Below are 57,671 nucleotides of genomic sequence, written 5' to 3' on the forward strand. Positions count from 1 at the left end.
TTTAGCGCCTAAAAATCTATCTCGTACATTAGAAGATGCGGGTACTGTGATTAATCCATTAGTTCCTTGGAGTGTCTGTGGTGTATTTGTTAGCAGTGTATTGGGTATTCCAGTATTAGATTATGTACCTTATGCATTTTTCTGTTATCTTTGCTTAATTCTTACGTTACTGTTTGGATTTACAGGGGTTACGATCAGTAAAGCTAAAAAATAACCTAATAAAAAACCGCTTTAAATAAGCGGTTTTTTATTAAAACTGAATATAGTGAGAGTAGAATTTTACAGAAAACTACCGCACTATAAAGATTACTATAAATTAAGAAGTACTTTTGCCTTTTCAACGCCTAAACGCGGGCTAGTTAAAACAGGCTTTCTAATTAGCGTTAATTGAGGTTCTAAAACAGCCATGCTCCCCTGAGCTAACACTATTACATCGACTTGTTCTTGAATTTGTTCCAGTTTTTCTAAAATATATTGATTATGTTCTTCAGGACCTTTTTTCATCAAAATATCCAATACACCATCAATTAAACAAGGAATAATTTCTACTTGCTTTTGTTGTTTATGTGCCTCTTTTTCAATAAGTTGGCAACTTGGCTCCATTGTTGATGCAACAGTACCAACAACGGCAATGCATTGACCTAAGCTAATTGCTTTTTCTGCCATTGCTTGATCTATACGCAGAACTGGAACATTAACAGATTTTGCTGCAATTTCAGCGGCTTCTCCAACAGAAGAACATTGATTAAAAATTAAATTTGCACCGCATTTTTCTGCATTTTTAAAATATTCAACCATACGGCTAACAATATTAGGAGTAATATGACCAACAGTTTTTACTTCTTCCAGTAAACTATCATCAACAATATTATGCACTTTAACGTCGGGCATAATCTCATGGAAAAGTGCATTTAAATCTTTATGGCTTACAAGACTGGTATGCACAATAAATACTTTTTTAGTCATAAATCCTCCTTAGCTCTTATGAGGTTAATTCCCCAATTAGTTCATCAATTGCTTGGCATAGCAAAATTCGATCATGGCGATATGATACATCATCTGCATTTAATCGTCTTGCTATTATTGTAATACCTAAGTTATCGCAATCGTGAGAAAATTTAGGATCCGTAATGACACCGTGAATGATTTTTTTACCAACAGTTTTATTTATCCAACAAATTCGTTGATCTAAACTAAGATTTGCGGCTACACTTTTTTCATGTCCAAGATTATCAATAAAAATAATTTTAGCTTTTGTCGTTCGAAGAGTAGCCTTTATTTCCTCAAGTAATAATGCTGGCATAATACTTGTTAAGAAGCTACCTGGACCTAATAAAATAATATCTGCTTTTTCTAGAGCCAATACTGATTCAGGTGTAGCAATCACATTAGGTTCTAAATAAAGTGATACTGGTGGTTCAGGTAATCTATCAATTTCCACTTCACCAATAATACGCTCACCATTTTTTAACACTGCGGCTAAATCTACAGGAATATCAGACATTGGAATAATTGAAGATTTAACTCGTAAGAAGTTTTTAATTAGATTAACCGCTTCCGTTGGTCGAATTTCCATATTGGCGAGAGCAGTCAAAATCAAATTACCTAAATTGTGACCAGCTAAATCTCCAGTTCCTGTGAAACGATATTCAAATACAGCAGATGCAGTGGTGGGTTTGGCAATAATTTGGCTTAAACAATTGCGTAAATCTCCCCAAGCAATGCCTCCTTGTTGTAAGCGGATACGTCCAGTTGATCCTCCATTATCAGTTGTAGTCACAATGCCAGATAAGTTTTCTTTCATAAAACTTAAAGAAGACATGACACGTCCAAGTCCATGGCCACCGCCAATTGCCACAATATGTTTTGATTCATTCAAATATTGATGTGTATAAGTTGGCTCTATCATTGTAAATATTCCTTATTATTCCTTATTTATACAATAATATTCATTTTTTTGATTCTGGCAACGTAAAAGATTGTAAGTGACTATTATAATAAATAATTCTTTTGTTTTACATTTGTCATATGAATAAGTTTAAAATTCGCATACTCGCTATATACTATATTATATAATTGATTTTAAACAATTTTTTGTTTTTTATATCTAGATCAAAGTATCTTAATGTATTACACTTGTACTCATCTTATGAGTCTTTTAAAATGATTCAAATTTTGATTATACCGAGCTTGTTTACCTACATTTTTTAGAAAATAGGGTAGCAATGCCAGCAACAGCAGTTCATGTTGCTCAGGGATAAGATTGGAAACGATTTATCCTCTCATTTTTAGTAAAGGTATTAAATGAACACGATTCCTATCAAAAATGTTGGAAGCGAGCGCTTAGTCGATGCATTCCAACGTGAATACTATTATTTGCGATTGTCGATAACAGACGTTTGCAATTTCCGTTGTACTTACTGTTTGCCTAATGGCTATCATCCTCCAGCTCATAGAGAAAGTTTCTTGACTGTTGATGAAATTCGTCGCATCACCACTGCTTTTGCTGCAATGGGAACTGAAAAAGTTCGTATTACAGGTGGAGAACCTACTTTATGTAAAGATTTTTTAGCCATAGCTGAAACTATTAGCCAAATAGAGAATATTAAAAAAGTAGCGTTAACCACCAATGGTTATCGCATGGCTAAAGAAGTAGATGATTGGCAAAAAGCAGGTATTACTTCAATTAACGTGAGTGTGGATAGCCTTGATCCAAGGATGTTTCATAGTATCACGGGCGAAAATAAATTTCATGAAGTGATGCAAGGTATTGATCGTGCGTTTGAAATTGGTTATTCAAAAGTAAAAGTCAATTCGGTATTAATGCGTGATTTAAATGATAAAGAATTTTCTCAATTTGTTGCTTGGGTAAAAGATAAACCAATTCAAATGCGTTTTATTGAATTAATGCAAACGGGTGAAATGGATAGTTTCTTTGATAAATATCATTTATCGGGCCAAGTGTTAGCAGATAAACTAATTAGAGATGGTTGGCAATTGCAACAAAAAGAACGTTCAGATGGGCCAGCAAAAGTTTTTAGCCATCCTGATTATATTGGAGAGATTGGTCTGATCATGCCTTATGAAAAGAATTTCTGTGCGAGTTGTAATCGGTTAAGAGTTTCTGCAAAAGGTAAGCTTCACTTATGTTTGTTTGGTGAGGAAGGTATTGAATTGAGAGATTTATTATCTTCAGATGAGCAGCAAGTGATTCTACAATCACGCTTATATGCCGCTTTACAAAGCAAGCGAGAACATCATTTCCTACACGAAGGAAATGCAGGTATTCGTACAAATTTAGCGACAATTGGTGGTTAAAAATTTTTTAAATTTTTACCGCACTTAGAGTAATTTAAATAAAAAATCTTATGACAACATTTACCCATATCAATAGTAATGGCGAAGCCAATATGGTGGACGTTTCTGCTAAACAAGAAACTGTTCGAGAAGCAAGAGCAGAGGTTTATGTGACAATGTCACCTAAAACTTTAGAGATGATTATTTCAGGTCAACATCATAAAGGCGATGTTTTTGCTACAGCTCGCATTGCTGGTATTCAAGCTGCAAAACGCACATGGGAGCTTATTCCTTTATGTCATCCTTTGTTACTTTCTAAGGTGGAAGTTTCATTACAAGCTTTGCCAGAAACAAATCAAGTCCGTATCGAAAGCCTATGTAAATTAACGGGCAAAACGGGAGTAGAAATGGAAGCTTTAACCGCTGCAAGTGTGGCTGCTTTAACTATTTATGATATGTGTAAAGCAGTACAAAAGGATATGCTCATTTCTAATCTTAGATTATTAGAAAAGAGTGGTGGTAAATCTGGGCATTTCATTGCTAATAAAGTAGAGATAGAAGTATGTTAAGAGTATTATTTTTTGCTCAGACTAGAGAATTAGTTGGTGTTGATGAATTAAATATTTCAGCAGAATTTCCAACTGCTGAAGCATTACGTGTACACTTAGCCAATCAAGGGGGAAAATGGCCCCTTGCTTTAGAGGCCGATAAATTATTAGTTGCCATTAATCAAACCTTATCTCCATTAGATTCTGCGATTAAAGCAGGCGATGAAATTGCATTTTTTCCGCCTGTAACAGGTGGTTAAAATGACTGATGTAAAAATTGCTGTTCATGAAGCTGAATTTGATCAAAATGCAGAATATCGTTGGTTATCTGAGCCTAATTCTGTAGGTGCAGCCGTCGTTTTTGTAGGTAAAGTACGTGATTTAAATTTAGGTGATGAAGTATCAAGTCTTTATCTAGAACATTATCCTGTAATGACAGAAAAAGCATTGAGAGAAATTGTCGATGAGGCAATACAGCGTTGGCAGCTTCAACGTGTTTCAGTGATTCATCGTGTTGGCTTATTGCATACGGGGGATGAAATTGTTTTGGTTGGCGTGAGTTCTGCACATCGTGGTGATGCTTATCATGCTAATGAATTTATTATGGATTATTTAAAATCTAAAGCACCTTTTTGGAAAAAAGAACAGACAGATAAAGGTGAACGTTGGATTGAGGCAAGACATTCAGATAAAGAAGCATTAGAAAAATGGTAGATGCTGTTTTTATATGATAAATGTAAAAAAAGTGCGGTATTTTTACCGCACTTTTTGTTTCTATTGCACTATCCTAGCTATTAAAGCACTTTCACAATGCTTTCTGCTAAATAGCGAATGTTATGTTCTGTAATTCCTGCAACGTTGATTCGTCCAGAACGAACAGCATAAATTGCAAATTCTTCTTTTAAACGATCAACTTGTTCTGCGGTTAACCCACTAAATGAAAACATTCCTTTTTGATCAATGATATAACTAAAATCTTCTTGTGCACCAAATTCTTTTAATAAGGAGACTAATTGTTCACGCATCGTTTTAATGCGTTCACGCATTTCAGTTAATTCATTATCCCATTCTTGACGTAAAGTTGGATCAGCCAATACCGTTGCAACAGCTTTAGCGCCATGTGATGGTGGATTAGAATAAATTGTACGAATAATAGATTTCACTTGAGTTAACACTTTATTGGCCGTTTCTGCATCATCTGCAATAATCGTTAAAGCACCCACTCGTTCGTTATATAATCCAAAATTTTTAGAGAACGAACTGGCAATCAGTAATTCACGATGGGTTTCAGCAAAAATACGTAAACCTGTTGCATCTTCATCTAAACCATTAGCCAAACCTTGATATGCAAAATCGAATAGTGGTAACCAGCCATTTTTTACTGATAATTCAGCTAGTGTTTTCCATTGTTCAGGTGTTGGGTCAATACCTGTAGGATTATGACAACAACCATGAAGCAATACCACATCCCCAGGATTTGCCGCTTCTAGATCCGCAATTAAATTATCCCAATCTAAGCCTTTTGTTTCTGGGTTATACCAACGATATTCTTGAATGGTCACACCTGCCGCATTGAAAATTGCATGATGATTTGGCCAGGTTGGTTTACTAATCCATACGTTTTGTGCTTTTGTTTGACGACGTATAAATTCCGCTGCCACACGTAATGCACCTGTACCACCAAGAGTTTGAGCTGTAATTGCACGATTTTCTTTAATTATTTTAGAGTCTTTACCTAGTAGTAATTCTCGTACATAGGTACCATATTCTGGAATACCATGAATAGCTAAATAATTTTTAGTGGTTTCAGCTTCTAATAATCGTGTTTCTGCTTTTTTTACAGCACTCATAATAGGTGTTACACCATTACCATCCATGTAAACACCAATACCCAAATTTACCTTTGGACTACGTGGATCTTTTTTATATGAATCAGCTAAACCTAAAATAGGATCATTGGGGGCAGCAGTAATATTTTTAAACATCATAATAAAATTTCCTTCTGTTCTGAATGTTGTGTTTGAAATTGCATGTTATTTTTATACTGCAACAACTACAATTTGCAACCTTTGATTTAAAAAAATTTTATGATTTCTACTATTATTTAGATGAATCACAAAAAGTGCGGTTAAAAAATGATTTATTTTAATTTTTCAGCCACCCAGTCTAAACCAGAATGATAATCCTCTGGTAATTCATAACGTAATTTTTTAAGTTGTTCAATAATCTGTGCTTTATCAGGATGTGCAATATTAATATGACCAACTTTACGACCAGCGCGAACTTCTTTACCATACCAATGAATTTGACTAAAAGGAGTATTTAACCATTGAGGATGATGTGCCGTACCGATTAAATTAATCATAACACTCGGTGCAAAAGGAGTTAAGGTAGGAGTTGGTAAATCTAATAATGCTCTTAAATGTAATTCAAATTGGCTTATAGAACAGCCTAGTTGTGACCAGTGACCACTATTATGAACACGTGGAGCCAGTTCATTAATTAATAATTTTTCACCTATCACAAAACATTCCATTGCCATCACACCAACATAATTCAAATTCTCCATAATTTTACTAAGCATGCTTTCTGCTTGTTTTTGTTGCTGTGTTTGTTGTGGAAAACTTATATCAGTTACGCTATAACGCAAAATACCATTTTGTTGTAGATTATGTGTGACTGGATAAAAACGTGTTTCACCATTTCTAAATCTAGCGCCAACTAAAGAAATTTCATAATCGAAGGGAATAAATTTCTCTGCAATCACTTCACCGAATAAATCTTCACTAATTAGCTCTTTATTATCCTTTGTTACAATCCATTGACCACGACCATCATATCCGCCCATACGGCGTTTAACGACAACTTTTTCACCTATATTAGTGAAAATTTCAGGCCATTGATTAGGATTTTCTACTACACACCAAGGTGAAGTAGGCAAATTTAATTCATCTAATAAAGATTTTTGTGTCAAACGATCCGCAGTTTTTCCAAATACATCTCGATTGATAAATTTATCATGCTGAGCAAGCATAGTTGTTAATGGTGTTTCTTCCCAACGTTCAATTTCTGCCGTAATAATAGCATCTGAGGGTAAATCAAATACTGGAGCATTAAACGCTAAAGGTTCTACATTAATATCTAGTGGGGCTCCAGCATAGCGAAGCATACGACCTAATTGACCATTACCTAATACATAAACTGTAGGGTAGAGCGCACTTTTTTGCATATTAAATCTCTTATATTTAGGACTTGTTAAACTCTTGGATCTGGATTTTCTAATACGGACTGAGTTTGTTCAGTTCTGAATTTTTGTAAACGTGCTGATAATTCAGTATCCCAGCAACCAAGGATTTGTGCCGCAAGTAGCCCCGCATTGGCAGCTCCAGCAGGTCCAATAGCTAAAGTACCCACTGGAATTCCTTTAGGCATTTGCACGATAGAGTAAAGGCTATCAACACCACTTAACATTGAGCTTTTTACAGGAACACCTAATACAGGCACTAGTGTTTTGGCTGCAATCATACCTGGTAAATGTGCAGCGCCTCCCGCTCCAGCAATAATAACTTTATATCCGTTTTCAACCGCACTTTCTGCAAAACTAAATAATTTATCAGGCGTACGATGAGCGGAAACAATTTCAACATGATATGTTACATTTAGTTGGTCAAGAACAGCAGTTGCTTCTTGCATAGTCGCCCAGTCACTTTTCGAGCCCATGACAATAGCAATTTGAGGTTTTATATTTGACATAATAATTTGTTATCCATTAAAAATGATAAGTATAAACTTGATTAGAATAGCATAGCAAGCAAACGATTGCGATAGCTTTTTAGAGCAACTTTTAAATTCATTATTATGCTATAATATAACTTGAAAAACTGAAAAAAACTGAAAAAAACTTTGCAAGTTTGCCTAGAAAATCATATCCTACATATTGATTTTTAGCCCCCAATAAATGGATTACTTTATGCATGCTAAAGCAAAATATAGAAAAGACTATAAAAATCCGGACTTTACTGTTACAGATATTTATCTTGATTTCCAACTTGACCCATATAAGACAGTTGTTACTGCAAAAACTCAATTTACACGTTTAAATGCTGAATCAACAACATTGTGTTTAGATGGTCATAGTTTTCAATTCGTATCAATCAAATTAAATGGTGAAGATTTTACATCTTATAAACAAGATAGTGAAAGCTTAACCCTCGATTTATCTAATACTAATCCAGATCAATTTGAATTAGAAATTGTGACCAATTTAGTGCCAGCAGAAAACACCTCTCTACAAGGGTTATATCAATCTGGAGATGGCATTTGTACACAATGTGAAGCGGAAGGCTTTCGTCAAATCACATATATGTTAGACCGCCCTGATGTATTGGCTCGTTACACCACAAAAATTACGGCAGATAAAACGAAATACCCATTCCTACTTTCAAATGGTAATCGTATTGCGAGTAGTGATTTAGACGATAAGCGTTATTGGGTAGAGTGGCAAGATCCATTCCCGAAACCAAGTTATTTATTTGCTTTAGTGGCAGGTGATTTTGATTTATTAGAAGATCATTTCATAACTAAAAGTGGTCGTAATGTAAAACTTGAGCTCTATGTTGACAGAGGAAATCTTAATCGTGCCACTTGGGCAATGCAAAGCCTCAAAACTGCAATGAAATGGGATGAAGAACGTTTCGATCTAGAATATGACCTCGATATTTATATGATTGTTGCTGTGGATTTCTTCAACATGGGAGCAATGGAAAATAAAGGTCTAAACGTCTTTAATAGTAAATATGTTTTAGCCAATCCAGAAACAGCGACAGATGCTGATTATTTAGCTATTGAATCGGTGATTGGGCATGAATATTTCCATAACTGGACAGGTAATCGTGTAACTTGTCGTGACTGGTTCCAGTTAAGTTTAAAAGAAGGCTTAACGGTTTTCCGTGATCAAGAGTTTTCATCGGATGTCGGTTCTCGTGCAATCAATCGCATTAAAAATGTGAAGTTATTACGTACTGCACAATTTGCAGAAGATGCGAGTCCAATGTCTCACCCAATTCGTCCTGAAAAAGTATTAGAAATGAATAACTTCTATACTATGACCGTATATGAAAAAGGTGCGGAAGTGATTCGCATGATTCATACGTTATTAGGTGAGAAACGTTTCCAACAGGGCATGAAATTGTATATTGAACGTAATGATGGTAAAGCAGCAACTTGTGATGATTTTGTGCAAGCAATGCAAGATGCATCTGGCGTTGATTTGAAATTATTCAGTCGTTGGTATAGTCAATCAGGCACTCCTGAATTAACGATCACTGATAGCTATGACGACAAAAAACATATTTATAAATTATTTGTGTCACAAATGACACCACAAACCGCAGATCAAATGGATAAAGCAAATTTACATATTCCATTGAAAATTGCCTTATATGATATCAAAGGTATGCCATTTACTTTATTAAATGGTGGGCAAGCCGTGAGTGATGTTTTAGATGTGGTGCTTAAAGATCAAGTGTTTGAGTTCCATGGCGTCACTAGCAAACCAGTACCTGCTTTATTATGTGATTTTTCTGCTCCTGTAAAATTAGATTATGATTACAGCAGAGAACAATTAATTACATTATTAAAATTTGCTCATAATGAATTTGTTCGTTGGGATGCAATGCAAATGTTATTTGCACAAGAGTTACGACGTAACTTAACTGCCTATCAACAAAATATGGAATTGACATTCTCACCAGAACTTCTCAATGCATTAAAGCAAGTTTTAGAAAATTATCAAAGCAACATTGAATTAACTACATTAATTCTAACATTACCAAAAGAAACAGAATTTGCTGAGCTATTTAAAATCATTGATCCTGAAGGTATTGCCGTGGTATGTGATTTTATGCAACGTTCAATTGCAGAAGGTTTACAGGAGTTATGGTTAAAAACTTACCATGAAATTCATTTAGATGAATATCGTATTAATATGCAAGATATTGCATTACGTGGCATGCGGAATCTTTGCTTACAATATTTAGCCTTTACGGATTATGGTAATACATTAGTCCATAAACATTATACATATGCTAATAATATGACGGATACTTTATCAGCCTTAAATGCTGCCACAAAAGCACAACTGACTTGCCGTGATAACATCATGAAAGATTTTGAGGAAAAATGGCAACATGATGGTTTAGTGATGGATAAATGGTTTAACTTGCAAGCTACTCGTCCAGATGAAAATGTCCTATTGTTAGTGCAACAATTAATGGAACATCCAAGTTTTAACTTTAATAATCCGAATCGCTTACGTGCATTGGTAAGTAGTTTTGTCAATCAAAATGTTAGAGCATTCCATGCTAATAATGGCTCTGGTTATCGTTTCTTGACGGATATTTTGATTAGATTAAATGAAAGTAATCCTCAGGTTGCAGCACGTTTAATTGAACCATTAATTCGTTTTGCTCGCTATGATAGCCAACGCCAAACCTTAATGAAACGTGCATTAGAGCGTTTGAATGAAGTCGAAAATCTATCTAAAGATTTGTTTGAAAAAATAGAAAAAGCGCTTCAATAATTTAATAAAAGTGCGGTAAAATTCACCGCACTTTTTATTTTGTATTAAAATAATCCAGTGAGATGAAAATATGTTATATCCGTTAATTCGCAAGGGAATCTTTTCATTAGAGCCTGAAAATGCCCATGATTTAGCTATTAAAGCACTTCATTTAGCTAATAATCCATTTCTTAATCAGTTAATACACATCGTTTTTGCTTGTCCTCAAGGTTGTGAGAAAACAGTCATGGGCATTAAATTTAAAAATCCCATTGGTTTGGCAGCGGGTGCCGATAAAAATGGTGATGCAATTGATGGATTTGGTGCAATGGGTTTCGGTTTTGTGGAAGTCGGAACTGTAACGCCCTTACCACAAGATGGTAATGAAAAACCACGTCAATTTCGTATTATTGAAGCCGAAGGGATTATTAATCGCAATGGTTTTAATAATTACGGTATAGATTATCTTATTGAAAATGTGAAAAAAGCAAAATTCGATGGGGTGATTGGCATCAATATTGGTAAAAATAAAGTGACTCCTGTTGAGCATGGTAAAGATGATTATATTTTCTGTTTAAATAAAGCCTATAACTATGCAGATTATATTACTATTAATATTTCATCTCCGAATACACCAGGATTGCGTCAGTTACAATATGGTGATGCTTTAGATGATTTATTGAAATCCATTAAAGAACGCCAAGCTTATTTAGCTAATGTTTATAATAAATACGTGCCAATTACAGTAAAAATTGCACCTGATCAGACGGAAGAAGAATTAGTACAAATTGCAGATACATTACGTCGCCATAAAATGGATGGTGTGATTGCAACAAATACTACAATTTCACGTGATACGGTTGTTGGCATGGAAAATTCAGAACAGATAGGTGGATTAAGTGGTAAACCATTGCAAAATAAGAGCACTGAAATTATTCGTCGTTTATATCAAGAATTAAAGGGTGAAATTCCTATTATTGGTAGTGGTGGTATTGATGGCGTGCCAAATGCAAAAGAAAAAATTGCCGCTGGTGCAGAATTATTACAGGTTTATTCAGGTTTAATTTATCACGGACCCACCTTAGTTAGAACGCTGGTTGAAGCTATCAAATAGCGTAGTTAAAGTGCGGTAAAATTTACCGCATTTTTTTATTTATAAGAGAAAACAATGTTAACTAAAATTTATGACTTGCATTGTCATAGCACGGCTTCTGATGGAGTGTTATCTCCAAGTGAAGTGGTACAACGCGCCTATGAGCATGGAGTTCAAGTATTAGCAATTACCGATCATGATACGATTTCTGGTTTATCAGAGGCTAGAGCTCAAGCTAAAAAGTTGGGTATGCAATTTATTAATGGGGTAGAAATTTCTACATCATGGGAAAACAAAGGTATTCATATCGTCGGATTAGGATTTGATGAAAATTCTGCAGAATTGACCGCACTTTTGACACGTCAGGCTGAGTTACGTTATCAACGAGCATTAACTATTAGTGAAAAACTGGCGAAAGTGGGTGTGCCTAACGCTTTTGAAGGCGCAAAAACTTTTGCCTCTGGTGAAGTTACTCGAGCGCATTATGCCAGATATCTCGTACAAATTGGCAAAGTTGCCAATGAAAGCCAAGCGTTCAAACGTTATTTGGGGCAAGGTAAATCTTGTTTTGTAAAATCAGAATGGACGGATATTCCTAGTGCAATTAATGTGATTAAACAAGCAGGTGGAGTATCAATTATTGCCCATCCATTACGCTATACAATGACCAGTCGTTGGGTTAAACGCTTAATTGCTGACTTTAAATCTTGGGGCGGACAAGGTATAGAAATTTCAAATTGTGGGCAAACACCAGATCAACGCCAATTATTAGCAAAGTGGGCAAATGAGCATCAGTTATTCGGATCTGTGGGTTCAGACTTTCATTTTCCTTGTAGTTGGGTAGAGTTAGGAAAATCGCTATGGTTACCAGAAAATGTCATGCCAGTTTGGTCTATATTAAATATTGATTAATTTTGGTATGCAATTTGGGTAATTTAGTGTTGGCAAGGTTTGTTATTTTTATATAACTAAACAAGAACTAATCGCTTAGTACAAAATGTTATAACATCTCTTAAAATTGCGTTATAATTAGCCGTATTTTATTTGATGTGGGGCAGTATTATGAGCCAATTCTTTTATATTCATCCAGATAATCCACAAGTACGATTAATTAATCAAGCCGTTGAAATTTTACGCAATGGTGGTGTGATTGTATATCCAACGGATTCAGGTTATGCATTGGGTTGTATGATTGGAGATAAACATGCGATGGATAGAATTGTGCAGATTCGTCATTTACCTGAAGGTCATAATTTTACTTTAGTATGTAGCGATTTATCAGAGCTTTCAAATTATGCTCATGTCAGTAATACGGCTTATCGTCTTATCAAAAATAATACACCAGGTCGTTATACCTTTATTTTAACAGCAACAAAAGAATTACCTCATCGCTTAATGACATCCAAGCGTAAAACGATCGGTATTCGTGTTCCAGATAATCAAATTGCCTTAGATTTATTAAAAGCTCTTGGTGAACCAATTTTATCTTGTTCCCTTATGTTGCCCAATGAAGAACATATTGCACAATCTGACCCAGAAGAAATTAGGGAAAGATTAGAGCATCACATTGATTTAATTATTCATGGTGGCTATTTAGGACAAGAACCCACAACAGTGGTTGATTTAACAGAAGATACGCCTGTTATATTGCGTAAAGGAAGTGGCTCAATCGAACCATTTAATTAATTTAACTTACTGGCAAAATTTGCAAGTAATAAGACGCTTGTGAAAGCGACAAGGAAACTTATGAAATTTCAAACAGGAAAATTCCACAATAAAAACGCTCAGCAAAAAAATTTAGCAAACAGACCGCACTTTGAGCGTGGTGAACGTTCAGAAAGAGGAGAAAAACCTTCATTTGAACGTAAAGGTCGCTCTGATGAACGCCGTTCTTTTAATAGAAATGAAAGAAATGATAATCGTCGTAGTTCATCATTTGATAGAAAAGAATCTCCTGATAATCGCCGAACAGATTCTAATGGGAATAACTTTAGTCGTCATGTTCATTCAGAACGACGTAATGAAAGAAAGACTATGGAACGCAAGCCTTTACCAATGCGTAAACCTAAACCTGATCAACCTGTAGAACGAACAGCTACAGTAGAGGGTGAAAAATTACAAAAAGTATTGGCTCGTGCAGGGCAAGGTTCTCGCCGAGAACTAGAAACTATTATTGCTGAAGGCCGTGTCAGCGTTGATGGTAAAATTGCCTCCTTAGGGGATCGTGTGACGGTTCACCCAGGTCTAAAAATTCGTATTGATGGACATTTAATTAATTTAACTGTAGCACAAAAAGAAGTTTGTCGTGTATTAATGTATTACAAACCAGAAGGCGAGTTGTGTACACGCCATGACCCTGAAGGTCGCGCAACTGTTTTTGACCGTTTGCCTCGTTTAACTGGCTCTCGCTGGATTGCGGTAGGACGTCTCGATATTAATACATCTGGATTATTGCTATTTACCACAGATGGCGAACTTGCCAATCGTCTAATGCATCCAAGCCAAGAAGTTGAACGTGAATATTCTGTGCGAGTATTTGGTCAAGTAGATGACTCAATGCTCCAACGTTTAAGAAAAGGCGTTCAATTAGAAGATGGACCTGCAAACTTCAAAACAATTAAAGCTGTGGGTGGCGTTGGATTAAACCAATGGTTTGATGTAACCTTAATGGAAGGTCGTAATCGTGAAGTCCGTCGTTTATGGGAAAGTCAAGGCATACAAGTAAGCCGCTTAATCCGTATTCGTTATGGTAATATCCAATTAATGAAAAGCTTACCTCGTGGCGGTTGGGAAGAAATGAGCTTAGAAAAAGTCAATTATCTTCGTGAATTAGTCGGATTACCAGCTGAAACAGAAACTAAACTCGATGTAACAAACCCTAAACGTCGAGCAAAAACAGGACAAATTCGTAAAGCAGTAAAACGTTATTCAGAAATGACTAAACGTTATAAAAAGTAGCCTATAAAATTTTTAAAAATTAGACTGCACTTTGATCTGTATCTAGAATTCAAATACTAAATTTTAGATACAGATTCCTTTTGTATCTTTTTATCTTTGTTAATTACTATTACATTAATTTTTAAGTAAAAATTTGCTTGCCTATTATGTCGAGGTCATTAATATATTGATAAAATAATCTTATTAAAGTGATTATAACTATTTGATGTTATTTAGTAGCTAGAAGTTCGTTTAATCTAAATAAAAAAATTAAATATTTTTGCAAAAAATAGCATTAGCCGAAAAATTTTACTTGACAACATTTTTAGAGATACCACAATGCCAAACAGCACAGCACAGCACAGCACAGCACAGCACAGCACAGCACAGCACAGCACAGCAAGAGTATGATTTTCAATCACTTAAACTGCAACAATTAAAATCGGTTTTACCTGAAATTTTTTCTGAAAATCAGATTGATTTTGAGAAATTCCAACAGCTTTTTGGCGATCAAATTGCGACTTCTCCCGACCGCTACGGTCTAAACTGGGCGGGCAAATCTGCCGCTTATCAAACCTTACAATCTCCCACTTTTAAAACGCTTACTCCTTGTGTGGGAGAGAGTGTGAATTTCGACACCACCCAAAATCTCTTCATTGAGGGCGAAAATTTGGATGTGTTGAAAGCCTTGCAAAAATCCTACTTTAATTCGGTAAAAATGATCTACATTGATCCGCCGTACAATACGGGCAATGATTTTGTCTATAACGATAGTTTTGCTCAAAGCAAAGCGGAATATGCCGAGGCAGTGGGCGATTTAGACGAACAGGGCAAACTCAAAAAAGCCTTTGTGAAAAACAGCAAAGAGAACGGGCATTATCACAGCAACTGGCTCAATATGATGCTGCCACGCTTGCACCTCGCCCGCAATTTGCTCAAAGATGACGGCGTGATTTTTATTTCTATTGATGATAACGAACAGGCACAGCTGAAATTATTGTGTGATGAAGTGTTTGGGGAGGAGAATTTTGTTAATGCTATAGCAATTAATATGAAAAATATAGCTGGTGCGTCTGGCGGTGGTGAAGATAAAAGATTAAAGAAAAATGTAGAAATACTATTAATTTATGTTAAATCATACGAATCTTTCAATGGTTTTGAAAATGTTTATGAATATAGAGAAATTAGTGAATTAGTTGAAGAGTATAAACAAACAGGGAAAAGTTGGAAATATACAAGTGTATTAGTTGATAAAGGTAATGCTAATTATATTTGTTCTACTGTTGATGGCGAAGGCAATGAAATCAAAATTTATTCAAGAAAAGGATATCAAATTAATTCAGTATCAGAACTATCAAAATTAGAAAATTTACCTGAGAAAGAAATTTATAAAAAATATGCAACTAAAATTTTTCAAACAGCGATGCCACAAAGTTCAATAAGATCTAGAGTTATGAAAGCAGTATCGGAATTAAGTATTGAAAATGACTTTTTTTCTATTGAGTATATCCCTAGAAGTGGGAGAAATAAGGGGATTTTATATGAACAATTTTATAAAGGAGATAATTTTAGATTATTAGCTTGGCTCAAAGATGTTTCGGAAGAAATCAATGGGGAATTATATAAAAAAGAAATGCAAGGAACATTTTGGGATTTTGTTTCTGAGACAAAAAATTTAACAAAAGAAGGAAACATTCCTTTTCCAAATGGTAAAAAACCAGTTGCATTATTAAAACGATTACTCGAAATGCAAGATGATAAAAATTGTTTAGTTTTAGATTTTTTCTGTGGTAGTGGTACGACAGCTCATTCTGTAATGAAACTCAACTATGAAGATAATGGAAAGCGTAGATATATTTGCGTACAAATTCCTGAGATTTTAGATCCAGATGATAAAGATCAGAAATTAGCATATGAGTTATGCAATGAATTAAATAAACCAACAAATATTGCCGAAATTTCCAAAGAACGTATTCGCCGAGCAGGAAAACAAATTTCGGAACAACATAAAGAAATTGATACAGGCTTTAAAGTCTTTAAGCTCACCGACAGCCATTTCAAACAATGGCAACAGCCAACCAAAGAAAATCTAGCCGATCAGCTGGAAATGTTTGTTGAGCCCTTGAAAAAAGACGCAGGACCGCAAGCGGTGCTGTATGAAATTTTATTGCGTTTAGGGCTGAAACTGACCGCAAAAGTGCGGTGGGAAAACGGCGTATTTTGGGTGGAAGAAGAAAATATCACGGTAGCATTGCTTTTAACCGATTTACAAGCGGTCAATTTTGATGAGATTTTTGCAAAATGCCCACAAAAAGTGGTGGCGTTAGACAGCTTGTTTGCAAACAACGATGCGTTGAAGAAAAATACCGAATTGCAAATGAACGATGCCGGTATTGCGTTTGTGGTGATTTAACGCTGAATAACCGTTTCTTCCCCCAAAGAGGGAAGAAAAAGAACGAGATAAAAATGAAACTTCAATTTGAAACCCTAGACTACCAACAAAATGCCGTGCGAGCGGTGTTGAACCTGTTTGATGGGCAGCCGCCATCAGCCGATGTTTTTTCACTGCATTCGCCGAATGATTTTCGGGTCAATGCCAATGCGGAATTAGCATTGAGCGATGAACAGTTACAGCAAAATTTAGAGGCACAACAAAACCGACACACGCTTGACCGCACGTTGATTGAGCAACAAGGCAAAAATTTTACCGTTGAAATGGAAACAGGAACGGGGAAGACCTATGTCTATTTACGGACGATTTTTGAGCTAAATCAACGCTATGGCTGGCAGAAATTCGTGATTGTGGTGCCAAGTGTGGCGATTCGGGAAGGTGTGTTGCATACACTAGTTGCCACCAAAGAACACTTTGATTTAGCCTTTGACAAACCGAGCGTCAATCCAAAATTTGAATATCGCAGCGATCAGCTTTCTCGCCTCAAAAACTTTGCTGAAAGCCGCCATATTGAGATTTTGGTGATGAACATTGATGCGTTCGCCAAAGATGAAAATATCATCAACAAAGAAAATGAAAGCGGCACCAAACCGATTAGCCATATTCAAGCAGCAAAGCCGATTGTGATAATTGATGAGCCACAAAATATGGAAACCGAGATCCGCCGTAAAGCGATTGAAAGCCTTAACCCGCTTTTTACCTTGCGTTATTCGGCAACCCACAAAAATGCGTATAACCCGATTTTCAGCCTAAACCCTGTGCAGGCGTATGAAATGGGGCTGGTGAAGCAAATTGAAGTGGATAGTGTGCTTGCCGATAACGAGGTGAATGGGGCATTTGTGGCGTTAAAAGAGATTAGAACGGCAGCCAAAAGCTGGTCGGCGAAAGTAGAAATTCTCTATAACGACAAAAAAGCCACCAAGAAAAAAGTGGTAAGCGTAAAGCCGAATCAAGATCTGTTTGAGCTTTCCAACCAAAACGAAAGTTATCGGGGCTATATTTTAAGCGGAATGGATTTAGACGAACAGAAAATCAGTTTTGCCAATGGCGTAGAGATTTATCAAGGGGCAGATAATTCGCTGTTGAAAGAAGAACTGCAAAAAATGCAGATCCGCCGCACCATTGCCGAACATTTACAAAAAGAACGCAAATTCCGACCGCTTGGCATTAAGGTGCTTTCGTTGTTTTTCATTGATAAAGTGGAAAATTACCGCAATGACGGCAAATTTTATCGCTGGTTTGAGGAAATTTATCGAGAACTCGCCAAGGCAGAGCCAACAGGCGTGCATAACGGCTATTTTTCGCAAGATAAAAAAGGCGTGGCGAAAGACACCAATGGCAACACACAGGCGGATAACGACACTTACCAGCTGATTATGCGTGATAAAGAGCGGTTGCTTTCGTTAGATAATCCGTTACGGTTTATTTTTTCGCATTCCGCTTTGCGTGAGGGCTGGGATAACCCGAATGTCTTTCAGATTTGTACGCTGAATGACACTGCAAGCGAGATCAAAAAACGCCAAGAAATTGGGCGTGGCTTGCGATTGCCAGTAGATCAAACGGGCGTGCGTTATCACGATAAAACGCAAAATGTGCTGACCGTGATTGCCAATGAAAGCTACGAGGAATTTGCCACAAAATTACAACGGGAAATTGAAGACGATTGCGGTGTGCAGTTTGCGAAAAGCCATATTAAAAACAAAGCAGATAAAGCGATGTTGCGTTATCGCAAAGATTTCAGCCTACACCCTGATTTTGCTGCCATTTGGGAGAGGATTAAGCATAAAACCAGCTATCTGGTGCAGTTTGAACACAGCGAATTGGTGGAAAAAGCGGTGCAAAATCTTGCCAAAATGCCACAGGTTCAAGCTGCAAAAATCAAAAGCGAAAAAGTGGCAATCAAAATGAGTGAAAACGGCGTTGAAACGGAATATCGCCGCAGCGGTGAAATACAAAGCCAAACAGATTGGGCGATTCCTGATTTGCTGAATGCCTTGCAGAAGAAAACGGGCTTAACCCGCTCACACTTTGCAAAATTCTGACAAAATCTGACCGCTTGCAGACAGTTTTTGCTAATCCGCAACGCTTTATTGATTTAGTCGCAGAGCAAATTAACCTTGCGTTACAAGGGATTATGGCAGACGGTGTGGAATATCACAAAATTGCCGATAAAACCTATGCGATGACGATTTTCAATGATTTTGAGTTTTTTAAAAATCAATATACGGTGAGTGTGGAACATTCCGCCAAAACGGTGTATGAAAATTACTTGCCGTTAGACAGCCAAACCGAAAGCAAATTTGCCAAAGATTGTGAAAGCAGCGAACAGGTCGCATTTTATTTCAAACTGCCGCCGAAGTTCAAAATTCCAACGCCGCTTGGCAATTACAATCCCGATTGGGCAGTGGTTTTCAAAGGCGAAAATAAAATCTATTTGGTTGCCGAAACGAAAAATACCGAAAGTATTCAAGCGGGCGTAGATGAAAGCAAATTGCGTGAAAGCGAGCAGATGAAAATTGCCTATGCGAGAAAGCATTTTGCGGCTTATGAAGATTTAGATTATCAGGTTGTGCAGAAAGTGAGAGAGTTAGTCAAATATTATAAAGTAGATAAAAAAGAATTATAGGACTGTTTGAGTATTCATGTAACTAAACTTTATTTATTATTAGGTGAATAAAATATTTCGTGAAAATATACTATATGAAGTAAAATTATCAATTGTTAACTTATAAGGAAATAAATGTAAATTTTCTTCTATGTCAAGATAACAGCTCATATTCTAGTTTTACAGAAATATACATTATATTATGATGGTGTTTATTAAAAATATATGCTCAATAGAAATTTTTTATTATAGGTTAAATATAAGAATTTTTGGTATATTACAACTAAAATTAAGTTTATTTTAATTATTAAATTGAGTATATCTAGCCTAACATTTAAGACAGTTCACTTATATCATAATAGGGTGCATCAAAAGGAATATTTTATGAAAATTCAACAACTTCGCTATATTGTAGAAATTGTAAATCAAAATCTAAATGTAACTGAAGCTGCGAATGCGCTTTATACTTCACAACCAGGAATTAGTAAACAAGTGCGGTTACTTGAAGATGAACTAGGTTTGGAAATTTTCGAGCGTAATGGTAAGCATATTAAGGCGATCACTCCTGCAGGCAATAAAATAGTTGCGATTGCTCGTGAATTGTTAGTCAAAACGCAGGCAATTAAATCTGTTGCAAATGAATATACGCAGCCAAATCACGGGGTTTTACGTATTGCAACGACAAATACACAAGCTCGTTATATGCTACCTGGTGTGATTGAGCGTTTTTCTAAACAATATCCTGATGTTAGTTTGCATGTTCATCAGGGATCACCAAATCAGTTGTATGATGCGTTATTATCAGGTGAAGTGGATTTAGCTATTACTACAGAAGCTCAATATTTATTCGATGATGTAGTGTTATTACCTTGTTATATGTGGAATCGTTCTATCGTTGTGAATCCTGGTCACCCATTAGCTAAATGTAAAAATCTTACTATTGAGGAATTAGGCAAATATCCATTAGTAACTTATACCTTTGGTTTTACTGGGGTTTCAGATTTAGATTATGCTTTTAGTAGTGCAGGTATTTTGCCAAATATTGTTTTTACGGCAACGGATGCTGATGTGATTAAAACTTATGTGCGTTTAGGGCTAGGCGTTGGCATTATTGCTTCTATGGCACATACTCCAGAAGATACTGATTTAGTAAAGATTGATGCAAGTCATTTATTTAAATCAAGCATGACGCAGATTGCCTTTAAACATAGCACTTTTTTACGTAATTATATGTATGATTTTATTAATTATTTTTCACCACATCTGACTCGTACATTAGTAGAAAAAGCTGAGAAGCGAAGGGATAAAACGGCAGTACAAAAATTATTTGATGGTCTTGAATTAGAGCAAAAATAATTCGATAGATTAAATTTTGTAGATAATTGAACCGCACTTTTTTGATAAAGTGCGGTAATTTTTTAGAAAAAATTAGGGAATGCTATGAAAAAGATAGTGAAATATTTTGTCATTTTAATTGTTTTTTCATTCTTTGCATTTTGGTTTTATACCATTTATATGACTAAACTTACTGGTTGTTCGGTAAAATCTGGCGATGCTGTATTTCAAGATAGATTAGTTTGTGACAAACAAGAAATTGTGCCTACGGGGTATTTAAGTTCAATGTTGCAAGAACCTAATTTGATAGCAAGAGCGGTTTCGACCTATAAAGAGGGAGATAAACTTTGTTATACGGATGAGCAAAAATTTTATATTTACAATATCAAAAAGAAAACGACACAAGTACTTAGCCTTGAAGAATTTATTAAAGTTAATCACAGTCAGTTTAAGTTATCTTCAGATTTTTATACATTACCTGATGACTACTTAAAAGAATTTGCTAATAATTGCAAAAAATAAGAACAAACTAAAAGACCACAGATAAAATGCGGTCTTTTTTTGTCATTTTTTGCTCTTGATAAGATTTACCGTGAAGCAGATCACATTTTTAAGAAAATTCCTCTAATCTTCCCACTTAATAAATATAAATAATAATTATTCTCTTTTATTGGAATAAATAATAATGTACTATTTCGAATGTTAAATGTTCGAAAACGAACATTTTATTTGAAGCTTATTTAGGAGAACCTAATATGAAAAGAAATGAACAATTAGAAAAAATCAGTTCAGTTGAAAAATGGGACTTCATTGTTATTGGTGGTGGTGCTAGTGGATTAGGCATCGCATTAGATGCGAGTTCAAGAGGATATAAAACTTTATTGTTAGAAGCTTATGATTTCGCTAAAGGGACTTCAAGCCGTAGTACTAAATTAGTGCATGGTGGTGTACGTTATCTCGCTAATGGTGATGTGGCTTTAGTTAAAGAAGCTTTACGTGAGCGTGGACGCTTAGCTAAAAATGCGGGTCATTTATTTAAAAATCAGAATTTTATTATTCCTAATTACACATTGAAAGATAGTGTGATGTATCGGATCGGCTTGGGTATATATGATTATCTAGCTGGGAAATTAAGCCTCGGCAAAACAATTGCGATTAGCAAACAAGAAGCTAAAAATCGCTTACCGACCCTAAATGATAAAGATCTTAAAAATGGGGTAGTTTATAAAGATGGGCAGTTTGATGACGCACGCTTAGCCATTAACCTCGCTCAAACAATTGTAGAGCAGGGCGGAACAGTTTTAAATTATGCCAAAGTCACCGAGCTACATAAAAATAGCCAAGGTAAAATCGATGGTGTGACATTTATTGACGGATTAAGCCAGCAAGAACATAAAATATTGGGAACGTCCATTATTAATGCTACTGGCGTATTTATGAACGATATTCTTTCTATGGATCATGGCATAAATAAAAAATTTGTTGTGCCAAGTCAAGGGATTCATTTAATTTTAGATAAATCATTCTTACCAAGTGATGATGCTTTGATGATTCCAAAAACCTCTGATGGACGAGTATTATTTGCTGTTCCTTGGCATGATCGTATTGTGGTTGGAACAACAGATACGTTAATTGAAGAGCCTTCTTACGAGCCTATTCCACTAGAACAAGAAATTACTTTTATTTTGGATACCGCAGGGCAGTATCTTACTAAACAACCAACACGAGATGATGTGTTGTCTATTTTTGCAGGATTACGACCACTAGCGGCACCTGAAAAAGCAGGACAAAGCACAAAAGAAGTTTCTCGTAGCCATAAAGTGATTACCGATCCAACGAGTGGATTAGTGACAATTACAGGTGGTAAATGGACAACCTATCGTCAAATGTCAGAAGATACTGTTGATGAAGCATTAAAAGTTCATTCAGAATTAGTCGCCAAACCTTGTGTTACTGTAAATCTATCTATTCACGGAAATATTCCTCGTGAACAAGTGAATTTAAACGATCATCTTTATGTGTATGGGGCGGATATTCCAGCGTTAAAAGAGTTAATGAATAGCCATGCGGAAATGGCAGAAAAACTTCATCCAAACCAACCTTATACTGTCGCTGAAGTGATATGGGCTGTACGTGAAGAGATGGCTCAAACGGTCGAAGATGTATTATCACGTCGTGTCAGAATGCTATTTTTAGATTCTCGAGCAGCTATTGATAGTGCAGCTAAAGTGGCTCATATTATGGCACAAGAGTTAGGTAAAGATGAGCAATGGCAACAGCAACAAGTAGCTAAATTCTTAGAAGTGGCTCGCCATTATTTGCTTGTAGATTATCAGCCACAAGCTTAAAAGTGCGGTTAAATTTTAACAATTTTTATAAACTAAAAAGCCCTGAAATGATAGGGCTTTAAAAGTAGACTTTTAATTTCGAGGACTGGGTTCTGTACTGCACAGGACCCAGTCCTTTTAATTAGTTAATTAGAAACTCGCATTACGCGGTGTACGAGGGAATGGAATAACTTCACGAATGTTTTGTAAACCTGTTACATATACGATTAAACGTTCAAAACCTAGACCAAAACCAGAATGTGGAACAGTACCATATTTACGTAAATCACGATACCACCAGTAATCTTCTGGATTTAATCCCATTTCAGCCATTCGGGCATCTAATACGTCTAAACGCTCTTCACGTTGTGAGCCACCAATAATTTCACCAATTCCAGGCGCTAAAACATCCATTGCCGCAACAGTTTTACCATCTTCATTGAGACGCATATAGAATGCTTTAATATCTTTTGGATAGTTTTTAACAACTACAGGTGATTTGAAGTGTTCTTCTGCTAAATAGCGTTCATGTTCAGAAGAAAGGTCAATGCCCCAAGATACTGGGAATTCGAATTTTTTGCCTGATTTCAATAATACGTCAATGGCATCTGTATAGTCGATTTGAGCAAAATCAGAAGCAACGAATCTTTCTAAACGAGAAATGACATCTTTATCAATGTGTTTCTCAAAGAATTTTAAATCATCCATACGTTCTTTTAATACTGCATTGAATACGTATTTCAACATATCTTCTGCTAATTTTGCGTTATCTGCTAAAGTGGCGAATGCAACTTCAGGTTCAACCATCCAGAATTCTGCGAGGTGACGTGTTGTATTTGAGTTTTCTGCACGGAAAGTAGGTCCAAAGGTATAGATTTTACTTAATGCACAAGCATAAGTTTCACCATTTAACTGACCAGATACGGTTAAGAATGATTCCTTGCCAAAGAAGTCTTGGCTGAAATCAACTTTACCACTTTCAGTACGAGGTAGATTTTCTAAATCTAAAGTAGAAACACGGAACATTTCCCCAGCACCTTCGGTATCTGAAGCAGTAATTAATGGTGTGGCAACCCAGTAAAAACCTTGTTCATTAAAGAAACGGTGAATTGCTTGTGCCAAACAATGGCGAACACGAGCAACAGCGCCGATAATATTCGTACGTGGGCGTAAATGAGCTACTTCTCGTAAGTATTCGATACTATGACGTTTTGCTGCCATTGGATAAGTATCAGGATCTTCAACCCAACCAGTAACTTCTACAGAACTTGTTTGTAATTCAAGTGATTGACCTGCCGCTGGAGATTCAGTAACAGTACCGGTCACAATAACAGAACACCCTGTAGTTAAACGTAAAACTTCCGATTCATAATTTGCGATATCATTATTGATGATGGCTTGAATAGGATCAAAGCAAGAACCATCATAAACGGCTAAAAAAGAAAGCCCAGCTTTAGAGTCACGACGAGTACGTACCCAACCACGCACGGTTACAGTATCACCAACTGCAATTTTACCTTGTAGCACGTCAGCTACAGATGCGATTTTTGACATTTTAAACCTCAAAATTTGTTTTAAATTTTTTTAAAATAGAAACGCAGAGTAGTTTACCTTAAGTTGTCTGATTTACCAAAAATTAAATGTAATATTAAGTATACTTTAGCCTAGCTTTAACTTATTCGAATGTCATGAAAATTTCATTACTGAAAGTGAATATGTTGGTTTTTTATTGTTTCATAATTTGCTAGAATAGCGCGACGAATTTATCGGAGAGAGTTAATGACAATAATTTCAGCAGAGGCGGAGAAAGTCCGTAATGCATTAATCGAAAAAGGAATTGAAACTCCGATGATTGCACTTACTCAAACTAAAGACGAACGTCGTACGCATATTGAAAAACATATGCGAGAGGTTATGCAATTAATCGGGTTAGATTTAACAGATGATAGCTTAGAAGAAACACCTGTTCGTTTAGCTAAAATGTTTGTAGATGAAATTTTTAGTGGCTTGGATTATGTTAATTTTCCTAAAATTACTAATATTGAAAATCGCATGAAAGTTAGCGAGATGGTATTGGTCAATGATATCACTTTGACCAGTACTTGTGAGCATCATTTTGTGACTATTGATGGCTTAGTTTCTGTTGCGTATTATCCGAAAAAATGGGTAATTGGCTTATCTAAAATCAATCGTGTCGTCAAATTTTTTGCACAGCGTCCGCAGGTTCAAGAACGGTTAACAGAACAAATTTTATTAGCATTTCAAACGATTTTAGAAACGGAAGATGTTGCTGTATATATGAAAGCCACCCATTTCTGTGTAAAATGTCGAGGTATAGAAGATAGCAATAGTTATACGGTAACATCCGCATTTGGTGGTGTATTCTTACAAGATAGAGAAACTCGAAAAGAATTTTTAACTTTAATCAATAAATAATCCTCAACGCAGAATCAACATTCTGCGTTTTTGTTTTTAATTATGCAAAAACTCATTATTGTTCGTGGACATTCTGGCTCTGGTAAAACGACTTTCGCTCAACAACAAATTGCCCAATTTGAATTATCGTATCCACAAAGTAAATATTTTCATATTGAAAATGATCTATTTTTGATGGAAGGCAACAACTATGTTTGGAGCGAATCACGTTTTCAAGAAGCAAAACTAAAAGCGCGTAATGCTCTTAAGTCCGCCTTTAAATTTTGTCAAAAACATACCGCACTTGATTGTTTAATCATCGTGAGTAATGTGGGTATTAATCGCAATGAAATTTATCGTATGATCAAGCAAGCTGAAAAACAGCATATACAAGTGGAGATTTATCGTTTAAAAACTTTCTATAACAATATCCATCAAGTTTCAGATGAGGTTGTTAAAAGTATGTTTAATCGCTTGAATGAATTACCAATTGAAGGTGAGATGATCATTGAGTAAAAGTGCGGTAAACTTTATAAAAATTTTTAGATATTAATGGATGTAATCAATAATGAAAATTGCGCTTGGGATTGAATATAGCGGGCAGAATTATTTTGGCTGGCAACGCCAAGAAAAAGTCCATTCTGTGCAAGAAGAATTAGAAAAAGCCATTTCTTTTGTGGCAAATGAAAAGATTGAAGTCTTTTGTGCGGGGCGTACTGATTCTGGCGTTCATGGGACAGGTCAAGTAGTACATTTTGAAACTCATGCTATTCGTCCAGAAAAAGCTTGGGCTTTTGGAACTAATGCCAACTTACCTGATGATATTGCAGTAAAATGGGCAAAACAAGTACCAGACGATTTTCATGCTCGTTTTAGTGCCACCGCAAGACGTTATCGTTATATTTTATATTGTAATAAATTACGGTCAGCTATTTTGCCTTATGGCATTACGCATACCCATCTTGAGCTTGATCATCATTTGATGCAACAAGCTGGGCAATTTTTATTAGGCGAAAATGATTTTTCTTCATTCCGAGCCGCACAATGTCAATCTAAAACCCCTTGGCGTAATATTCATCATTTACAGGTGATTAGAAAAGGTGATTTTATTATTGTCGATATTAAAGCTAATGCCTTTGTGCATCACATGGTACGCAATATTGTTGGCAGTTTAATGGAAGTAGGTTGTGGTCGTCAGCCTGTAGAATGGATGAAATGGCTATTAGAACAAAAAAATCGTTCTCTCGCTGCTCCCACAGCTAAACCTGAGGGGTTATATCTAGTACATGTTACTTATCCTGAAAACTATAATTTACCAACGAGCCCATTAGGACCATTGTTTTTAGAAAATGATTTATGGTAGGTCAGAGCAGTTGTAAAATAAAATAGTGTAAAATAAGTTAAATTTGTGGTTAAATAAGCACAATTTTACTGTTTTATAAAAAAATGCGATATATCGTATTTTTGCTAATTAAATTAATCATAAATAAGGTTAAAAATGAGCTGGATTGATAAGATTTTTAGTAAAAACCCCATTTCTAATTCTCATAAAGCAAACGTACCAGAAGGGGTTTGGACAAAATGTACATCTTGCGAACAAGTTTTATATCGTGATGAACTCACTCGTCACTTGGAAGTGTGTCCTAAATGTGGGCACCATATGCGAATTGATGCTCGTAAACGTTTATTAGTGCTACTTGATAGTGAAGGTGTACAAGAATTAGTGGCGGAGTTAGAGCCTAAAGATATTCTTAAGTTTCGTGATTTAAAAAAATATAAAGATCGTTTAACTACCGCTCAAAAAGAAACAGGTGAAAAAGATGCTCTTATCGTTTTGACGGGAACATTACATGGATTACCTGTTGTTGCAGCAGCATCTAACTTTGCATTTATGGGCGGCTCTATGGGTTCTGTCGTTGGTGCTAAATTTGTGGCAGCTGCGGAAGATGCAATAGCAAAAAACTGCCCATTTATTTGTTTCTCTGCTAGTGGTGGGGCTCGTATGCAAGAAGCACTTTTCTCATTAATGCAAATGGCAAAAACCAGTGCCGTTTTAGCTAAAATGCGTGAGCAAGGGGTGCCGTTTATTTCAGTGTTAACGGATCCAACATTAGGTGGTGTATCTGCAAGTTTTGCTATGTTAGGTGATATCAATATTGCTGAACCAAAAGCATTAATTGGTTTTGCAGGTCCTCGTGTTATTGAGCAAACCGTTCGTGAAAAATTACCAGAGGGTTTCCAACGTGCTGAGTTCTTATTAGAACATGGCGCAATTGATATGATCGTAAAACGTGCAGAGATGCGTGATACATTAGCAAGCTTATTAAGCAAATTAATGAATAAACCATCACCATTTGTTTCTGAAGCTGAATTAGTATCAGAATAAAACATTAACGAATCAAAACATAGTTAGGCATTAGCTAATGCAAAATAATCATAATTTACAAGCCACTTCATCACTCGATGAGTGGCTTTCTTATTTAGAAAATAGTCATTTTAAATCTATTGATTTAGGTTTAGAACGTATCACAGCTGTTGCAAAAGAATTGGATATTCTTAATCCCGCCCCTTTTGTGATTACCGTAGGTGGAACAAATGGTAAAGGCACCACTTGTCGTTTATTAGAAACTATTCTTATCAATTCTGGCTTACGTGTTGGTGTCTATTCTTCACCACATTTATTACGCTATAACGAACGTGTTCGTATTCAAAATCAAGATTTACCTGATGATTCTCACACACAATCATTTGCCTATATTGAACAACATAAAAAAGAATCTTTAACTTATTTTGAATTTAGTACTTTATCTGCATTGTATTTATTTAAACAAGCTAATTTAGATGTAGTCATTCTAGAAGTTGGATTAGGTGGTCGTTTAGATGCCACTAATATTGTAGATAGTGATATCGCAGTTATCACTAGTATTGATATTGATCATGTTGATTTTTTAGGTTCAACAAGAGAACAAATCGGATTTGAAAAAGCTGGTATTTTTCGGACAAACAAACCAGTAATTATTGGTGAACCTGATATTCCCTATTCTATATTAGCGCATGCTGAAAAGTTACATTGTCAGTTATCTTGTCGAGATAGAGACTGGTTTTATTCCGCTGAACATAATCGTTGGCATTGGCATAATCAAAATAGAAATTTCGAAAATTTACCGATTTGTTCTATTCCAATACAAAATGCAGCGACAGCTCTTGCTGTAGTACAATATCTGCCTTTTGTAATATCAGAAGAAATAATTCGAAAATCATTGCAAGAAGTAGAGTTAACAGGTCGTTTTCAAACTATTAAAGTAGAACATTTGCAACCTATTGCAAGTTTAATAAATCGTCCAATAGAAGAGTTACCGAGAATTATTATTGATGTCGGGCATAACCCTCATGCAGCACGTTATCTTGCTAGCAAATTAATTGAAATAAAATCAAAAAATTCTCAAAAAATTACCGCAGTTTGTGGCGTATTAAAAGATAAAGATGCCGATGGGGTATTATTACCTTTATTATCTATTATTGATCGATGGCATTGTGTCACCTTAGAAGGACCTAGAGGGCAATCAGGTCAAGATTTATTTGCTAAATTACAACAACTAGCAGATAAAAATCAGCTTGCTATTGATGGAAAAGGCAATAGTTCTATTGAATCAGGTATTAAAGAGGCAATTTCTGAAACTAATAAAAATGACATTGTACTAATCTTTGGTTCTTTTGTTACAGTCACAGGGTTTTTAGAATTACTCTAATTTTTATATAAAAAGTGCGGTTAAATTTTCTGAAATTTTTAACCGCACTTTTTTAGTGCTATTTTAAATGTTCGTCATCATTAATTTTTTCAATAATAAATTGTCCTTCAGATTCATTATCTTGTTGAACATATCTGACAATATTAATTGCAGTATTTAACATAGAAACACTACGACCTTCCTCTCGGTGATTTTGCCAAGTTGAACCCGCAAATAATGCCATCAACAAACGAACTGTATGTCCATGAGATACAATTAATATATTGCCTTCATTGTGAATTTTAATAATATCTTGGATCGCTTTAATCACACGGTTTGTAAAAACTTCCCAAGTTTCACCACCATTAGTACGAGCCATATAATTCACAGGATCATGGAGCATTTGCTGAAATTCTTCTGTGTGTCGAATGGTTTCTGTACTTACACCTTCCCAAGAACCAAAAAAATGTTCATTTAAACCTTGATGTTGAAATAATGGCACATCACGATGGCTCAAAATATGATTGGCAGTATCAATTGTGCGTTGTAAACAGCTTGAATAAGCAGCAATAAAAGGCACATTTGCTAATGCTTTGCCCGTAAGTTTTGCTCCACGAATACCTTGTTCTGTTAGAGCAGAATTCCCCCAACCTTGCATCAGCCCTTGATCATTCCAAAGGGTTCGTCCATGGCGAATAAGATAGAGACGAAGTTCTTTTTTCATTAGATATCCTTTTTACTTCTTTAGATTAATTTTTCTTATTATAACAAGGGGCTAAATAAGAAAAATAATTTTTCAATAATTCTAGTAATAACTGATCGATTGAACCATATATTTTCATCTATAAGTTCTGATTCATTCATATAATTTTCGTGGAGTAACGAAATTTCATTTGCAAAGACCTGATCTTCTATCAGAAGAGTAACTTCAAAATTTAAATGAAAACTTCGCATATCCATATTTACTGTGCCTACCATAACAAGCTGGTTATCAATAAGGATACTTTTTGTATGTAGGAGTCCTTGTGTGAACGTATAAATTTTAACGCCTGCTTTTAATAATGTATCAAAATAATTTCGACTTGCCCATTTAACCATTAAAGAATCATTTTCCATTGGTAAAATGAGTGATACATTAACTCCTCGTAGTGCTGCAATTTCTAAAGCATCAATAATATTTTGTGAGGGTACAAAATATGGCGTTGTAATAGTGATACTTTGATTTGCTGAAAAAATTGCAGTCACAAGAGATTGTACCATTAAATCATCAGGTAGCCCAGGACCTGTAGCTAAAACCTGAACTGCATGGATATTGTTATTTTCCATAGGCAATCTTTGTTGAGACGGTAGGGGAACCTCTAATTCTTGCTGAGTTTCCATTTCCCAATCCCATGCATGTAAGCCATTTAGAACAGGTGAAACCGGCCCATCGATACGCACCATAATATCGACCCATTTACCAACATTACTGCCTTGTTTAAAATAATCCGGATCAACCATATTCATACTTCCTGTATAAGAAATTTGGTTATCGATCACAATAATTTTTCGATGCTGGCGTAAATCAATTCTGCGTAAAAATATTCGCCATAGATTCACATGAAGAGCTTCTTCAATCTCAATGCCTTGCTCAATTAATTGCTTACAATGTGTACTTTTTAAAAAATCACGGCTTCCTACCGAATCTAATAAAATATGCACATTTACACCACGCTGTTTGGCTTCAATAAGTGCGGTTTCGACAAAATCAATTAGCCCACCATTAGACCAAATATAGAACACCATATTAATGGATTGTTTGGCTTGTTGAATATCCTTGATGATATTTTTGATAATGCTTTCTGGCGTGTCTAAGATATGTAATTCATTCCCTTGAATACAAGGAATCCCTAAACGTCGTTGGGCTAATTCAAATAATGGGTAGGCAATAGAAGATTGGCTTGAGTCAATAAGTAATTTTTTTTGTTTATTTAAATTTGCAAACCATAGCATATATTTGGGGAGTAACTGCTTAGAAATATTGCTACGACGTTTACCTAAATTAATTTCGCCGAATATCAAATAAGCTAAAATGCCTACTATAGGAACAAGATAAATAAGCATTAACCAAGAAAGCATAGCCGCTGATGATTGTTTTTTGACAAGTTGTCTGATGGTAATCGAGACAATTAAAGCCCACATTATTGCTGGCACAATATATGCTATAATCTGTTCTAAATTAATATTCATATTAACTATACTTCCGAGAATTTTATGCAAGAATTTAAAATTATACATAAACATCCTGACTTTATCATTATTGATAAACCAAATGAAGTATCAGTTCATAAGGATAATGAAGAAGTCGGATTAGTTCAAAAGCTTGCAAAACAATTGAATGTTCCTAAATTGTGGTTAGTTCATCGTTTAGATAAGGTGACCTCAGGATTGCTAATATTGGCTTTAAATGAATATGCTGCATCAGAATTATCACAACTATTTGCCAAACACCAAATTCGTAAAACTTATTTAGCACTATCTACACAGAAACCTAAAAAGAAACAAGGATTGATTATTGGTGATCTTGAGAAGGCGAGAAGAGGCGCTTGGAAACTGTGTCAGAGTAAAAATAATCCAGCTATTACAAGATTTGAATCTGTTAGTTGTGAAGCTAATTTGAGATTATTCATTTTAAAACCACAAACAGGTAAAACTCACCAGTTACGTGTTGCGATGAAAAGCTTGGGAAGTCCCATTTGGGGGGACGAGTTATATGGTGGAAATTTGCTAAAAGCTGACCGCACTTATTTACATGCTTTCCAATTAGAATTCACTTATCATGGCGAATTATTCGAAATAGAATCTTTTCCTAATACGGGTGTTTATTTTCTAAAAGAATCTGTTATTGAAAAAATAGAATCCCTTAAATTCCCCCTCAAACAGCGAGGGGGAATAGACATGATTTCTACTGAAAGTCTAAAATATATTGAAGATCAGCTTCAATGAGTTGCTTAGTTTTCTGCATATCGTAATGGCTTTGCAAATTTAGCCAACTTTCTGCATTAGTACCAAAAAATGCACCTAAACGTAAGGCAATATTAGCAGTAATAGGGCATTTCCCCGTAGATATCTCACTGATCTTTCTGGGAGAAAGTAAAATTGCTTTGGATAATTCAAATTGAGTAATGCCTAAAGGTTTCAGCCATTCCTCATAAAGAATTTCTCCTGGATGAGCAAAAAGAACAGGTGAATTATAAGCGTTGCTCATGTTCACCTCCATGACGTTCTAACAATTTTACATTTACAGCAGCATTATGTTTCCATGTAAAATTTAAAACCCATTCATCATTAATATTGATGGAGTATTGCCCATCCTCATCATTTTCGAGAATATCTAGTTTATTATTAGGTAATTTATTTAAGAACTTAATTGATGCAGCAGCATTTAGTTGTTGCAACTTACGCATCGCTTGCTTTTCACAAGATATAAAACGAACGATACGAGCACCTTGAAATAACTCCTGTGTATCCTTACACGCAAAATGAATTATCATTAAGTAAACCTCATATTTTAAAGGAATTGTAAACATCGAGAATGAATTCATGGCTATTCTGTGTTTTTTTACTGAATTAAACTGAATGCAAATGCTTCAGTTTAGACCATAATTTGTGATTCCTATCACAAATTATGGCATATATATACACAAAAATATCTATTAGGTCAAAAAATATATTGAATTTATTTAATAAGAGATTATGCTTAGTTTCTGAGAGTTTTTCTCAAATTAATATTTAATTATTTGATTTTTCAATAGGAGAAAGAAAATGGCATTGGGTTGGTATGAATTAAAATTAGCTAAAGATGGACAATTTATGTTCAATTTAAAAGCGGCAAATAGCCAAGTTATTCTAACTAGCGAGCTTTATAAATCTTGTGCAGCAGTAGAAAATGGTATTGCTTCTGTACAAAAAAATGGCGTAACTGAAAAAAACTTTGAGTTAAAAGAAAATAAAAAAGGTGAACCTTATTTTATTTTAAAAGCTCAAAATCACCAAGAAATTGGTCGTAGTGAATACTATTCATCTAAGGCATCTGCTGAAAATGGAATTAAATCAGTAATGAAAAATGCAGCCACTACAGTAATTAAAGATAAAACTCAGGCATAGATAGTATATTGTCGAGTTTTTGACATAGAATTTTAATAAGGGCAATCGATAGAGATTGCCTTTTTATCTTTATAGAATGGCTGAATTCTTTTAGCAACAGAAGAAAGTGCGGTTATTTCCAGTAAAATTTTCTCTATTTACATAATAATAACGTGATTTTTTAATAAGTTAGTATTATTATAAGGAGTATTTTATCAAATTAGACAAGTAAATAGAGGATGGGTATGCAAAACCTAAAAGAAATTACTGAACAAGCTCGTTCAGCGCTAGAAATGTTACATGATAAAGGGCTAGATGCACTGGAAGCATTTCGTGTTGAATATTTTGGAAAAAAAGGGCATTTTACTCAGTTAATGCAAGGCTTGCGAGATGTTGCTGCCGAAGAACGTCCAGCACTAGGTGCAAAAATTAATGAAGCTAAACAAACAGTATTAGAAATTTTAAATGCTAAAAAAGAAGAATTTGAAAAAGCAGCATTAAATGCACAATTAGAAAAAGAACGTATTGATGTAAGTTTGCCTGGACATAAAGTTGAGTTGGGTGGTTTACATCCGGTCAGTTTAACCATTGAGCGGGTAACAAAATTCTTTTCAGAATTAGGTTTTTCTGTTGAATCTGGCCCTGAAATCGAAAGTGATTACTATAATTTTGATGCATTAAATATTCCTAAACATCATCCGGCACGTGCTGATCATGATACATTCTGGTTTAATCCTGACTTATTGCTTCGCACACAAACATCTGGCGTACAAATTCGTTCTATGGAAAAACAAAAACCACCTATTCGAATTATTGTACCTGGCAAAGTTTATCGTAATGACTATGACCAAACTCATACGCCGATGTTCCATCAAATTGAATTGCTGTATGTGGATAAAAAAGTCAATTTCACCGAATTAAAAGGTGTGCTTTATGATTTCTTACGTGCATTCTTTGAAGAAGATTTACAAGTACGTTTTCGCCCATCTTACTTCCCATTTACAGAGCCTTCTGCTGAAGTTGATATTATGGGCAAAAATGGTAAATGGTTAGAAGTATTAGGTTGCGGAATAGTCCATCCTAATGTATTACGTAATGTAGGTATTGACCCAAATGAATATTCAGGATTTGCGGTAGGTATGGGAGTTGAACGTTTAACCATGTTACGCTACAACGTAACAGATTTACGTTCATTTTTTGAAAATGACCTACGATTCTTAAAACAATTCAGATAAATAATGTGTAATAGCGTATTGTTTACGCTAACTGAGCAGAATAAAAGAATACAAAATAAAGGATAGAATTAATGAAATTCAGTGAACAATGGGTCCGTGAGTGGGTAAATCCCGCTGTCAATACAGAGCAATTATGTGAACAAATCACCATGCTTGGATTAGAAGTAGATGGAGTGGAAGCTGTCGCTGGCGATTTTACTGGCGTTGTTGTAGGTGAGGTGGTTGAGTGTGCTCCACATCCAGATGCAGATAAATTACGTGTAACAAAAATTAATGTTGGTAGTGAACGACTATTAGATATAGTTTGTGGTGCACCAAACTGTCGCCAAGGTCTAAAAGTCGCTTGTGCAACTGATGGCGCAGTATTACCTGGTAATTTTAAAATTAAGAAAACTAAATTACGCGGACAACCTTCAGAAGGGATGCTTTGCTCATATAGCGAATTAGGCATTTCTGAAGATCATAGCGGTATTATTGAATTACCTACAGATGCACCTGTCGGTATGAACCTCCGTGAATATCTTAGTTTAGATGATAAAGAAATTGAAATTAGCTTAACACCAAACCGTGCAGATTGTTTAAGTATTGCGGGTATCGCTCGTGAAATTGGTGTGGTAAATCAATTGCCAATAACTGAGCCTGAAATCAACACTGTATCGGTAACAACAAATGAGAAAGTGGCTATTGAACTTATTGCTCCAGACGCTTGTCCTCGCTATTTGTTGCGCTCAGTAAAAAATGTGAATGTAAAAGCACCAACACCACTATGGATGAAAGAGAAATTACGTCGTTGTGGTATTCGTTCTATTGATCCAATCGTCGATATTACCAATTACGTGTTGCTTGAATTAGGTCAACCGATGCATGCTTTCGATGCGGACAAAGTGGTTCAGCCTATTCAGGTTCGTTTAGCTAAAGATGATGAAGAATTAGTGTTACTAGATGGTTCAGTGGCTAAATTACAAAGCAATACCTTAGTTATTGCGGATCAAAAAGGTCCAATTGCTATGGCTGGTATTTTTGGTGGTCAAGCCAGTGGTGTTAATACAGAAACAAAAGATGTTATTTTAGAAGCCGCATTTTTTGCACCATTAGCCATTACAGGTCGTGCTCGTCAATATGGTTTACATACAGATGCTTCACACCGCTTTGAGCGAGGTGTAGATTTTGCATTACAACATAAAGCAATGGAGAGAGCTACCGCACTTTTAGTTGAAATCTGCGGTGGTGAAGTAGGTGAAATTTGTGAGGCAGTAAGTGAACCACATTTACCTAAATTAAATGAAGTAATATTACGCCGTAGCAAATTAGATTCACTTTTAGGACATCATATTGAAACTGAAATAGTGACAGAAATTTTCCATCGCTTAGGTTTGCCTGTTCATTATGAAAATGATATGTGGACTGTCACTTCGGCAAGTTGGCGTTTTGATATTGAAATTGAAGAAGACTTAATTGAAGAAATTGCTCGTATTTATGGTTATAACAGCATTCCAAATAATGCACCTTTAGCACATTTAACTATGCGTGAACATCGTGAGTCTGAGCTTGAATTATCACGTATTAAATCAACATTAGTAGATAATGATTTCCATGAAGCAATTACATATAGCTTTGTTGATCCAAAATTACAATCCATTCTACATCCAGACCAAGAAGCTTGGATTTTACCTAATCCAATTTCAAGTGAAATGTCAGCAATGCGTGTTTCATTATTGACGGGGTTATTAAGTGCGGTAGTATATAATCAAAATCGTCAGCAAAACCGTGTTCGCTTATTTGAAACAGGGTTACGTTTTATTCCTAATGCAAAATCAGAATTCGGTATTCGTCAAGAATTAATGTTTGCAGCTGTGATGACAGGCTCCCGTTTAAATGAACATTGGGCAACTAAAACAGCACCAGCCGATTTCTTTGATTTAAAAGGTAACATTGAGAACCTTTTAGCATTAACAAAAGCTGGCGGCCGTGTTAAATTTGTAGCGAAAGAATTTCCTGCGTTTCATCCAGGTCAATCAGCGGCAATGGTATTAGATGGTGAAGAAATTGGTTATATTGGTCAAATTCACCCAATAGTTGCACAAAAATTAGGGATCAATGGTAAAGCATTTGCTTGTGAATTATTGGTATCTAAAGTTGCTGAACGCAATGTTGCTAGTGCAAAAGAAATTTCTAAATTTCCTTCAAATAAACGTGACTTAGCATTAGTTGTTGAGGAAAATGTAGCTGCAAGCGATATTATTGATGCATGTCGTGAAGCAGCAGGTAATAAATTAACTCAAGTTAATTTATTTGATGTGTACCAAGGTCAAGGTGTTCCTGAAGGCTATAAAAGCCTTGCAATTAGTTTAACTATTCAAGATACTGAGAAAACTTTGGAAGAAGATGATATTAATGCGGTAATTTCTGTTGTATTATCCGAGTTAAAAGAACGTTTTAATGCTTACTTAAGAGATTAAACTTATGACTTTAACTAAAATAGAACTTGCAGACAATCTAATTGAAAAACATGGTTTAAATAAATCAGATGCTAAAGCCTTAGTAGAGGATTTTTTTGAAGAAATTCGCATTGCCTTAGAGCAAGGTCAAGATGTAAAGCTCTCTGGCTTTGGTAATTTCGAATTACGAAATAAATCATCTCGTCCAGGACGCAACCCTAAAACAGGCGAGAGTGTTCCTGTTTCAGCACGTCGTGTTGTGGTATTTAAGCCAGGTCAAAAATTACGTACTCGTGTAGAAAAAACCAAACCGAAAAGTTAATTTTTTCTAATATGAATATAAAAGCTATCTATAAGAGGATTATAGATAGCTTTATTTGTATACAGGAGAGTTTTATGAGCTTTTCATTTAGAAAATTTTGTTTAATACTTTCTATTGCTACATTAACAGCTTGTTCAAGTAATTTCTCATCTATTAATTATAAAGGACAATTAAATGATCCTATCATGGTAATTACATTATTGAGCGAGCAACAAAGAGAATGGGCTGGAGCACCTTATGTTTTAGGTGGAACATCAAGAAATGGTGTAGATTGTTCAGGATTTGTGCAAACTACTTTCATGGATCGATTTAATATCGCATTACCTAGAACAACTACAGCACAAGCTAAATATGGTAGAGAAGTAGATTTAGATAATATTCAAACTGGTGATCTTGTATTCTTTAAAACTGGACGTGGACCTAATGGATACCATGTAGGAATTTATGTAAAAGATAATAAATTTTTGCACGCCTCAACTAAAGGTGGTGTAATTTATTCTTCAATGAATAATCCATATTGGAAGGATGCCTACTGGCAAACTAGAAGAATTTAGTCTAAAAGCCACAATTATGTGGCTTTTATTTTATAGTCAATTAACAGACTTCTTTAAATTGAATAAGTTGTTCTTCTTCAATTTCTATTTCATTATCATCAAGTAAAGGTGAAATTGGCAGTTCTTCTTTATCAAAAGCAATATCACCCTCAACCCCATCTAAAACTTGTCCCTGTTTAATACCTTTAAAATCAAAGAGTTTTGGATCACACATATGTGACAACGTAATATTTTGCATGGCACTAAACATCGTTTCTAGGCGACCAGGATATTGTCTATCCCAAGTATTCAACATTTCCTTAACCACTTGACGTTGTAAATTGGGCTGTGAGCCACATAAATTACAAGGAATGATAGGGAATTGTTTAGCAATAGCATATTTTTCAATATCTTTTTCTTTGCAATAAGCCAATGGACGAATCACCACTTGTTTACCATCATCGGAGATCAATTTAGGTGGCATAGATTTTAATTTACCGCCATAAAACATATTTAAAAATAATGTTGCCAACATATCATCACGATGATGACCTAAGGCAATTTTAGTTGCCCCGAGTTCTGTTGCTGTACGATATAAAATACCACGGCGTAAACGAGAACAAAGTGAGCAAGTTGTTTTACCTTCAGGGATTTTTTCTTTAACAATTCCGTATGTGTTTTCTTCAACAATTTTGTAATCTACACCAATACTTTTTAAATATTGAGGAAGAATATGTTCAGGAAAACCAGGTTGTTTTTGGTCTAAATTTACTGCCACAATATCAAAGTGGACAGGAGCGTTATGGCGTAAATTCAATAAAATATCAAGCAGCGTATAGCTGTCTTTGCCACCAGATAAACATACCATCACTTTGTCGCCATCTTCAATCATACTAAAATCAGCGATAGCATTTCCTACATTGCGTCTTAAACGCTTCTGTAATTTATTAAAGTTATAAGCTTGTTTTTTTTCTTGTTGAGTTGTCAATTCAGTCATTTTTTATCTTAAAATTCATGTTAAATATCAAAAAACCTGCGTATAGTAAGGCTTTATAAAAAATTTTCCAATAAAAATTATTTATTTACGATAAATCACTCAGTTTTTGTCATAATTTCAAGCTGTAAGAATGGTTAAAATACTGTATACTTTAAAAAATTTTTATGTATTTTAAACTGGTTGTGAGAAACCTTAATGCTTGAAACATCACAAACAATTCCTGAATTAGTTTCTTGGGCAAAAGAGCGAGAATTTTCTTTAAGTTTGTCCACTGATCGTTTAGCGTTTTTATTAGCTATTGCTATTTATAATAATGAGCGCTTTGATGGCGAAATGATTGAATCTGATTTAGTAGATATTTTCCGTCATGTATCGAATGAGTTCGAACAGTCTCAGGATACCATTTCAACACGTGCAAACAATGCGATTAATGAATTGGTGAAACAACGTTTTCTTAATCGTTTTAGTAGCGAATTTACCGAAGGATTATCAATTTACCGCTTAACTCCATTAGGTGTTGGTGTATCTGATTATTATATCCGTCAACGTGAATTTTCTGCCTTACGTCTTTCTGTGCAATTAGCCATTGTAGCTGATGAAATTCAACGTGCATCAGAAGCGGCAGAAGAAGGAGTAGAATCAAATAGTGATGAGTTCTATTGGCGTCGTAATGTTTTTGCGCCTCTTAAATATTCTGTTGCAGAAATTTTCGATAGTATCGATTTATCACAACGTGTAATGGATGAAAATCAACAAAACATCAAAGATGAAATTGCTGAACTCTTAACCAAAGACTGGCAAGCGGCTATTGCTAGTTGTGAACGTTTGTTAGATGAAACTTCAGGTAATCTACGTGAGTTGCAAGATACATTAAATGCAGCTGGTGATAAGCTACAAGAGCAATTATTACGTATTCAAGACTGTGTAATTGGTCATGATGAATTATATTTCATCGAACAACTCATTACTGATTTACAAGCAAAATTAGATCGTATTATTAGCTGGGGACAACAAGCTATTGACTTATGGATTGGTTATGACCGCCATGTTCATAAGTTTATTCGTACCGCTATTGATATGGATAAAAATCGTGTATTCTCACAACGCCTACGTAATTCAATTCGTAACTACTTTGATATGCCATGGTATTTATGGATAGCACAAGCTGAACGCTTAGTGGATTTACGTGATGAAGAGTTAGCATTACGTGCAGAAGATGCCCTAGGTGAATTACCAGCAGAGTTAGAATTCGAACAACTTTCAGATTTACATGATCAAATAGTAGATTATATGCAAAACTTACTCATTGAGTATCGTGAACATAATCGTCCGATTAATTTAAGCAAAATATTACATGATCAATTAGCCGGTTATCCATTAGCTCGTCAATTTGATGTAGCAAGAATCATTGTTGACCAAGCCGTACGCCTTGGTATGGCAAGTGATGATTTATCGGGTAAGTACCCTGAATGGCAAGAAATTAATCATCGTGGTGCGGAAGTCCAAGCAAATACCATTGATGAATACCGTTAAAAGTGCGGTTGATTTTTGCAAAATTTCTAGAATAAATTCAATGGTGTAAAACATCATTGATAAAGTTTAGCAGGTGTTACCACCTAAACACAGAGAAGAAAAAATGACAGACAATCTTCAAGAACTTATTTCACCTAAGCTCGCAGCAGCAATTGCCAATCCATTATTCCCTGACGTGGATAGTCAATTACGTTCAGGCAGACATATTAGCCAAGAACATTTAGATAATTATTCATTTTTAGCCGATTTTCAAAATGAATTAGATGGTTTTTATCGCCGTTATAATGTAGAACTTATTCGTGCCCCAGAAGGCTTTTTCTATTTACGCCCTAAAGCAACTACGTTGATTTCACGTTCAGTTCTGAGTGAACTTGAAATGCTAGTAGGTAAAGTGTTGTGTTATTTATATCTAAGCCCAGAACGCTTAGCACAGCAAGGCATTTTCACGACACAAGAAGTCTATGATGAATTATTAAATCTTGCAGATGAAAGTAAATTACTCAAAGCTGTCAATCAACGTTCCAGCGGTTCTGATTTAGATAAGCAAAAACTGGCTGAGAAAGTGAGAGCCGCAATTAGTCGTTTACGTCGTTTAGGTATGATTTACACTGTTGGTGAACAAAATAGTGGCAAGTTCACTATTTCTGAATCAGTATTTCGTTTTGGTGCTGAGGTTCGTGCAGGAGATGATGCTCGTGAAGCACAATTACGTTTAATTCGTGATGGAGAAGCAGCAACACCAGAATCATTACAACAAACAGAACAAAGTGCGGTTAAATCTGACGAAAATTTTGAAGATGAATTAAATGATGAGTTAGGAGACGAAGAATAATGTCCGAAGAATTAGAACTAGAAAATGAATTTCTGGAAGAAAAAATCGAAGAAACTTCAGCTCCCACTGCAGTATTAGCTCAATCAACTGTCGAACGTGGCAAGTTCCGTTCATTAACGTTAATTAACTGGAATGGTTTTTTCGCACGTACATTTGATTTAGATGAATTAGTAACCACCTTATCTGGTGGCAATGGTGCTGGTAAATCAACCACGATGGCTGGTTTTGTTACCGCATTAATTCCTGACTTAACATTATTACATTTTCGTAATACCACAGAAGCAGGTGCCACTAGTGGTTCTCGTGATCGAGGTTTACATGGTAAATTACGTCCTGGGGTTTGTTATGCAGTACTTGATACAGTAAATTCTCGCCATCAACGTGTGTTAGTCGGTGTGCGTCTGCAACAAATTGCTGGTCGTGATAAAAAAGTTGATATCAAAACTTTCTCTATTCAAGGATTAGAACTGTCATTTCATCCAACGCATATTTTGACAGAAGCTTTAGGTGAACGCCAAGCTCGTGTACTGAATTTAACTGAGTTAAAAGATAAAATGGATGAAATAGGTGCACAATTTAAACAATATCATTCTGTTGCTGATTATCACAGCATGATGTTTGAATTGGGAATTATCCCTAGACGTCTACGTTCATCATCAGATCGAAGCAAATTCTATAAATTAATTGAAGCCTCATTATATGGTGGTATTTCAAGTGCAATTACTAAGTCATTACGTGAATATTTATTGCCTGAAAACTTAGGCGTACGTAAGGCTTTCCAAGATATGGAAAGTGCTTTACGTGAAAACCGAATGACTCTTGAAGCCATTAAGATGACACAATCTGATCGTGATTTATTCAAACATTTAATCACTGAGACGACTAATTATGTTGCTTCAGATTATATGCGTAATGCTAATGAAAGACAGGGTAATATTGAGTCTGCCTTAAATTTCCGTAAAGAATGGTATTCAGCAAAATCTGAACAAGATTTATCACAACATAAATTAATTGATTTAAGTCGTGAAGCCGCTGAATTAACTGAAAATGAAAAAACATTAGAAGTCGATCACCAAAGTGCATCAGACCACTTAAATTTAGTTCTTAATGCATTACGTCACCAAGAGCGTATTGAGCGTTATCAAGAAGATGTGTCTGAATTAACAGAACGTCTAGAAGAACAAAAAGTCGTGGTGGAAAATGCAAATGAACAGCTAGAAGAAAGCCAGGCTCAATTTGAAAATTTAGAAAATGAAGTTGACCAAATTCGTTCACAATTGGCCGACTATCAACAAGCACTAGATGCCCAACAAACTCGAGCATTACAATATCAGCAAGCAATTCAAGCTTTAGAGAAAGCGAAAGCTTTATGTGGTTTAGCAGAGCTATCAGTGAAAAATATTGATGCTTATCATGATGAATTTAAAGCACAAACCGAGACATTAACAGATAAAGTGCTTGAATTAGAACATAAAATGTCTATTTCTGAAGCTGCCAAAACCCAATTTGATAAAGCTTATCAATTAGTATGTAAAATTGCAGGAGAAGTACCACGTTCAGCTGCTTGGGAGAGTGCAAAAGAATTATTACGTGAATATCCAACACAAAAAATTCATGCTCAACAAACACCTCAATTACGTGCAAAATTATATGAATTAGAACAACGTTATGCTCAACAACAAAATGCAGAACGCTTGTTAAAAGAGTTTAATCAACGTGCAGAATTAAATTTAACCTCTGCAGAAGCGCTAGAAGAATTTCATGCAGAGCAAGAGGTTCTTGTTGAAGATCTAACCGTTGAATTATCAGAACAAGTTGAAACACGCTCAACCTTACGTCAAAAACGTGAACAATTGACCGCACTTTATAATGAAAATGCTGATAAAGCACCTGCCTGGTTAACAGCTCAAGCCGCTTTAGAACGTTTACAAGATCAAAGTGGTGAACAATTTGAGAATAGTCAAGATGTTATGCAATTCATGCAATCTCAACTAGAGAAAGAACGTGAATTGACTATGCAACGTGATCAGTTAGAACAAAGACGTCAACAACTAGATGAACAAATTTCTCGTTTAAGCCAACCAGATGGTTCTGAAGATGCTCGTTTAAATGTATTAGCTGAACGTTTTGGCGGTGTATTATTATCAGAACTTTATGATGATGTTGCAATTGAGGATGCTCCATATTTCTCAGCATTATATGGTCCAGCTCGTCATGCTATTGTTGTTCGTGATTTATCTGTAGTCAAAGAACAATTAACACAATTAGATGATTGCCCTGATGATTTATATTTAATTGAAGGAGATCCTTCTGCATTTGATGATAATGTATTTTCAGCTCAAGAGCTTGAGCATGGTGTAGTCGTTCAAGTATCTGAGCGTGAACTGCGTTTTTCTAAATTCCCTGAAGTACCATTATTTGGTCGTGCGGCACGCGAAAAACATTTAGAAGAACTAGAGGCACAACGTGATGAAGTGGTTGAAGATTATGCACAACGTGCTTTTGATGTACAAAAATGCCAACGATTACATCAACAATTTAGTCAATTTGTTGGTTTACATCTAGCATTAGCATTCCAAACCAATCCTGAAGAGGTTATGCGTGAGATTAATCAAAAACGTAATGATATTGACCGTCAATTAACCAACTTCAGCACAGGGGAACAACAAATTCGCATTCGCTTAGATAAAGCAAAAGAGAGAATGCAATTATTAAATAAATTGATTCCGCAATTAGCTTTATTAGCAGATGATAGTCTATTAGATCGTATTCAAGAATGTCGTGAACAATTAGATGTTGCTGAGCAGGATGAACAATTTATTCGTCAAAATGGCACTATGTTATCGCAATTAGAGCCTATTGCTAATACATTACAAAGTGATCCAGAAAATTATAACCGATTAAAAGACGATTTATATCAAGCTATAACATCACAAAAACAAGCACAACAAAAAATGTTTGCTTTAGCAGATGTTGTTCATCGTAAAACACATTTTAATTATGAAAATGCGGTTCAAGTAGAAACTAATGATTTAAATGAACAATTACGTGCACGTTTAGAACAGTTACAAGCGCAACGCGAACAACAACGTGAGCAATTACGTCAAAAACAAGCGCAATTTGCACAATTTAATCAACTTTATATTCAATTACAAAGCTCGTTTGAAACTAAAAATCAGATGCTTAAAGAGTTAACGCAAGAAGTTGTAGACTTAGGTGTAAGAGCTGATGAAGGTTCAGAAGAGCGAGCTCGTAATCGTAAGGAGCAATTATATCAACAATTATCAATTGCTCGCCAACGTCGTAGCTATATTGAAAAACAATTAACTTTAATTGAAAGTGAGGCAGAAAACTTATCTCGTCGTATTCGTAAAGCAGAACGAGATTATAAAACTCAACGCCAATTAGTCGTTGCTGCCAAAGTAAGTTGGTGTGTGGTATTACGTTTGTCTCGTAATAGCGATGTAGAAAAACGCTTAAATCGTCGTGAATTTGCTTATTTATCTGCAGATGAATTACGTTCAATGTCAGATAAAGCTTTAGGTTCATTAAGAACGGCTGTTGCTGATAATGAATATTTACGTGATACCTTACGTGTTTCAGAAGATAGCCGTAAACCAGAAAATAAAGTCCGATTCTTTATTGCCGTTTATCAACATTTACGTGAGCGTATTCGTCAAGACATCATTAAAACAGATGATCCAATTGATGCAATTGAACAAATGGAAATTGAGCTTTCTCGCTTAACTGATGAGTTAACTAATCGTGAACAAAAATTGGCAATTAGTTCCGAAAGTGTTGCTAATATTATGCGTAAGACAATTCAACGTGAACAAAATCGTATTCGTATGTTGAATCAAGGTCTCCAAAATATTTCATTTGGTCAAGTTAAATCTGTACGATTAATGGTAAATATTCGTGATACTCATGCTATGTTATTAGATGCATTATCTGGTAATCAGGAAGAATATCAAGATTTATTCAGCGATAATCGCATGACCTTCTCTGAAGCTATTGCAAAACTTTACCAACGTTTAAATCCACATATTGATATGGGGCAACGTACAGCACAAACAATTGGTGAAGAATTATTAGATTATCGCAATTACCTAGAGCTTGAAGTAGAAGTATATCGTGGCGCTGATGGTTGGTTACGTGCTGAAAGTGGTGCATTATCAACAGGTGAAGCAATTGGTACAGGGATGTCAATCTTATTAATGGTTGTTCAAAGCTGGGAAGAAGAAAGCCGTCGTATTCGTGCCAAAGATATTGTGCCTTGCCGTTTGTTATTCTTAGATGAGGCTGCTCGTTTAGATGGTAAATCTATTTCAACCCTATTTGAATTATGTGGTCGTTTAGACATGCAATTAATTATTGCCGCCCCTGAAAATATCAGTCCTGAAAAAGGTATAACTTATAAATTAGTGCGTAAAATCTCTGGCAACCAAGAGCATGTTCATGTTGTTGGTTTACGTGGATTTGGTGCAACAGAGTAGTTCTCTATCACGTTACAAAAGTGCGGTTAAAAAATGCGAATTTTTGACCGCACTTTTATCATTCTCAACTAAGAAAACATAAAAGGAAGCTTATGCATAATCTTATTTTTGCTATTCTTTGTAGTGTCTCTGTATCCATTTTATTAAAAGTTGCTCGTAAGAAAAATATTGTCATTGAGCAAGCTATCGCTTTTAACTATATAGCTGCGATAAGCCTTTGTTATTTTTTGCTAAAACCTGACTTTAAAGAACTTGGTTTTACGGAGTTTTTTGTAGAAAGTGAAGCTAAACCTATATTTTTAACTTTAGGTATTTTATTACCAACCGTTTTTATTTTTATGTCTAAAGCCGTAGAATATGCAGGCATTGTTCGAGCCGATGCTGCACAGCGCTTAGCTTTATTTCTGCAAATTGTCGCTGCTGTATTTTTATTTAATGAAAATTTAAGTCAGTTAAGAATTATTGGGGTTATTGTCGCATTTATTGCATTATTCTGCCTGTTATCAAAACCCAATAATATTGAAAATTCAGGAAAAGGAATACTGTTTTTGTTGCTAGTTTGGGTAGGTTATGGCACTAGCGGAATTTTATTTAAAATGATTGCAAAAATGGGCGGTGCATTCCCAACGACATTGTTTATTTCCTTTGTGTTAGCTTGTGTAATTATGTTTGTTTATCTCATGGTAAAACGAACTCAATGGACAGTACCAAGTTTCATCGGTGGAATAATATTAGGTTGCTTAAACTTCTTTAATATTCTGTTTTATATCAAAGCACATCAATATTTTAGTGATGTACCTACCATTGTTTTTGCGGGTATGGATTTAGGCGTTATTTGCTTAGGTGCATTAACTGGTGCTTTAATATTTAAAGAGAAAATCAGTAAAATTAATGGGGTAGGGATATTGTTAGGATTGGGCGCAATTATCTTACTTTATGCAGAAAAACTATTTAGTTAATAGAATAAATGTAAAAGCAAAGGTGGGCAAAGGTCCACCTTTTTTATATAATTAAATCAACAAATTACTTACGGAGTCAATACAGATACAGAAAGGCAAAATTATGGCAAATAATGACTTTAGCTTTTTTATTTATGATTATGAAAGTTTTGGCGTAAATCCAGCTTCAGATCGTCCCGCTCAATTTGCAGGTATCAGAACAGATGCTGATTTTAACATAATTAGTGACCCTGTCATGTTTTATTGTAAACAAACAAATGATTATCTACCTTCTCCTGAAGCCGTTATGGTAACGGGTATTACACCTCAAGAATGTAACGAAAAGGGGATTAGCGAACCTGAATTTGCGGCTAAAATTCTTGCTGAATTTAGCAAGCCTAATACTTGTATCATGGGATATAACAATATTCGTTATGATGATGAAATGACTAGGTATACCTTTTATCGTAACTTTATTGATCCATATGAATATAGTTGGAAAAATGGCAATTCTCGCTGGGATTTATTAGATCTAGTGAGAGCCACTTATGCATTACGTCCAGAAGGTATCAATTGGCCCGTAGATGAAGAGGGTGTTCCAAATTTTAGATTAGAAAATCTAACCAAAGAAAATGATATTGCACATGAAAATGCTCATGATGCAATGGCTGATGTATATGCCACAATAGCAATGGCAAAATTGATTAAGCAAAAACAACCTAAATTATTTCAATTTTTCTTTGAAAACAGAGGTAAAAAAGAAGTAGAGAAGCTTATTAATACTGGGGAGATGACTCCTATTGTTCATGTATCTGGAATGCTTGGCAACTATCGAGGAAATACAGCTTGGATGGCACCTATTGCATGGCACCCAACTAACCAAAATGCAGTTATAGCTTGTGATTTATCAGCTAACATTGATGATCTACTGAGTAAAAGTGCGGTAGAATTACAGAAAAATTTATATACAAAGAAAGCTGAATTGGAAGAAAATGGGGTATTACCTGTCCCATTAAAACTTATTCATATCAATAAATGTCCTATTGTTGCGCCCGCCAAAACTTTATTACCTGAAAATGCACAACGCTTAGGTATTAATCGAGCATATTGTCTAGAAAATCTTGCAAAATTACGCAATTCACTAGATATACGCGAGAAAGTGCTAGAAACCTTTACTGAAGAACGTCAATTTGAAATCTCAGACAATGTAGAAACAGAATTATATAATGGTTTTTTCAATACTGCTGATAAAAACAATATGGCAATATTGCGAGATCTCCCATCTGAAAAATTAGCAAATTCAGGATTATCATTTGAAGATAAAAGAATTGATGAATTGTTATTCCATTATAGAGCACGTCATTTTTATAAAACATTAACTCGTGCTGAACAAATAAAATGGCAAAAATATCGTCAACGTAAATTAGAAAAATCAGCTACACAATTTACTGAAAGCTTGCAAAGATTAGCTGAAGAATATTCCGAAAATCCTCAAAAATTAGTATTGCTACAAAATATATATGAATATGGAATGAAACTGTTAAGCTAAATAACGAGATAAATATAGAATCATTTAAATTCATTTTACTGATAAATTATAGGTTTAAAATCTCAGATTTTGCGTAGCGTTATCAAATCATAATGTAAAAAGCCTCAACTTAAATAGTTTGAGGCTTATTTTTTATTTATAAATCAGTACAAAATAAGCATAAAACATCTTGAAAATTTCTTTACAAATAATTTTTGCCTGTTGAAAAAACATTTCAAATAGATATTAAAGCACTTAAATAGCCAGGTATGTATTGAATAAATAGTATTTTAATGCTGTGTATAACTATGTGATTTATTTATTACGTAGTATTTCCTAACTTTGTAACTAACTTCGCATAATGTATATTATGTTAAATAAATAAATTGTAATGTCACAAATAAATACCCTAATCTTCACACTATGATGTGAAATAATAATGATCTAAATTTTCAATGATTATTTTTTTAAAGGATAGAAATTTATTGAATGAGATTTTATGACTTAATGACAGTTATTATTTAATATTGTACTTTTTGATATGTTTATTTGTTAATTGTGATAACGCTACGTAAAAAATCAAACTGTATGAAGCCTATTATGAATTAGATTTTAAAAAATATTGACCGATTATAATGACTAATACATCCATATTCTTATGGATTCTGAATTTGCAAATAACCAATAAAAGCATCTCTATTTACACTATATTGTTTTATTTTATCTTCCCTATTCATTATATTTTCTATACATATTTATATACTATAAAATACAAATGACAACGTCACATAATTAATAAGTCAACTCATTATAAATGCGACTACTTATCAATCAATTATAGTGCTGATAATCATTCTTATGGATATTTTTAATAATAATGATTGTCATTAAAAATATCATAAAAATTAATAACTTAAGTTAAAATATTAATTGCAAGTGTAAAAAAAATGTATAGAATGTATTTTAAATTTATGGTTAATTTTTAATCCGTTTTAAAAAGGAAATCTCTATGTTAAAAAAAGCTATTACTGATAAGTTAAATGAACAAATTAATTTAGAATTTTATTCATCAAACATCTACTTACAAATGAGTGCGTGGTGTTCAAAACATGGTTATGAAGGTTCTGCAGCATTTTTATTACGTCATGCAGATGAAGAAATGGAACATATGCAGAAATTATTCACATATATAAGTGAGACTGGTGGGCTACCTTTATTAGGTAAAATTGAAGCACCTCAGCATAAATTTAATTCTTTACGTGAAATATTTGAAATTACATTAAAACATGAAAAGTTAGTGACTTCAAAAATCAATGAATTAGTCGAAGTGACTTTTGAACATAAGGACTACTCTACATTCAACTTTTTACAATGGTATGTAGCAGAGCAACATGAAGAAGAAAAATTATTCAATGGCATAATTGATAAATTTAATATTCTTGGTGAAGAAGGTCGTTCACTTTATTTAATTGATAAAGAATTAGCTAATTTAGATTTAGAATAAATAGCAGGAGGAATTAAAATGTTATCTGCAAATGTAGTTAAGTTATTAAATGATCAAATGAATTTAGAATTCTACTCTTCTAATCTTTATTTACAAATGAGTGCTTGGTGTGATCAAAAAGGTTATGTAGGTGCTGCTGCTTTTTTATCAGATCATGCAGCTGAAGAGATGGAACATATGCGTAAATTATTCACTTACTTAAATGAAACAGGTGCCTTAGCTATTATTGATACAATTGATGCGCCTCCTCATGAATTTACATCATTAAAAGCAGTAATGGAAGCAACTTATCAACATGAGTTATTTATTACAAGTAAAATTAATGAATTAGTTTCTGCAACATTTGAAGAAAAAGACTACTCTGCTTTCAATTTCTTACAATGGTATGTAGCTGAACAACATGAGGAAGAAAAATTATTTAATAGCATTCTTGATAAATTTAAAATTCTTGGTGAAGAAGGTCGTTCTTTATTCTTTATTGATCAGGAATTAGCAAAATTAGCCACTGCAACTAAATAAATGTAAATAAAAACCGACAGCAAATTTGTACTCTGAAACTTGAAGTAACTAGTAAAGAATTAAAGTATAAATTTTGTCGGTTTTTTATTGTCAAAATAAACTAGTACTCCCCTTATAAATGTGGTATTTTGTAGCGCTATTCTACTTCTGAATAATCTGGGCATTAGAATCATTTTTGGAATATGTACAAGTCTTATATGTAAAAGCGACAATTAAGATACATAACATAATAAGTATCTGTATGAGGCGTTTTCGAGTAAGTTTTTCAGCTGGCATTAAATGTCCTTTACTTTAAGTATTCTTAATTTGAATAAATAATGGTATCATTTATTGAGTTAGATCAATTTTACATGATTGTATATATTATATAGATATTTATTGAGAAACACATGAAACTTTTATCCGCAGAAGCTTCAAAGGCTGGTCGTCGCATTCAATCTGGTGGGTGTGCTATTCACTGCCAAGATTGTAGTATTAGTCAACTTTGTATTCCTTTCACATTAAATGAGCATGAATTAGATCAGCTCGATAATATTATCGAACGTAAGAAGCCAATTCAAAAATCTCAAATATTGTTTAAAGCTGGTGATGAACTCACTTCTCTTTATGCAATTCGTTCTGGTACGATTAAAACTTATACGATTAGCGAAACGGGAGAAGAACAAATTACTTCATTCCATTTACCAGGTGATTTAGTGGGTTTTGATGCTATTACCAGTATGAGTCATCCGAGTTTTGCACAAGCACTTGAAACGGCTATGGTATGTGAAATCCCCTTTGATATCTTAGAAGATTTAACAGGTAAAATGCCAAAGCTTCGTCAGCAAATGATGCGTTTGATGAGTAGTGAAATTAAATCTGATCAAGAAATGATTTTATTACTTTCTAAGATGAATGCTGAAGAACGCTTAGCTGCTTTTATTTATAATCTTTCTAAACGTTATGCCGCCAGAGGTTTTTCAGCAAGAGAATTCCGTTTAACGATGACCCGTAGTGATATTGGCAACTATTTAGGTTTAACTGTTGAAACTATCAGTCGATTATTAGGACGTTTTCAAAAACTTGGTATCGTTTCTGTGCAAGGTAAATATATAACTATTAATGATATGGCTCAACTTATTGAATTATCAGGCACAAATAGAACAAAAATTAAATTAACTAGTTAATTTTGAAATCCAGTTTAGATCAAATCTGAACTGGATTTTTATTTTTTGCTATCACCTTTACAAAGTTATTTTACTCATATTTTTAAAATCAACTGCTTGTTATTGGTGAGAAACTGAACTATTCTTATAGAAGAAATCAGAAAACAATGGAGATAATTATGAAGTTCAATAATGTACTCGTTATTCTAAATCCAGAAAATGAAAAACAATATGCACTTGCTCGTGCAGTGCGTTTAGTAAAAGAACAACATAGTGAGAACCCCGTAAAAATTACAGTCTTCTTACCTGTTTATGATTTATCTTACGAAATGTCTGCTTTGCTGTCCTCAGAGGAACGTGAAGAAATGCATAAAGGCGTGATTAGCCAACGTTTGCAGCAAGATGTGCTTCCATATATTAATAAATATGCAGATCCAATGATTGAATTTCAACCTAAAGTTGTTTGGAATAGTAATGAAGCCGAGGCATTAGTACAAGAATTAGAAGAAAACACTTACGATTTAGTTGTGAAATATACTAAAGAAGAAGCAAGTCTAACCTCTATTCTATTTACACCTATTGATTGGCAATTGTTACGTAAATGCTCTACACCTATTTTAATGGTACGTGATGGTGATTGGAAACATCAACGTCGCATTTTGGTTGCTGTGAATGTATCTGGAGATGAAGAGTATCACGATGATTTCAATCAACAACTCGTCTCTCTAAGTATCGACTTAGCTGATAATTTAGAGCGTGGTAATATTCATTTAGTCAGTGCATATCCTCCGACACCAATTAATATGGCCATCGATTTACCAGAATTTCACTCAAATGAATACACAAATAGTATTCGTGGGCAACATCTTATCAATATGAAAGCATTGCGACAACAATACGGTATTGATGAAGATCATACGCATGTATTAGAAGGCTTTCCAGAAGAAGTGATCCCAGAGGTTGCAGATAAAATTGGTGCAGAATTAGTGGTTTTAGGCACCGTAGGTCGTACAGGATTGTCCGCAGCCTTGCTTGGAAATACTGCTGAACATGTGATTAGTAAATTAAAATGTAATTTATTAGCTATCAAACCAAATAAAGAGAATGAATAATTTCTAATATTCTCTTTAACAAAAAAAGTGCGGTTATTTTTCCGCACTTTTTGTTTGTTCTGCATAAGCTTGTCTTAATTCTCTTGCTACCGTAGTAATTGCTTCTCCACTGCTCATACCTTGTTGCATCAGCGTTTGGATTTTTTCTACTGCTTGTTGCTGTTGTTCATGAGTTAAACTCAGTAATGAATTCTCAATTTCCATTATCTATCCTTTTAAATTTTTTGATTTTTTAACCGCACTTTTACCAACCGAATTGCTCGAATAACTTAAGCCATTGTTCATCTAAGCCAGCTTTCACACAGATAGATTGCTGTGTTATCGGATGTATAAATTTTAAAACTTCTGCATGTAACATTAAACGTTTAACGCCAATATGTTCACTTAATGCTCTATTTTGATGTAAATCGCCATATTGTGTATCTCCTAAAATAGGATGAAAAATATGTTTCATGTGACGACGTAACTGATGTTTTCTTCCTGTATGAGGGATTAGTCGTACTAAAGAATAACGTGAAGTTGGATATCGTCCCACTGAATAAGGCATTTCAACGGTTTTTAACCCTTCATAATCGGTTATAGCTTCTTGTGGCTCTTTATCTTCTTGAGCAAATTTATCAGCAATTTTATCCAACTGAATTTTCAATGGATAGTTAATTTGTTCTACACCAGTTAAGTACCCTCTCACCACCGCTAAATAACTTTTTTCTACTTGCTTATTTTCAAATTGTAAACATAAGGAATTGGCAATTTCACTACTTAAAGCAAATAGTAAAACTCCCGATGTGGGGCGATCTAAGCGATGAATGGGATACACTAATTTACCAATTTGATCTCGCAAAGTTTGCATTACAAATTGCGTTTCATGTCTATCTAACCAACTACGGTGAACTAACATGCCCGCAGGTTTATTCACTGCGACAATCACATCATCTTGATATAAAATTTCTAACATCATTATTGATTTTGTAATAATTGTTCCATTTCAATCAACGGACTCAAAAGCAAACTTAAATTCTCTGTTTCTTTTAGAGCTTCTTCCACATAAGGGGAAATAGATATTTGGCTTGGTAATTCTGTCTGATTTTCAATTAAAGCATACATTCTTGGAATAAAAATCCACTGTAACCATTCATTTACGGTCATGGTATCAATAGCAAATGGTTGAGTACTCATAAATGCTTTTTCATCTGGAGGAGTTACTTGCCATAAATCCAATGTTTGCAATGCAAATTGAAGTTGTTGTAGATGTTTTTTCGCTTGAATATGAATTGTCAAAATAGACCTCTAATTAGTTATAGGTTATGATGTTTATTTTATACAAAAAAGCGATTAATTACTAAAAATAAATAAAAATGTGTCTTATTGAAGTTTTTTTCAGAAATACACAATCTGAAAATCTATCTATACAAATATCATTAATCAATCAAATTATTGACCAATGGCGTTACAACGGACAAATTATTGGTCGTGAAATTCCAGTGTTCCTCGCTAATCAAGAAGATGAAACAGGATTAGCTACGAGAGTCATTTGCCCTGAACAACAAAGCTTGCTACCTGAATATAATAATAGCGAAGTTAATCGTTGTATGGAACAAGCAGAAAACTGCGGTCTAATTTTTGATAATTTCCAGATTGTTGGTGAGGATTTAAACTCAGATATGACTTTTGAGGGAAATAAACCTGATTGGCAAATATTATATACGACTTATTTGCAAGTCTGCTCACCATTACATAGCGGTGATGGTTTAGCACCAATTCCACTTTATAAACAGCTAAAAGATGTCCCTCATTTGAGTATGGATGTGATTAAATGGCAGGAAAATTGGCAAGCTTGCGATCAGCTACAAATGAATGGTGCAAGCTTAGAGCAACAATCTCTATATGAAATTTCAGATGTACATAGTAATGTATTTAAACATGGTTATTATCTAACCAAAGAAATTGAAAAACATACAGGTATTCCTACTTATTACTATTTATATCGTGTAGGTGGTGAAACCTTAGAATCCGAGCAACAACGTAAATGCCCTATTTGTCACCATGGCTGGGCATTAGAAAAACCTCTTTTTGAGCAATTCCATTTTAAATGTGATCATTGTCGATTAATCTCCAATATTTCATGGAATTTTTTATAATTAATTAGGAAGAACAATGGATTATCAAGATAGTAGTTTAAAGAAACTAAAATTAGGACAAAAAACTGAATATTTTTCAAATTATGACCGCAGTTTATTACAACCTGTACCTAGAGCACTAAATCGTGATGGATTAGGAATTACAGCGCATCAACCTTTTACCATTGGTGCCGATATTTGGACCGCTTATGAAATCTCATGGCTCAATCCTAAAGGGCTACCTCAGGTAGCAATTGCTGATGTGAAAATTGACTATCGCTCAATTAATTTGATTGAATCGAAAAGTTTTAAACTCTACTTAAATAGCTTTAATCAAACAAAATTTGAATCTTTTGAACAGCTCCAATCAATCATGCAAAAAGACTTAACTGATTGTGCCCAAGGCGAAGTAACAGTTCAATTAAATAAACTTAGTGATTACAATAAACAACATATCCAGCACCTTGATGGTGAATATATTGATGAGCAAGATATTGAAATTAATAACTATGATTTCAATGCTAACCTACTTAAAAATTGCACTAAAAATATTTCAGTAGAAGAAACCTTAGTGAGTCAATTATTAAAATCGAATTGTTTAATTACCAATCAACCAGATTGGGGGACAATACAAATTCATTATATTGGTAACCAAATTGATCGTGAGAAACTACTCCGTTATTTAGTTTCTTTCCGTCAACATAATGAATTCCATGAACAATGCGTAGAACGCATTTTCTGCGATATTATGAAATTTGCGCATCCTGAAAAATTGACAGTGTATGCACGTTATACAAGACGTGGTGGGTTGGATATTAATCCATTTCGCTCAAATTTTGAATCTGTACCCAATAACCAACGCTTAGCCCGTCAGTAACTTAGGGGGAAAAATGTCAACAATACATTATATTAATCCTCGTGGAAGTATGGATCAGCTTTCGCATATGGAAGTAGAACTGTTAACCAATAATGCACGAAGTGATCTATACCAAATTTTTCGTAACAGTGCGTTAGCAGTACTCAATTCTGGTGCGGTTACAGATGATAGCCGTGCTTTATTAAATCATTACCCTGATTTTGAAATAAGCTTAGTGAAAAAAGAACGTGGTGTTGCACTAAAACTAATCAATTCACCAGATAATGCTTTTGTTGATGATAAGATTATTCGTAATATTCAACATAACCTATTTGCTGTGTTACGAGATATTTTATTTGTAAATAGCCTTATGCAAAAATTAGGTCTAGGTGAAAGCCAGCATAGTGATATGATTACAAATCAAGTTTTTTCTATTTTACGTAATGCAAAAGCGTTAACTATTGGAGAAGATCCTAATATTGTGGTTTGCTGGGGTGGTCACTCTGTGAATCAAACGGAATATCACTATTGTCGTGCAGTAGGCTTAGAATTAGGATTACGAGAACTCAATATTATGACGGGGTGTGGACCTGGTGTAATGGAAGCACCGATGAAAGGGGCTGCGATTGGGCACGCCAATCAACGCTACAAAAATAGCCGTTTTATTGGGGTCACGGAGCCATCTATTATTGCTTCTGAACCACCGAACCCGATCGTCAACGAATTGATTATTATGCCTGATATTGAAAAACGATTGGAAGCTTTTGTTCGCATGGGCCATGGCATTATCATTTTTCCTGGTGGACCTGGTACTTTTGAAGAATTTATGTTTATTTTAGGAATTAAACTTAATCCTGAAAATAAAGCTCAACCACTTCCCTTAATTCTGACGGGCCCGAAAGAAAGTGCGGAATATTTTGCAACCATTGATCGTTTTGTACATGATACATTAGGTGAAGAAGCACAATCACTCTACTCTATTATTATTGATGATCCTGTTGCTGTTGCTCGTCATATGAAATCTGCGATGGGTGAAATTAAAGATTTTCGCTGTAAACATTCTGATAGTTTTAGTTTTAACTGGTTACTTAAAATTAATAGTAATTTCCAACATCCTTTCGTTCCAACCCATGAAAATATGGCAAATCTAAATTTACATTTAGATCAACCATCAGTTGATTTAGCTGCTAATTTACGGCGAGCATTTTCAGGTATTGTTGCTGGTAATATAAAACCTGAAACCCAAGATAAAATTCAATCTCATGGTAAATTTCAATTAAAAGGAAATCATCAATTAATGGAAAATATTGACCTATTGTTGCAAGATTTTATTCTTCAGCATCGTATGAAATTACCTACAGGTGAGGCATATGTGCCTTGCTATGAAATTCACCGATAATAATTTATATAAAGTGCGGTAAGTTTTCCAAAAATTTTCCGCACTTTTCTTCTGTCATTAATCTAAATTAAATATTGAAGATATAGCTAACTCCGCTATACTAATTCCTTTTTAAAGGAAAGATTAGAGAATCTTTAGGAGTATCATTAGATGAATAGAATTGAACAACTTTTTGCCAACAATCATAGTTGGGCAATACGAATGAAAGAAGAAAATTCATCTTATTTCAAAGAATTAGCAGAACACCAAACTCCACATTATTTATGGATTGGTTGCTCAGATAGTCGAGTTCCGGCAGAAAAACTGACAAATTTAGAACCCGGAGAATTATTTGTACATCGAAATGTTGCCAATCAAGTCATTCATACTGACTTAAACTGCTTGTCTGTTGTGCAATATGCTGTAGATGTCTTGGATATTGAGCATATTATTATTTGTGGACACACTAACTGTGGCGGCATCAAAGCAGCTATGGCAAAACAAGACCTTGGGTTAATTAATAACTGGTTATTACATATTAGAGATATTTATTTTAAACATAGTCACTTATTAGGTAATCTATCTCCTGAAAAACGGGCGGATATGTTGACAAAACTAAATGTGGCGGAACAAGTGTATAATTTAGGACGAGCGTCAATTGTTCAAGATGCTTGGAAACGAGGTAAGAAATTAGCGCTGCATGGCTGGATTTATGACGTTAATGATGGATATTTAGTGGATCAGGGGGTATTAGCAACAAGTCGAGA

Annotated in this window: 52 protein-coding genes, 1 pseudogene and 1 riboswitch (2 of these 54 cut by a window edge); of the genes and pseudogenes, 39 read left to right on the top strand and 14 right to left on the bottom strand. The window is 34.7% G+C overall.

Going from position 1 to position 57,671, the window contains the following annotated elements; genetic code table 11:
* Positions 1-214, top strand: partial view of a Na+/H+ antiporter NhaC gene (nhaC, locus tag HMPREF1052_RS01760; RefSeq protein WP_005758890.1) — the 3' end only. It extends 1,169 nt beyond the left edge of the window; the window shows 214 of its 1,383 coding nt (coding positions 1,170-1,383); the start codon falls outside the window, past its left edge; it ends in the stop codon at positions 212-214.
* Between the two features lie 95 nt (positions 215-309).
* On the opposite strand, the gene HMPREF1052_RS01765 is transcribed toward nhaC, so the two are convergent.
* Positions 310-966 carry an aspartate/glutamate racemase family protein gene (locus tag HMPREF1052_RS01765; protein ID WP_005758815.1) on the bottom strand — a complete coding sequence of 219 codons (657 nt, stop codon included), beginning with the start codon at positions 964-966 and terminating at the stop codon, positions 310-312.
* A gap of 16 nt (positions 967-982) precedes the next feature.
* Positions 983-1,909: a gluconeogenesis factor YvcK family protein gene (locus tag HMPREF1052_RS01770; RefSeq protein WP_005759214.1), complete on the bottom strand. Its 927-nt coding sequence runs from the start codon at positions 1,907-1,909 to the stop codon at positions 983-985.
* 261 nt (positions 1,910-2,170) lie between these two features.
* Positions 2,171-2,316, top strand: a riboswitch (molybdenum cofactor riboswitch).
* Here HMPREF1052_RS01770 and moaA point away from each other — a divergent pair.
* The 4 genes from moaA (at position 2,305) to moaE (ending at position 4,559) form a co-directional block, all read left to right on the top strand.
* Positions 2,305-3,318 carry a GTP 3',8-cyclase MoaA gene (moaA, locus tag HMPREF1052_RS01775; protein WP_005759100.1) on the top strand — a complete coding sequence of 338 codons (1,014 nt, stop codon included), beginning with the start codon at positions 2,305-2,307 and terminating at the stop codon, positions 3,316-3,318. Its footprint overlaps the riboswitch before it by 12 nt.
* Before the next feature lie 50 nt (positions 3,319-3,368).
* Positions 3,369-3,866: a cyclic pyranopterin monophosphate synthase MoaC gene (moaC, locus tag HMPREF1052_RS01780; RefSeq protein WP_005758993.1), complete on the top strand. Its 498-nt coding sequence runs from the start codon at positions 3,369-3,371 to the stop codon at positions 3,864-3,866.
* Positions 3,860-4,105, top strand: coding sequence for a molybdopterin synthase sulfur carrier subunit (gene moaD / locus HMPREF1052_RS01785; protein WP_005758907.1), 246 nt, complete (start codon positions 3,860-3,862; stop codon positions 4,103-4,105). Before moaC ends, moaD begins: the two co-directional genes overlap by 7 nt.
* A gap of 1 nt (position 4,106) precedes the next feature.
* On the top strand, positions 4,107-4,559 hold the full coding sequence (gene moaE, locus HMPREF1052_RS01790; protein WP_005759086.1) for a molybdopterin synthase catalytic subunit MoaE: 453 nt from the start codon (positions 4,107-4,109) through the stop codon (positions 4,557-4,559).
* Between the two features lie 80 nt (positions 4,560-4,639).
* On the opposite strand, the gene HMPREF1052_RS01795 is transcribed toward moaE, so the two are convergent.
* The 3 genes from HMPREF1052_RS01795 to purE all read right to left on the bottom strand — a co-directional run bounded on the left by HMPREF1052_RS01795 (position 4,640) and on the right by purE (position 7,598).
* Entirely contained in the window at positions 4,640-5,830 is a 1,191-nt protein-coding gene (locus HMPREF1052_RS01795; RefSeq protein ID WP_040596180.1) for an amino acid aminotransferase, read from the bottom strand.
* 155 nt (positions 5,831-5,985) lie between these two features.
* Positions 5,986-7,074 (bottom strand): 5-(carboxyamino)imidazole ribonucleotide synthase, encoded by a 1,089-nt coding sequence (gene purK, locus HMPREF1052_RS01800; RefSeq protein WP_005759160.1) that lies wholly within the window; start codon positions 7,072-7,074, stop codon positions 5,986-5,988.
* A 26-nt stretch (positions 7,075-7,100) separates the two neighbouring features.
* Positions 7,101-7,598, bottom strand: coding sequence for a 5-(carboxyamino)imidazole ribonucleotide mutase (gene purE, locus HMPREF1052_RS01805; RefSeq protein ID WP_005759042.1), 498 nt, complete (start codon positions 7,596-7,598; stop codon positions 7,101-7,103).
* A 217-nt stretch (positions 7,599-7,815) separates the two neighbouring features.
* Here purE and pepN point away from each other — a divergent pair, with 217 nt between their 5' ends.
* The 10 genes and pseudogenes from pepN to HMPREF1052_RS01855 all read left to right on the top strand — a co-directional run bounded on the left by pepN (position 7,816) and on the right by HMPREF1052_RS01855 (position 23,174).
* Positions 7,816-10,425, top strand: coding sequence for an aminopeptidase N (gene pepN, locus HMPREF1052_RS01810; RefSeq protein ID WP_005758881.1), 2,610 nt, complete (start codon positions 7,816-7,818; stop codon positions 10,423-10,425).
* A gap of 70 nt (positions 10,426-10,495) precedes the next feature.
* Positions 10,496-11,518 carry a quinone-dependent dihydroorotate dehydrogenase gene (gene pyrD, locus HMPREF1052_RS01815; RefSeq protein ID WP_005759273.1) on the top strand — a complete coding sequence of 341 codons (1,023 nt, stop codon included), beginning with the start codon at positions 10,496-10,498 and terminating at the stop codon, positions 11,516-11,518.
* A gap of 54 nt (positions 11,519-11,572) precedes the next feature.
* The gene (rnm, locus tag HMPREF1052_RS01820) at positions 11,573-12,409 is read left to right on the top strand and encodes an RNase RNM (RefSeq protein WP_005758977.1); all 837 of its coding nucleotides are present in this window, start codon (positions 11,573-11,575) and stop codon (positions 12,407-12,409) included.
* A 150-nt stretch (positions 12,410-12,559) separates the two neighbouring features.
* Positions 12,560-13,183 carry an L-threonylcarbamoyladenylate synthase gene (locus tag HMPREF1052_RS01825; RefSeq protein ID WP_005758779.1) on the top strand — a complete coding sequence of 208 codons (624 nt, stop codon included), beginning with the start codon at positions 12,560-12,562 and terminating at the stop codon, positions 13,181-13,183.
* Between the two features lie 348 nt (positions 13,184-13,531).
* The gene (gene rluB / locus HMPREF1052_RS01830; RefSeq protein WP_040596181.1) at positions 13,532-14,455 is read left to right on the top strand and encodes a 23S rRNA pseudouridine(2605) synthase RluB; all 924 of its coding nucleotides are present in this window, start codon (positions 13,532-13,534) and stop codon (positions 14,453-14,455) included.
* 406 nt (positions 14,456-14,861) lie between these two features.
* The gene (locus tag HMPREF1052_RS01835; protein WP_040596182.1) at positions 14,862-16,847 is read left to right on the top strand and encodes a site-specific DNA-methyltransferase; all 1,986 of its coding nucleotides are present in this window, start codon (positions 14,862-14,864) and stop codon (positions 16,845-16,847) included.
* Positions 16,848-16,900: 53 nt separating this feature from the next.
* Positions 16,901-19,512 (top strand): annotated as a pseudogene (locus HMPREF1052_RS01840) (restriction endonuclease).
* A 363-nt stretch (positions 19,513-19,875) separates the two neighbouring features.
* Positions 19,876-20,847 carry an HTH-type transcriptional regulator CysB gene (gene cysB, locus HMPREF1052_RS01845; RefSeq protein ID WP_005758798.1) on the top strand — a complete coding sequence of 324 codons (972 nt, stop codon included), beginning with the start codon at positions 19,876-19,878 and terminating at the stop codon, positions 20,845-20,847.
* Positions 20,848-20,931: 84 nt separating this feature from the next.
* Complete coding sequence (locus HMPREF1052_RS01850; RefSeq protein ID WP_005759166.1) at positions 20,932-21,348, top strand: hypothetical protein; 417 nt, start codon at positions 20,932-20,934, stop codon at positions 21,346-21,348.
* Between the two features lie 233 nt (positions 21,349-21,581).
* The gene (locus HMPREF1052_RS01855; RefSeq protein ID WP_005759107.1) at positions 21,582-23,174 is read left to right on the top strand and encodes a glycerol-3-phosphate dehydrogenase/oxidase; all 1,593 of its coding nucleotides are present in this window, start codon (positions 21,582-21,584) and stop codon (positions 23,172-23,174) included.
* Positions 23,175-23,303: 129 nt separating this feature from the next.
* Here the strand turns inward: HMPREF1052_RS01855 and asnS are convergent, their stop codons facing one another.
* Positions 23,304-24,707: an asparagine--tRNA ligase gene (asnS, locus tag HMPREF1052_RS01860; RefSeq protein ID WP_005759043.1), complete on the bottom strand. Its 1,404-nt coding sequence runs from the start codon at positions 24,705-24,707 to the stop codon at positions 23,304-23,306.
* 225 nt (positions 24,708-24,932) lie between these two features.
* Between asnS and folE the strand changes: the two genes are divergently transcribed.
* The 5 genes from folE to folC all read left to right on the top strand — a co-directional run bounded on the left by folE (position 24,933) and on the right by folC (position 29,317).
* Positions 24,933-25,589, top strand: coding sequence for a GTP cyclohydrolase I FolE (gene folE / locus HMPREF1052_RS01865; RefSeq protein ID WP_005758953.1), 657 nt, complete (start codon positions 24,933-24,935; stop codon positions 25,587-25,589).
* Between the two features lie 42 nt (positions 25,590-25,631).
* Positions 25,632-26,084 carry an AAA family ATPase gene (locus tag HMPREF1052_RS01870; protein ID WP_005758820.1) on the top strand — a complete coding sequence of 151 codons (453 nt, stop codon included), beginning with the start codon at positions 25,632-25,634 and terminating at the stop codon, positions 26,082-26,084.
* Positions 26,085-26,136: 52 nt separating this feature from the next.
* Positions 26,137-26,931, top strand: a complete 795-nt coding sequence (gene truA, locus HMPREF1052_RS01875; protein ID WP_005758937.1) for a tRNA pseudouridine(38-40) synthase TruA — start codon at positions 26,137-26,139, stop codon at positions 26,929-26,931.
* A gap of 135 nt (positions 26,932-27,066) precedes the next feature.
* On the top strand, positions 27,067-27,954 hold the full coding sequence (gene accD, locus HMPREF1052_RS01880) for an acetyl-CoA carboxylase, carboxyltransferase subunit beta (RefSeq protein ID WP_005759221.1): 888 nt from the start codon (positions 27,067-27,069) through the stop codon (positions 27,952-27,954).
* A 37-nt stretch (positions 27,955-27,991) separates the two neighbouring features.
* Positions 27,992-29,317, top strand: a complete 1,326-nt coding sequence (gene folC / locus HMPREF1052_RS01885) for a bifunctional tetrahydrofolate synthase/dihydrofolate synthase (RefSeq protein WP_005758903.1) — start codon at positions 27,992-27,994, stop codon at positions 29,315-29,317.
* 58 nt (positions 29,318-29,375) lie between these two features.
* On the opposite strand, the gene HMPREF1052_RS01890 is transcribed toward folC, so the two are convergent.
* Together HMPREF1052_RS01890 and cls are read right to left on the bottom strand one after the other, a co-directional pair.
* A complete protein-coding gene (locus HMPREF1052_RS01890) occupies positions 29,376-30,020 on the bottom strand; it encodes a histidine phosphatase family protein (protein ID WP_005759023.1) in 645 nt (214 codons plus the stop codon).
* A gap of 38 nt (positions 30,021-30,058) precedes the next feature.
* Positions 30,059-31,519 (bottom strand): cardiolipin synthase, encoded by a 1,461-nt coding sequence (gene cls / locus HMPREF1052_RS01895; RefSeq protein WP_040596183.1) that lies wholly within the window; start codon positions 31,517-31,519, stop codon positions 30,059-30,061.
* Between the two features lie 30 nt (positions 31,520-31,549).
* Between cls and HMPREF1052_RS01900 the strand changes: the two genes are divergently transcribed.
* Positions 31,550-32,281, top strand: coding sequence for a TIGR01621 family pseudouridine synthase (locus HMPREF1052_RS01900; protein WP_005759093.1), 732 nt, complete (start codon positions 31,550-31,552; stop codon positions 32,279-32,281).
* On the opposite strand, the gene HMPREF1052_RS01905 is transcribed toward HMPREF1052_RS01900, so the two are convergent.
* A complete protein-coding gene (locus HMPREF1052_RS01905) occupies positions 32,241-32,543 on the bottom strand; it encodes a HigA family addiction module antitoxin (RefSeq protein ID WP_005759133.1) in 303 nt (100 codons plus the stop codon). The two genes, HMPREF1052_RS01900 and HMPREF1052_RS01905, sit on opposite strands and share 41 nt — an antisense overlap.
* Entirely contained in the window at positions 32,527-32,880 is a 354-nt protein-coding gene (locus HMPREF1052_RS01910) for a type II toxin-antitoxin system RelE/ParE family toxin (protein WP_331271006.1), read from the bottom strand. The genes HMPREF1052_RS01905 and HMPREF1052_RS01910 overlap by 17 nt, the downstream gene beginning before the upstream one ends.
* Positions 32,881-33,100: 220 nt before the next feature.
* On the opposite strand from HMPREF1052_RS01910, the gene HMPREF1052_RS01915 reads away from it, so the two are divergent.
* The 5 genes from HMPREF1052_RS01915 (at position 33,101) to HMPREF1052_RS01935 (ending at position 37,970) form a co-directional block, all read left to right on the top strand.
* The gene (locus tag HMPREF1052_RS01915) at positions 33,101-33,442 is read left to right on the top strand and encodes a YegP family protein (RefSeq protein WP_005758813.1); all 342 of its coding nucleotides are present in this window, start codon (positions 33,101-33,103) and stop codon (positions 33,440-33,442) included.
* Between the two features lie 224 nt (positions 33,443-33,666).
* Entirely contained in the window at positions 33,667-34,656 is a 990-nt protein-coding gene (pheS, locus tag HMPREF1052_RS01920; protein WP_005759105.1) for a phenylalanine--tRNA ligase subunit alpha, read from the top strand.
* 71 nt (positions 34,657-34,727) lie between these two features.
* Entirely contained in the window at positions 34,728-37,115 is a 2,388-nt protein-coding gene (pheT, locus tag HMPREF1052_RS01925; RefSeq protein ID WP_005759095.1) for a phenylalanine--tRNA ligase subunit beta, read from the top strand.
* Between the two features lie 4 nt (positions 37,116-37,119).
* A complete protein-coding gene (locus tag HMPREF1052_RS01930) occupies positions 37,120-37,416 on the top strand; it encodes an integration host factor subunit alpha (protein WP_005759135.1) in 297 nt (98 codons plus the stop codon).
* A gap of 74 nt (positions 37,417-37,490) precedes the next feature.
* The gene (locus tag HMPREF1052_RS01935) at positions 37,491-37,970 is read left to right on the top strand and encodes a C40 family peptidase (protein ID WP_005758978.1); all 480 of its coding nucleotides are present in this window, start codon (positions 37,491-37,493) and stop codon (positions 37,968-37,970) included.
* Positions 37,971-38,010: 40 nt separating this feature from the next.
* Here HMPREF1052_RS01935 and ttcA read toward each other — a convergent pair whose 3' ends face one another.
* The gene (gene ttcA / locus HMPREF1052_RS01940) at positions 38,011-38,946 is read right to left on the bottom strand and encodes a tRNA 2-thiocytidine(32) synthetase TtcA (RefSeq protein ID WP_005758879.1); all 936 of its coding nucleotides are present in this window, start codon (positions 38,944-38,946) and stop codon (positions 38,011-38,013) included.
* 195 nt (positions 38,947-39,141) lie between these two features.
* On the opposite strand from ttcA, the gene mukF reads away from it, so the two are divergent.
* From mukF to uspE, 9 genes are all read left to right on the top strand, one after another.
* Entirely contained in the window at positions 39,142-40,479 is a 1,338-nt protein-coding gene (gene mukF / locus HMPREF1052_RS01945; protein ID WP_005758814.1) for a chromosome partition protein MukF, read from the top strand.
* 103 nt (positions 40,480-40,582) lie between these two features.
* The gene (mukE, locus tag HMPREF1052_RS01950) at positions 40,583-41,311 is read left to right on the top strand and encodes a chromosome partition protein MukE (protein ID WP_005759149.1); all 729 of its coding nucleotides are present in this window, start codon (positions 40,583-40,585) and stop codon (positions 41,309-41,311) included.
* Positions 41,311-45,807, top strand: coding sequence for a chromosome partition protein MukB (gene mukB / locus HMPREF1052_RS01955; RefSeq protein ID WP_005759248.1), 4,497 nt, complete (start codon positions 41,311-41,313; stop codon positions 45,805-45,807). Before mukE ends, mukB begins: the two co-directional genes overlap by 1 nt.
* A gap of 92 nt (positions 45,808-45,899) precedes the next feature.
* Complete coding sequence (locus tag HMPREF1052_RS01960; protein WP_005758794.1) at positions 45,900-46,766, top strand: EamA family transporter; 867 nt, start codon at positions 45,900-45,902, stop codon at positions 46,764-46,766.
* Between the two features lie 103 nt (positions 46,767-46,869).
* On the top strand, positions 46,870-48,294 hold the full coding sequence (sbcB, locus tag HMPREF1052_RS01965; protein WP_005759175.1) for an exodeoxyribonuclease I: 1,425 nt from the start codon (positions 46,870-46,872) through the stop codon (positions 48,292-48,294).
* Between the two features lie 988 nt (positions 48,295-49,282).
* Positions 49,283-49,777 carry a non-heme ferritin gene (gene ftnA / locus HMPREF1052_RS01970; RefSeq protein ID WP_005759253.1) on the top strand — a complete coding sequence of 165 codons (495 nt, stop codon included), beginning with the start codon at positions 49,283-49,285 and terminating at the stop codon, positions 49,775-49,777.
* Between the two features lie 18 nt (positions 49,778-49,795).
* Positions 49,796-50,296 carry a non-heme ferritin gene (gene ftnA, locus HMPREF1052_RS01975; protein WP_005759084.1) on the top strand — a complete coding sequence of 167 codons (501 nt, stop codon included), beginning with the start codon at positions 49,796-49,798 and terminating at the stop codon, positions 50,294-50,296.
* A gap of 389 nt (positions 50,297-50,685) precedes the next feature.
* Positions 50,686-51,462, top strand: coding sequence for an FNR family transcription factor (locus HMPREF1052_RS01980; protein WP_005758917.1), 777 nt, complete (start codon positions 50,686-50,688; stop codon positions 51,460-51,462).
* Between the two features lie 158 nt (positions 51,463-51,620).
* Positions 51,621-52,553 (top strand): universal stress protein UspE, encoded by a 933-nt coding sequence (gene uspE, locus HMPREF1052_RS01985; protein ID WP_005758862.1) that lies wholly within the window; start codon positions 51,621-51,623, stop codon positions 52,551-52,553.
* Between the two features lie 33 nt (positions 52,554-52,586).
* On the opposite strand, the gene HMPREF1052_RS11020 is transcribed toward uspE, so the two are convergent.
* Genes HMPREF1052_RS11020 through HMPREF1052_RS01995 form a run of 3 tightly spaced genes read right to left on the bottom strand, consistent with a single transcriptional unit; the run spans position 52,587 to position 53,825 of the window.
* Complete coding sequence (locus HMPREF1052_RS11020; protein WP_005759226.1) at positions 52,587-52,757, bottom strand: YoaH family protein; 171 nt, start codon at positions 52,755-52,757, stop codon at positions 52,587-52,589.
* 40 nt (positions 52,758-52,797) lie between these two features.
* Positions 52,798-53,508, bottom strand: a complete 711-nt coding sequence (gene truC, locus HMPREF1052_RS01990) for a tRNA pseudouridine(65) synthase TruC (protein WP_172606385.1) — start codon at positions 53,506-53,508, stop codon at positions 52,798-52,800.
* Between the two features lie 2 nt (positions 53,509-53,510).
* On the bottom strand, positions 53,511-53,825 hold the full coding sequence (locus HMPREF1052_RS01995; RefSeq protein ID WP_040596186.1) for a YqcC family protein: 315 nt from the start codon (positions 53,823-53,825) through the stop codon (positions 53,511-53,513).
* Positions 53,826-53,908: 83 nt separating this feature from the next.
* On the opposite strand from HMPREF1052_RS01995, the gene HMPREF1052_RS02000 reads away from it, so the two are divergent.
* From HMPREF1052_RS02000 to can, 4 genes are all read left to right on the top strand, one after another.
* A complete protein-coding gene (locus HMPREF1052_RS02000; protein ID WP_005759182.1) occupies positions 53,909-54,691 on the top strand; it encodes a Zn-ribbon-containing protein in 783 nt (260 codons plus the stop codon).
* A gap of 16 nt (positions 54,692-54,707) precedes the next feature.
* Positions 54,708-55,547, top strand: coding sequence for an NADPH-dependent 7-cyano-7-deazaguanine reductase QueF (queF, locus tag HMPREF1052_RS02005; RefSeq protein ID WP_005759101.1), 840 nt, complete (start codon positions 54,708-54,710; stop codon positions 55,545-55,547).
* A 13-nt stretch (positions 55,548-55,560) separates the two neighbouring features.
* Positions 55,561-56,925 carry a nucleotide 5'-monophosphate nucleosidase PpnN gene (gene ppnN / locus HMPREF1052_RS02010; protein WP_005758823.1) on the top strand — a complete coding sequence of 455 codons (1,365 nt, stop codon included), beginning with the start codon at positions 55,561-55,563 and terminating at the stop codon, positions 56,923-56,925.
* Between the two features lie 150 nt (positions 56,926-57,075).
* Positions 57,076-57,671 carry the 5' portion of a carbonate dehydratase gene (can, locus tag HMPREF1052_RS02015; RefSeq protein WP_005759258.1) on the top strand. 106 nt of this gene lie beyond the right edge of the window, so 596 of the gene's 702 nt are visible here — the first part of the coding sequence; its start codon is at positions 57,076-57,078; its stop codon lies off the right edge, out of view.

Origin of the sequence: Pasteurella bettyae CCUG 2042 (assembly GCF_000262245.1) — a bacterium.
Classification (GTDB): domain Bacteria; phylum Pseudomonadota; class Gammaproteobacteria; order Enterobacterales; family Pasteurellaceae; genus Basfia; species Basfia bettyae.

Excerpts from the sequence above, each read along its gene's own strand:
- HMPREF1052_RS01765 (WP_005758815.1), bottom strand. The coding sequence starts at position 966 with ATGACTAAAAAAGTATTTATTGTGCATACCAGTCTTGTAAGCCATAAA.
- HMPREF1052_RS01770 (WP_005759214.1), bottom strand. The coding sequence starts at position 1,909 with ATGATAGAGCCAACTTATACACATCAATATTTGAATGAATCAAAACAT.
- moaA (WP_005759100.1), top strand. The coding sequence starts at position 2,305 with ATGAACACGATTCCTATCAAAAATGTTGGAAGCGAGCGCTTAGTCGAT.
- moaC (WP_005758993.1), top strand. The coding sequence starts at position 3,369 with ATGACAACATTTACCCATATCAATAGTAATGGCGAAGCCAATATGGTG.
- moaD (WP_005758907.1), top strand. The coding sequence starts at position 3,860 with ATGTTAAGAGTATTATTTTTTGCTCAGACTAGAGAATTAGTTGGTGTT.
- moaE (WP_005759086.1), top strand. The coding sequence starts at position 4,107 with ATGACTGATGTAAAAATTGCTGTTCATGAAGCTGAATTTGATCAAAAT.
- HMPREF1052_RS01795 (WP_040596180.1), bottom strand. The coding sequence starts at position 5,830 with ATGTTTAAAAATATTACTGCTGCCCCCAATGATCCTATTTTAGGTTTA.
- purK (WP_005759160.1), bottom strand. The coding sequence starts at position 7,074 with ATGCAAAAAAGTGCGCTCTACCCTACAGTTTATGTATTAGGTAATGGT.
- purE (WP_005759042.1), bottom strand. The coding sequence starts at position 7,598 with ATGTCAAATATAAAACCTCAAATTGCTATTGTCATGGGCTCGAAAAGT.
- pepN (WP_005758881.1), top strand. The coding sequence starts at position 7,816 with ATGCATGCTAAAGCAAAATATAGAAAAGACTATAAAAATCCGGACTTT.
- pyrD (WP_005759273.1), top strand. The coding sequence starts at position 10,496 with ATGTTATATCCGTTAATTCGCAAGGGAATCTTTTCATTAGAGCCTGAA.
- rnm (WP_005758977.1), top strand. The coding sequence starts at position 11,573 with ATGTTAACTAAAATTTATGACTTGCATTGTCATAGCACGGCTTCTGAT.
- HMPREF1052_RS01825 (WP_005758779.1), top strand. The coding sequence starts at position 12,560 with ATGAGCCAATTCTTTTATATTCATCCAGATAATCCACAAGTACGATTA.
- rluB (WP_040596181.1), top strand. The coding sequence starts at position 13,532 with ATGGAACGCAAGCCTTTACCAATGCGTAAACCTAAACCTGATCAACCT.
- cysB (WP_005758798.1), top strand. The coding sequence starts at position 19,876 with ATGAAAATTCAACAACTTCGCTATATTGTAGAAATTGTAAATCAAAAT.
- HMPREF1052_RS01850 (WP_005759166.1), top strand. The coding sequence starts at position 20,932 with ATGAAAAAGATAGTGAAATATTTTGTCATTTTAATTGTTTTTTCATTC.
- HMPREF1052_RS01855 (WP_005759107.1), top strand. The coding sequence starts at position 21,582 with ATGAAAAGAAATGAACAATTAGAAAAAATCAGTTCAGTTGAAAAATGG.
- asnS (WP_005759043.1), bottom strand. The coding sequence starts at position 24,707 with ATGTCAAAAATCGCATCTGTAGCTGACGTGCTACAAGGTAAAATTGCA.
- folE (WP_005758953.1), top strand. The coding sequence starts at position 24,933 with ATGACAATAATTTCAGCAGAGGCGGAGAAAGTCCGTAATGCATTAATC.
- HMPREF1052_RS01870 (WP_005758820.1), top strand. The coding sequence starts at position 25,632 with ATGCAAAAACTCATTATTGTTCGTGGACATTCTGGCTCTGGTAAAACG.
- truA (WP_005758937.1), top strand. The coding sequence starts at position 26,137 with ATGAAAATTGCGCTTGGGATTGAATATAGCGGGCAGAATTATTTTGGC.
- accD (WP_005759221.1), top strand. The coding sequence starts at position 27,067 with ATGAGCTGGATTGATAAGATTTTTAGTAAAAACCCCATTTCTAATTCT.
- folC (WP_005758903.1), top strand. The coding sequence starts at position 27,992 with ATGCAAAATAATCATAATTTACAAGCCACTTCATCACTCGATGAGTGG.
- HMPREF1052_RS01890 (WP_005759023.1), bottom strand. The coding sequence starts at position 30,020 with ATGAAAAAAGAACTTCGTCTCTATCTTATTCGCCATGGACGAACCCTT.
- HMPREF1052_RS01900 (WP_005759093.1), top strand. The coding sequence starts at position 31,550 with ATGCAAGAATTTAAAATTATACATAAACATCCTGACTTTATCATTATT.
- HMPREF1052_RS01905 (WP_005759133.1), bottom strand. The coding sequence starts at position 32,543 with ATGAGCAACGCTTATAATTCACCTGTTCTTTTTGCTCATCCAGGAGAA.
- HMPREF1052_RS01910 (WP_331271006.1), bottom strand. The coding sequence starts at position 32,880 with ATGAATTCATTCTCGATGTTTACAATTCCTTTAAAATATGAGGTTTAC.
- HMPREF1052_RS01915 (WP_005758813.1), top strand. The coding sequence starts at position 33,101 with ATGGCATTGGGTTGGTATGAATTAAAATTAGCTAAAGATGGACAATTT.
- pheS (WP_005759105.1), top strand. The coding sequence starts at position 33,667 with ATGCAAAACCTAAAAGAAATTACTGAACAAGCTCGTTCAGCGCTAGAA.
- pheT (WP_005759095.1), top strand. The coding sequence starts at position 34,728 with ATGAAATTCAGTGAACAATGGGTCCGTGAGTGGGTAAATCCCGCTGTC.
- HMPREF1052_RS01930 (WP_005759135.1), top strand. The coding sequence starts at position 37,120 with ATGACTTTAACTAAAATAGAACTTGCAGACAATCTAATTGAAAAACAT.
- HMPREF1052_RS01935 (WP_005758978.1), top strand. The coding sequence starts at position 37,491 with ATGAGCTTTTCATTTAGAAAATTTTGTTTAATACTTTCTATTGCTACA.
- ttcA (WP_005758879.1), bottom strand. The coding sequence starts at position 38,946 with ATGACTGAATTGACAACTCAACAAGAAAAAAAACAAGCTTATAACTTT.
- mukF (WP_005758814.1), top strand. The coding sequence starts at position 39,142 with ATGCTTGAAACATCACAAACAATTCCTGAATTAGTTTCTTGGGCAAAA.
- mukE (WP_005759149.1), top strand. The coding sequence starts at position 40,583 with ATGACAGACAATCTTCAAGAACTTATTTCACCTAAGCTCGCAGCAGCA.
- mukB (WP_005759248.1), top strand. The coding sequence starts at position 41,311 with ATGTCCGAAGAATTAGAACTAGAAAATGAATTTCTGGAAGAAAAAATC.
- HMPREF1052_RS01960 (WP_005758794.1), top strand. The coding sequence starts at position 45,900 with ATGCATAATCTTATTTTTGCTATTCTTTGTAGTGTCTCTGTATCCATT.
- sbcB (WP_005759175.1), top strand. The coding sequence starts at position 46,870 with ATGGCAAATAATGACTTTAGCTTTTTTATTTATGATTATGAAAGTTTT.
- ftnA (WP_005759253.1), top strand. The coding sequence starts at position 49,283 with ATGTTAAAAAAAGCTATTACTGATAAGTTAAATGAACAAATTAATTTA.
- ftnA (WP_005759084.1), top strand. The coding sequence starts at position 49,796 with ATGTTATCTGCAAATGTAGTTAAGTTATTAAATGATCAAATGAATTTA.
- HMPREF1052_RS01980 (WP_005758917.1), top strand. The coding sequence starts at position 50,686 with ATGAAACTTTTATCCGCAGAAGCTTCAAAGGCTGGTCGTCGCATTCAA.
- uspE (WP_005758862.1), top strand. The coding sequence starts at position 51,621 with ATGAAGTTCAATAATGTACTCGTTATTCTAAATCCAGAAAATGAAAAA.
- HMPREF1052_RS11020 (WP_005759226.1), bottom strand. The coding sequence starts at position 52,757 with ATGGAAATTGAGAATTCATTACTGAGTTTAACTCATGAACAACAGCAA.
- truC (WP_172606385.1), bottom strand. The coding sequence starts at position 53,508 with ATGTTAGAAATTTTATATCAAGATGATGTGATTGTCGCAGTGAATAAA.
- HMPREF1052_RS02000 (WP_005759182.1), top strand. The coding sequence starts at position 53,909 with ATGTGTCTTATTGAAGTTTTTTTCAGAAATACACAATCTGAAAATCTA.
- queF (WP_005759101.1), top strand. The coding sequence starts at position 54,708 with ATGGATTATCAAGATAGTAGTTTAAAGAAACTAAAATTAGGACAAAAA.
- ppnN (WP_005758823.1), top strand. The coding sequence starts at position 55,561 with ATGTCAACAATACATTATATTAATCCTCGTGGAAGTATGGATCAGCTT.